Annotated in this window: 49 protein-coding genes and 1 pseudogene (1 of these 50 cut by a window edge); 48 read left to right on the top strand and 2 right to left on the bottom strand. The window is 43.1% G+C overall.

Going from position 1 to position 57,671, the window contains the following annotated elements:
• Nucleotides 1–1,014, bottom strand: a pseudogene (locus tag NSQ99_RS01590) (IS1182 family transposase) (its annotated part extends 540 nt beyond the left edge of the window); the annotation flags it as partial.
• Nucleotides 1,015–1,341: 327 nt separating this feature from the next.
• Here NSQ99_RS01590 and NSQ99_RS01585 point away from each other — a divergent pair.
• The 26 genes from NSQ99_RS01585 to NSQ99_RS01460 all read left to right on the top strand — a co-directional run bounded on the left by NSQ99_RS01585 (nucleotide 1,342) and on the right by NSQ99_RS01460 (nucleotide 27,499).
• Nucleotides 1,342–4,035 (top strand): stalk domain-containing protein, encoded by a 2,694-nt coding sequence (locus NSQ99_RS01585; RefSeq protein WP_340834592.1) that lies wholly within the window; start codon nucleotides 1,342–1,344, stop codon nucleotides 4,033–4,035.
• A 70-nt stretch (nucleotides 4,036–4,105) separates the two neighbouring features.
• The gene (locus NSQ99_RS01580) at nucleotides 4,106–5,245 is read left to right on the top strand and encodes a sensor histidine kinase (protein WP_340834591.1); all 1,140 of its coding nucleotides are present in this window, start codon (nucleotides 4,106–4,108) and stop codon (nucleotides 5,243–5,245) included.
• Nucleotides 5,246–5,269: 24 nt separating this feature from the next.
• Nucleotides 5,270–5,992, top strand: a complete 723-nt coding sequence (locus NSQ99_RS01575) for a response regulator (protein WP_251670192.1) — start codon at nucleotides 5,270–5,272, stop codon at nucleotides 5,990–5,992.
• A 299-nt stretch (nucleotides 5,993–6,291) separates the two neighbouring features.
• Nucleotides 6,292–6,663, top strand: a complete 372-nt coding sequence (locus NSQ99_RS01570; RefSeq protein ID WP_340834590.1) for a hypothetical protein — start codon at nucleotides 6,292–6,294, stop codon at nucleotides 6,661–6,663.
• A gap of 83 nt (nucleotides 6,664–6,746) precedes the next feature.
• Nucleotides 6,747–8,771, top strand: coding sequence for a DEAD/DEAH box helicase (locus tag NSQ99_RS01565; protein ID WP_340834587.1), 2,025 nt, complete (start codon nucleotides 6,747–6,749; stop codon nucleotides 8,769–8,771).
• The gene (locus NSQ99_RS01560; RefSeq protein WP_340834585.1) at nucleotides 8,768–9,616 is read left to right on the top strand and encodes a ComF family protein; all 849 of its coding nucleotides are present in this window, start codon (nucleotides 8,768–8,770) and stop codon (nucleotides 9,614–9,616) included. The genes NSQ99_RS01565 and NSQ99_RS01560 overlap by 4 nt, the downstream gene beginning before the upstream one ends.
• A gap of 167 nt (nucleotides 9,617–9,783) precedes the next feature.
• Entirely contained in the window at nucleotides 9,784–10,203 is a 420-nt protein-coding gene (locus tag NSQ99_RS01555) for a TIGR03826 family flagellar region protein (RefSeq protein ID WP_251671442.1), read from the top strand.
• A gap of 774 nt (nucleotides 10,204–10,977) precedes the next feature.
• The gene (flgM, locus tag NSQ99_RS01550; protein ID WP_251671440.1) at nucleotides 10,978–11,244 is read left to right on the top strand and encodes a flagellar biosynthesis anti-sigma factor FlgM; all 267 of its coding nucleotides are present in this window, start codon (nucleotides 10,978–10,980) and stop codon (nucleotides 11,242–11,244) included.
• 22 nt (nucleotides 11,245–11,266) lie between these two features.
• Nucleotides 11,267–11,776, top strand: coding sequence for a flagellar protein FlgN (locus tag NSQ99_RS01545; protein ID WP_340834582.1), 510 nt, complete (start codon nucleotides 11,267–11,269; stop codon nucleotides 11,774–11,776).
• A 37-nt stretch (nucleotides 11,777–11,813) separates the two neighbouring features.
• Nucleotides 11,814–13,412, top strand: coding sequence for a flagellar hook-associated protein FlgK (gene flgK, locus NSQ99_RS01540; protein WP_340834580.1), 1,599 nt, complete (start codon nucleotides 11,814–11,816; stop codon nucleotides 13,410–13,412).
• 10 nt (nucleotides 13,413–13,422) lie between these two features.
• Nucleotides 13,423–14,313 (top strand): flagellar hook-associated protein FlgL, encoded by an 891-nt coding sequence (gene flgL / locus NSQ99_RS01535; RefSeq protein ID WP_340834578.1) that lies wholly within the window; start codon nucleotides 13,423–13,425, stop codon nucleotides 14,311–14,313.
• Between the two features lie 27 nt (nucleotides 14,314–14,340).
• Nucleotides 14,341–14,790 (top strand): flagellar assembly protein FliW, encoded by a 450-nt coding sequence (fliW, locus tag NSQ99_RS01530; RefSeq protein ID WP_340834576.1) that lies wholly within the window; start codon nucleotides 14,341–14,343, stop codon nucleotides 14,788–14,790.
• The gene (csrA, locus tag NSQ99_RS01525) at nucleotides 14,790–15,050 is read left to right on the top strand and encodes a carbon storage regulator CsrA (RefSeq protein ID WP_340834573.1); all 261 of its coding nucleotides are present in this window, start codon (nucleotides 14,790–14,792) and stop codon (nucleotides 15,048–15,050) included. Before fliW ends, csrA begins: the two co-directional genes overlap by 1 nt.
• Before the next feature lie 2 nt (nucleotides 15,051–15,052).
• Complete coding sequence (locus tag NSQ99_RS01520) at nucleotides 15,053–15,415, top strand: flagellar protein FlaG (protein WP_340834571.1); 363 nt, start codon at nucleotides 15,053–15,055, stop codon at nucleotides 15,413–15,415.
• Nucleotides 15,416–15,447: 32 nt separating this feature from the next.
• Nucleotides 15,448–16,902, top strand: coding sequence for a flagellar filament capping protein FliD (gene fliD / locus NSQ99_RS01515; RefSeq protein ID WP_340834569.1), 1,455 nt, complete (start codon nucleotides 15,448–15,450; stop codon nucleotides 16,900–16,902).
• Between the two features lie 21 nt (nucleotides 16,903–16,923).
• The gene (gene fliS, locus NSQ99_RS01510) at nucleotides 16,924–17,316 is read left to right on the top strand and encodes a flagellar export chaperone FliS (protein ID WP_340834566.1); all 393 of its coding nucleotides are present in this window, start codon (nucleotides 16,924–16,926) and stop codon (nucleotides 17,314–17,316) included.
• Nucleotides 17,309–17,704 (top strand): flagellar protein FliT, encoded by a 396-nt coding sequence (locus NSQ99_RS01505; protein ID WP_340834563.1) that lies wholly within the window; start codon nucleotides 17,309–17,311, stop codon nucleotides 17,702–17,704. Before fliS ends, NSQ99_RS01505 begins: the two co-directional genes overlap by 8 nt.
• 104 nt (nucleotides 17,705–17,808) lie before the next feature.
• On the top strand, nucleotides 17,809–18,618 hold the full coding sequence (locus NSQ99_RS01500; protein WP_340834561.1) for a flagellin N-terminal helical domain-containing protein: 810 nt from the start codon (nucleotides 17,809–17,811) through the stop codon (nucleotides 18,616–18,618).
• A gap of 107 nt (nucleotides 18,619–18,725) precedes the next feature.
• Complete coding sequence (locus tag NSQ99_RS01495) at nucleotides 18,726–20,570, top strand: motility associated factor glycosyltransferase family protein (RefSeq protein WP_340834559.1); 1,845 nt, start codon at nucleotides 18,726–18,728, stop codon at nucleotides 20,568–20,570.
• Nucleotides 20,571–20,601: 31 nt separating this feature from the next.
• Nucleotides 20,602–21,600, top strand: a complete 999-nt coding sequence (locus tag NSQ99_RS01490) for an NAD-dependent 4,6-dehydratase LegB (protein WP_340834556.1) — start codon at nucleotides 20,602–20,604, stop codon at nucleotides 21,598–21,600.
• The gene (locus NSQ99_RS01485; RefSeq protein ID WP_340834554.1) at nucleotides 21,597–22,754 is read left to right on the top strand and encodes a LegC family aminotransferase; all 1,158 of its coding nucleotides are present in this window, start codon (nucleotides 21,597–21,599) and stop codon (nucleotides 22,752–22,754) included. Before NSQ99_RS01490 ends, NSQ99_RS01485 begins: the two co-directional genes overlap by 4 nt.
• The gene (neuC, locus tag NSQ99_RS01480) at nucleotides 22,751–23,914 is read left to right on the top strand and encodes a UDP-N-acetylglucosamine 2-epimerase (protein ID WP_340834551.1); all 1,164 of its coding nucleotides are present in this window, start codon (nucleotides 22,751–22,753) and stop codon (nucleotides 23,912–23,914) included. Before NSQ99_RS01485 ends, neuC begins: the two co-directional genes overlap by 4 nt.
• Nucleotides 23,915–24,084: 170 nt before the next feature.
• Nucleotides 24,085–25,152: an N-acetylneuraminate synthase gene (gene neuB, locus NSQ99_RS01475; protein ID WP_340834550.1), complete on the top strand. Its 1,068-nt coding sequence runs from the start codon at nucleotides 24,085–24,087 to the stop codon at nucleotides 25,150–25,152.
• A complete protein-coding gene (locus NSQ99_RS01470; protein WP_340834548.1) occupies nucleotides 25,145–25,768 on the top strand; it encodes an acetyltransferase in 624 nt (207 codons plus the stop codon). Before neuB ends, NSQ99_RS01470 begins: the two co-directional genes overlap by 8 nt.
• A gap of 4 nt (nucleotides 25,769–25,772) precedes the next feature.
• Nucleotides 25,773–26,819, top strand: coding sequence for a nucleotidyltransferase family protein (locus NSQ99_RS01465; protein ID WP_340834546.1), 1,047 nt, complete (start codon nucleotides 25,773–25,775; stop codon nucleotides 26,817–26,819).
• A complete protein-coding gene (locus tag NSQ99_RS01460) occupies nucleotides 26,816–27,499 on the top strand; it encodes an acylneuraminate cytidylyltransferase family protein (protein WP_340834544.1) in 684 nt (227 codons plus the stop codon). Before NSQ99_RS01465 ends, NSQ99_RS01460 begins: the two co-directional genes overlap by 4 nt.
• 133 nt (nucleotides 27,500–27,632) lie before the next feature.
• Here NSQ99_RS01460 and NSQ99_RS01455 read toward each other — a convergent pair whose 3' ends face one another.
• On the bottom strand, nucleotides 27,633–29,024 hold the full coding sequence (locus tag NSQ99_RS01455) for a glycosyltransferase (protein WP_340834542.1): 1,392 nt from the start codon (nucleotides 29,022–29,024) through the stop codon (nucleotides 27,633–27,635).
• Between the two features lie 266 nt (nucleotides 29,025–29,290).
• Here NSQ99_RS01455 and NSQ99_RS01450 point away from each other — a divergent pair, with 266 nt between their 5' ends.
• The 22 genes from NSQ99_RS01450 to NSQ99_RS01345 all read left to right on the top strand — a co-directional run bounded on the left by NSQ99_RS01450 (nucleotide 29,291) and on the right by NSQ99_RS01345 (nucleotide 57,477).
• Nucleotides 29,291–29,488 carry a cold shock domain-containing protein gene (locus NSQ99_RS01450; protein ID WP_251671400.1) on the top strand — a complete coding sequence of 66 codons (198 nt, stop codon included), beginning with the start codon at nucleotides 29,291–29,293 and terminating at the stop codon, nucleotides 29,486–29,488.
• Between the two features lie 224 nt (nucleotides 29,489–29,712).
• Nucleotides 29,713–30,258 carry a ribosome hibernation-promoting factor, HPF/YfiA family gene (gene hpf / locus NSQ99_RS01445; RefSeq protein ID WP_251671398.1) on the top strand — a complete coding sequence of 182 codons (546 nt, stop codon included), beginning with the start codon at nucleotides 29,713–29,715 and terminating at the stop codon, nucleotides 30,256–30,258.
• 287 nt (nucleotides 30,259–30,545) lie between these two features.
• On the top strand, nucleotides 30,546–33,053 hold the full coding sequence (gene secA, locus NSQ99_RS01440; RefSeq protein WP_340834538.1) for a preprotein translocase subunit SecA: 2,508 nt from the start codon (nucleotides 30,546–30,548) through the stop codon (nucleotides 33,051–33,053).
• 572 nt (nucleotides 33,054–33,625) lie between these two features.
• Nucleotides 33,626–34,736 (top strand): peptide chain release factor 2 gene (gene prfB / locus NSQ99_RS01435; RefSeq protein ID WP_340838711.1). Its coding sequence is split into 2 segments (ribosomal slippage): nucleotides 33,626–33,697 and nucleotides 33,699–34,736, totalling 1,110 coding nucleotides; the frame shifts between segments, so codons are not numbered across the junction.
• Nucleotides 34,737–35,323: 587 nt separating this feature from the next.
• Complete coding sequence (locus tag NSQ99_RS01430; protein WP_340834536.1) at nucleotides 35,324–36,187, top strand: YitT family protein; 864 nt, start codon at nucleotides 35,324–35,326, stop codon at nucleotides 36,185–36,187.
• A 242-nt stretch (nucleotides 36,188–36,429) separates the two neighbouring features.
• Nucleotides 36,430–37,479, top strand: coding sequence for an N-acetyl-gamma-glutamyl-phosphate reductase (gene argC, locus NSQ99_RS01425; RefSeq protein ID WP_340834534.1), 1,050 nt, complete (start codon nucleotides 36,430–36,432; stop codon nucleotides 37,477–37,479).
• A gap of 21 nt (nucleotides 37,480–37,500) precedes the next feature.
• Nucleotides 37,501–38,730 carry a bifunctional ornithine acetyltransferase/N-acetylglutamate synthase gene (gene argJ, locus NSQ99_RS01420; RefSeq protein ID WP_251671384.1) on the top strand — a complete coding sequence of 410 codons (1,230 nt, stop codon included), beginning with the start codon at nucleotides 37,501–37,503 and terminating at the stop codon, nucleotides 38,728–38,730.
• A 15-nt stretch (nucleotides 38,731–38,745) separates the two neighbouring features.
• Entirely contained in the window at nucleotides 38,746–39,534 is a 789-nt protein-coding gene (gene argB, locus NSQ99_RS01415; RefSeq protein WP_251671382.1) for an acetylglutamate kinase, read from the top strand.
• Nucleotides 39,535–39,547: 13 nt separating this feature from the next.
• On the top strand, nucleotides 39,548–40,735 hold the full coding sequence (locus NSQ99_RS01410) for an acetylornithine transaminase (RefSeq protein WP_251671379.1): 1,188 nt from the start codon (nucleotides 39,548–39,550) through the stop codon (nucleotides 40,733–40,735).
• A gap of 81 nt (nucleotides 40,736–40,816) precedes the next feature.
• Nucleotides 40,817–41,773: an ornithine carbamoyltransferase gene (gene argF / locus NSQ99_RS01405; RefSeq protein WP_340834528.1), complete on the top strand. Its 957-nt coding sequence runs from the start codon at nucleotides 40,817–40,819 to the stop codon at nucleotides 41,771–41,773.
• A 20-nt stretch (nucleotides 41,774–41,793) separates the two neighbouring features.
• Nucleotides 41,794–43,026, top strand: a complete 1,233-nt coding sequence (locus NSQ99_RS01400) for an argininosuccinate synthase (RefSeq protein WP_251671375.1) — start codon at nucleotides 41,794–41,796, stop codon at nucleotides 43,024–43,026.
• Nucleotides 43,027–43,239: 213 nt separating this feature from the next.
• Nucleotides 43,240–44,655: an argininosuccinate lyase gene (argH, locus tag NSQ99_RS01395; RefSeq protein ID WP_251671373.1), complete on the top strand. Its 1,416-nt coding sequence runs from the start codon at nucleotides 43,240–43,242 to the stop codon at nucleotides 44,653–44,655.
• Nucleotides 44,656–44,874: 219 nt separating this feature from the next.
• Nucleotides 44,875–45,228, top strand: coding sequence for a hypothetical protein (locus NSQ99_RS01390; protein ID WP_340834525.1), 354 nt, complete (start codon nucleotides 44,875–44,877; stop codon nucleotides 45,226–45,228).
• Between the two features lie 2 nt (nucleotides 45,229–45,230).
• The gene (locus NSQ99_RS01385; protein WP_340834524.1) at nucleotides 45,231–45,548 is read left to right on the top strand and encodes a type II toxin-antitoxin system RelE family toxin; all 318 of its coding nucleotides are present in this window, start codon (nucleotides 45,231–45,233) and stop codon (nucleotides 45,546–45,548) included.
• A gap of 584 nt (nucleotides 45,549–46,132) precedes the next feature.
• On the top strand, nucleotides 46,133–46,819 hold the full coding sequence (gene ftsE / locus NSQ99_RS01380; RefSeq protein WP_251671367.1) for a cell division ATP-binding protein FtsE: 687 nt from the start codon (nucleotides 46,133–46,135) through the stop codon (nucleotides 46,817–46,819).
• Nucleotides 46,809–47,726 (top strand): permease-like cell division protein FtsX, encoded by a 918-nt coding sequence (gene ftsX, locus NSQ99_RS01375; protein WP_340834521.1) that lies wholly within the window; start codon nucleotides 46,809–46,811, stop codon nucleotides 47,724–47,726. Before ftsE ends, ftsX begins: the two co-directional genes overlap by 11 nt.
• Before the next feature lie 17 nt (nucleotides 47,727–47,743).
• Nucleotides 47,744–48,958, top strand: coding sequence for a murein hydrolase activator EnvC family protein (locus NSQ99_RS01370; protein ID WP_340838710.1), 1,215 nt, complete (start codon nucleotides 47,744–47,746; stop codon nucleotides 48,956–48,958).
• A 194-nt stretch (nucleotides 48,959–49,152) separates the two neighbouring features.
• Nucleotides 49,153–50,616, top strand: coding sequence for a S41 family peptidase (locus tag NSQ99_RS01365; RefSeq protein ID WP_340834519.1), 1,464 nt, complete (start codon nucleotides 49,153–49,155; stop codon nucleotides 50,614–50,616).
• Nucleotides 50,617–50,708: 92 nt separating this feature from the next.
• Nucleotides 50,709–52,022 carry a PDZ domain-containing protein gene (locus NSQ99_RS01360; protein WP_340834517.1) on the top strand — a complete coding sequence of 438 codons (1,314 nt, stop codon included), beginning with the start codon at nucleotides 50,709–50,711 and terminating at the stop codon, nucleotides 52,020–52,022.
• A gap of 171 nt (nucleotides 52,023–52,193) precedes the next feature.
• Nucleotides 52,194–54,167 carry an excinuclease ABC subunit UvrB gene (gene uvrB, locus NSQ99_RS01355; protein ID WP_251671360.1) on the top strand — a complete coding sequence of 658 codons (1,974 nt, stop codon included), beginning with the start codon at nucleotides 52,194–52,196 and terminating at the stop codon, nucleotides 54,165–54,167.
• Nucleotides 54,168–54,182: 15 nt separating this feature from the next.
• Nucleotides 54,183–57,056: an excinuclease ABC subunit UvrA gene (uvrA, locus tag NSQ99_RS01350; protein ID WP_340834514.1), complete on the top strand. Its 2,874-nt coding sequence runs from the start codon at nucleotides 54,183–54,185 to the stop codon at nucleotides 57,054–57,056.
• A 208-nt stretch (nucleotides 57,057–57,264) separates the two neighbouring features.
• Entirely contained in the window at nucleotides 57,265–57,477 is a 213-nt protein-coding gene (locus NSQ99_RS01345) for a hypothetical protein (RefSeq protein WP_251671356.1), read from the top strand.
• The last annotated feature ends 194 nt before the right edge of the window (nucleotides 57,478–57,671 follow it).

Below are 57,671 nucleotides of genomic sequence, written 5' to 3'. Positions count from 1 at the left end.
TGCATCCGCAACAATATGTTGAGGTAATTCAAAGTATTCTTCTTCAATGGTATGTAGGAATGGAATCAACGTTTTTGTATCGGTTGGGTTAGGGAAAATGCCATAGGCCAACGTGTATTGCCCTTCGGTTGCAATTTGGACGTTGTAACCAGGCTTGAGTTGTCCGTTTTTCATGTAGTCGTCTTTCATACGCATGAAGGTGGCATCATGATCTGTTTTAGAATAGCTGTTGCGTGCACCTAAAATGTCTAGATCCTTTTCATATTTTTGTTTACGTCCAATCCATTCTCGAACCTGCTTGAACATTTGCTTAGGCGTTTTGCGTTGACGGCGTAGCTGCTTACGCTCAGCGACGTCCTCTGTATGAGCGATGGTTTGTGTGTAGTCCTCTACAACTTCCTCTAGTTTTTCTGCGATTTCATGCAGTTGTTCATTGGAAAGCTGCTCATCCTGTTCACGAGCCATTTCAGGAATGATCTTGTTGTTCAGCAGTTCATTGTAGAGCTGATTGGATTGTTCAATGAGTCTGCGGTGATGCTTTTCGATGGCTTTTTTCCAAACGAATGTAAACTTATTCGCATTGGCTTCGATCTTTGTACCGTCAATAAAAATAGCATCCTGATCAATGAGCCTTTCTTCAACGAGATGACAACGAAACTGAATAAAGCATTGATGGATAAGAGTTTTCATTTCGGAATGGATACGAAAACGATTAATGGTGCGGTAGCTAGGCTCATATCCTTGGGCTAACCACATCATACGAATGCTGTCCTTCGATAAGGCTTCGATTTTTCGACCTGAAAAAGCAGACTGAGTATAGCCGCATAAAATAAGTTTGAGCATCATACGTGGATGATAAGCTGGACAACCTGAATGACGAAGAAATGAAGCAAAGGCTTCATCTGGAATACTTTCTACAAGATGATGGATATGAAACGCAATGTCGTTTTCTTGTAATTTAACTTCTAAATCTAGAGGCAAAACTAATTGATTCATGTTATAATCTTTAAACATAAGGAACACCTTTCCTGTTGGATTTGTTTTGTGGTGATTCAATTTTAACAGATGGTGTTCTTTTTGTATTTAAAAATATTAAAGCCGTTGAAATTTTACTCGTCGTAAAATTTCAACGGCTTTCTTTTTTTGTTAGGGCTGGGTTTTGTCCCAGCCTCATTATATTTATTGGCAATTCTTGCTTAGATTAGATGGTTTTAAAGCTGTCGTATCATTCGAACATTAATAGATTCTAATCTATGAAATAAATTACCAGTCGCGGGCAACTTTCTATCTTCTCTTGTAGTCTAATATAATAGAGTAAAGAGATAGGAGAGAGACTAATAGATGCAACGCTACACGATAAAGAAGCTATTTACGAATAAAAAGACAATGATTCTACTTATTTCTGGTGCATTGATTGTTGCACCAATCCAGTCATTGCTGCCAGCTTCAGTGACTGGCCTTAGCGATCGTGCTTACGCTGCTACTGCTCAGCAGCCAAAGCTAACGGTGAATGGGGAAAGCATTATTTCTTCTGGAGTTATACGCAAAGATTACACATTTACAACGACGCGAGGGAGCAAGCAAATCTCTACTGGCGTTCATGTGCTGGAAGTAGACTTGTCTAATCCATATATCTCCCTGCAGGCGATTAACGGGAAGAACGGTGAAGTCGGTACAAGAACGAATATGATGACGATGGCTACGAACTCTGGCGCAATTGCAGCGATTAATGGTGATGTGTTTAATATGTTCAGAGAAGGTGCGCCGCTTGGCTCGCATATTGTATCTGGAGACATGCTTGTTAGCCCATCGTTGTTAAAAGGGATGTATGCGTTTGGCATAACTGCGGATAAAAAACCTTCGATTGATTCTTATGTATTTGAAGGCGTTGTAACGGCATCGAGCGGATCAAGCTTCCCACTTTCAGGCATTAATCAATCCACCTACAGTTCAGACGTTACGAGTGAAGCTTATAGCCATTATAATCGTTTATTTATTTATACAAGCGCATGGGGCGGGAAGGAAAGACCCGCAAGCTCAGGTACGACACCAACAGAAGTGCTTGTCGTAGATAATGTGGTGACGGAAATTGTCCATAACGGCACCATTACTTCTTCCATTCCTGAGAATGGGTACGTACTGCGCGGACATAAGGATGCAGCAAACTTCTTGCTTGGCCTGACCGAAGGAGATACGATCAACGCAGAGTATAGCTTGATCTCACAGACAACGAAGAAAAAGATTGATCCTAGCAGCTTTGACATGATGGTAAGCGGACATACCTTGCTCGTTGAAAACGGCAAAGCTTCAAGCTTTTCACGTGATATTACAGGAGTGAGCGGAAGCTCCTACACCTCTCGTACAGCGATTGGTTATTCCGCAGATGGCAAGAAGGTGTATATGGTGACAGCCGAACGATCCGGCTCCAATACTGGTCTAAGCTTAAGAGAGCTGCAGACAGTTATGGTGAAGCTAGGTGCTCATAAGGCTGTTAATCTAGATGGAGGCGGCTCTACGACGATGGTAGAGCGCAAGCTGGGCTACACTTCGCTATCGCTTGCTCATGCGACACAAGAGAGCTCCATGCGTGCGGTGGCTAATGGCATTGGTGTGTTCACATCTGCGCCACAGGGCTCATTGAAAGGACTCATTGTAACAGGCTCGCAAAAAATGCTTATTGGCCAAACAGCGACCTTTAATCTAAGAGGTTACGACACGCATTATAATCCGATCGAGATAGCTGGAACACCTTCATGGTCTAGTGAAGGCGGTGCAGGAGTATTTGCAGGAGATGTATTTACAGCGAAATCAGCTGGTACAGCGACCGTAACAGCGAAGTCTGGATCTGCTTCCGCATCGATGAAGGTTGAGGTTGTCGGCAGTGATCAATTGAAGTCACTCGTGTCCATGTCAGGAGTAGGCGCCCTATCAGCTGGAGCGACTGTTCCAGTCTCACTTAAGGCGACTTTAAACAATGGAGATCAATATACGCTTAGTGGAAATCATTTAACATGGGAATTTGTAGGCTTTGATGGTACATTTAAAGACGGTACGATTAAAGTGAATGCTGTAACCAATGGGGCTAAAAATGGCTATGCGATTGCTCGTTACGGAGATGTCGCTGCCATGATTCCATTTACGAATGAGATGTCCACCTCTACGGTAGAAAGCTTTAACAATGTCGGCTACAGCATTACGAGTGAAGTTACACCGGCAGACACAACGAAAGGAAGCGCGAAGCTTGTAGCGGGTGCTTCATCCGATAGTAAGGACAAAGCACTGCAGATCAGCTATGATTTCACTGCAGGCACAGGCACGAAGGCATCCTACGCGAAGCTAGGAACAGCAGGACGCACATTGATGGCCGGCTTAAACGGATTATCTTTGGATATCCTCGGCGATGGCAGCAACAATTGGCTGCGTGCTGAGTTAATAGATGAAGACAACAAGATCCATTATGTAGATTTGGCGAAGTCCGTGAATTGGACAGGATGGAAAAATATAAAAGTTGATGTAGACAGCAGTCAGATGAAGGGTGCACTGAAGCTGAGACGCATCTATGTCGTTACGGTTGATTCAACGAAAGCTGGTGTTGCTCCGACAGGAAGCATTACGATCGATAATATCGTTCAATACGGACAGAATCCAAACTCAACCGCATCGAGCTCGAATGTCATAAAGTTGACACTGGATAGCAAGCAAGCTTTCGTTAACGGCAAGGCGGTACAGCTGGAGGTTGCTCCAACATTGAAGGATAAATATACGTATCTACCTGTACGTTTCATTACGGAGCAGCTCGGTGCTCAGGTCAGATATAAAAACTCTGCAAAGCGCGTTACTGTTCTAAGCGGAAGCAATATGTTCGAAATGAAGCTGAATGATAAGAAGTACATTCTTAACGGCAAACGCTATGAGGCAGAGGTTGAACCATACGTGTCTCAAGGTAGAACGATGATCCCTGTTCGCTTATTCTCAGAAAAGCTAGGCTACAAGGTGACATATAACCATGCAGAGCGCAGCATAACGATACAGTAACAAAATATCGTTCTCATACTAGTTATGGTATAATTGTGAAAGCAATTTATGTAAAGGAGTCCTGGTTTAGGTGGATCCTCTCTCCCTCGATATTAATCGCATATTTACAAATGCGATACGTGTAATGGAAGACAGTAAATATCAAATATATGAGGTGTGTGAATCAGCTCGCAGCGAGCGGTCAGCCTTAGAAAAAGAACTCGAGCAAGTGCTGCAGCAAACCATTCAAGTGATTGAGCAAGTAGATAAGCTTGAGATGGAATACCGATATGCTAGGATTCGCCTTACGGAAGTAAGTCGCGATTTTACACGCTATGGGGAGCTGGATATTAAGCGAGCTTATGAGAAAGCGACCTTAATCCAGCTTCAGCTTGCGACTTCAAGAGAACAAGAAAAGCACTTAAAGCTGCGTAGAGATGATCTTCAATTACGTATACGAAATGTGGAGAAGAACATAGAGCGTGCTGAAAGTATTGCCTCGCAAATGAATGTTGTACTAGAGTATTTATCCGGTGATTTGGATAATGTAACGCGCATCTTGGAATCTGCCAAAAATCGCCAGCTGTTAGGACTTAAAATTATTTTGGCACAGGAAGAGGAGCGTAAACGTATAGCAAGAGAGATTCATGATGGACCTGCGCAGACATTAGCTAATCTTGTGCTACGCACAGAGATTGCCGAGCGGATGGCTGCAAAGCAAGATTATGATCTTATTCAAATGGAATTAGGAGATCTTAAAGGGCAGGTACGATCTGGGTTAGAGGAAATCAGAAAAGTGATATTCAACCTAAGACCGATGGCACTGGATGATCTGGGTCTAATTCCAACACTGCGTAAGCTGGCGCAGGATTTTGAAGATAAGACAAAGATTCATACGCTGTTCGAGGTTACTGGGAAAGAAATTCGATTAAGCTCCTCTATGGAAGCAGCCATTTATCGATTACTACAGGAAGCGTTGTCCAACGTTCATAAGCATGCGGAGGCATCTAGAGTCTCCATAGTATTAAGCTACATGAACGATAAGCTGCAAATTTCTGTGAACGATAATGGAAAGGGCTTTAAGCGTAAGCCCGACAATGACGATCAAGCACATTACGGGATTATCGGAATGTACGAGCGCGTTGATCTGCTCGAGGGAACGATTGATATTCAATCGGAGCCTTATAAAGGAACTGGAATTAAAATTCAAATACCATTGAAAAGTAGCTAGGAAAGGGGAAAAGTGTTGATGAGTATGCAAGAAGGAAACGGAGTAAGTGCAGAACCAATTAAAATCTTACTCGCTGATGATCATCAGCTGTTTCGTGAAGGGTTGAAGCGTATTTTGAATATGGAGAGTGATCTTGAAGTCATTGGCGAGTGCGGTGATGGCATTCAAGTGCTAGAGTTCTGTAATCATACGCTACCTGATATTGTGCTGATGGATATTAACATGCCAATCGAGACAGGCGTAGTAACGACTGAACGATTGCGCGATTTATTTCCTGCAGTAAAGGTTATTATTCTATCGATACATGATGATGAGAGCTATGTGTTTGAGTCGCTGCGCAAGGGGGCTACAGGCTATCTGCTAAAGGATATGGGTGCAGAATCGCTCATTAATGCGATCCGTGCAGTATCGCAAGGATATTCTTATATTCATCCTAAGGTAACAGGCAAGCTAATTAACCAGCTGCGTCGCATGACGTATCTAGATGAGATTGGTGTGGCTACGAATCAAACAATTGATATTGGTGCCACATACATTCCGCTAGAAGAAAGTCCATTAACTCGCCGTGAGGCCGAGGTATTGCGTCTAATGGCAGAAGGAAAAAGCAACAAAATGATTGGCGAGCATTTGTTTATTAGTGAGAAAACCGTTAAGAACCATGTCAGCAGCATACTGCAGAAGATGGAAGTGGATGATCGGACGCAAGCGGTTATTAATTCCATCAAGTTTGGCTGGGTTACACTTTAGAGGAAGTTCAAAAAGCTCAGCTTTGATCACGAAGTAGCACTGAAAGTTGGACTTTTTGAACACATATTGAATAAACGAAACTGAATAATATCGTAGATTTTACTGCGCACATAAAAGATGGTTATGTTAACTGTATTGACTGAATAAAATACGACATAGCCATTTTTGGTGTTTAAATGCAGGTTTATAAGTGCAGGTTCAAAAAGTTCGGCTTTTTGAACATCCTTTTCAGAAAGGGCTTTCTTAGGTGACCGCATAGTTTGGTAGTGCATACAATATGCAAAGAGGAGGTTACGACGATGATAAGTCTTCTACTTTTTGTTATTGGATGCTATGTGCTTGCAGCGGCTGCTGTTCATTTGTATTATCGGATGTGTCGGCATCATCAGGTAGAAAAGCATTATGTCTTGTTAGCGGAAGAGCCAAAGGATGAGATGGAGTGGATTATACGCTCGATGCAATCATTTTCTAGATGGATGGGAATTCAAGTTCATGTTACGATCGTTCCTTCCTATCCAAGCTATGAGCTCAGCTATATGGCTGAACGCTGGAGTAGTGTATGTTTCCCAATCCATATTGAGCAGCAAGCTGAAGCTGAAGCTGAAGCACCGCCACATGCAATTGTTGTAGATCTTGCGAAGGAGCAGGACTTGTGCAAGCTACCATTTTGATTTATACTCATAGCATTATAAAGTCGTGAAGCACACGAATCGTCTATAACGGTTCGTGTGCTTTTTTACGTTGGAGGGATAGTGTGTATTGTAAACTTGCGATTGTAGGTCTAGAGCAGCGTGCTCGAGCCGTTTTGCTGCCCTACGAGAAGCGCAGCGCCTTGCAGATCGAGCAGTGGCAAGCGTGCTTGCTTGAAGGTGAGCGACTTGTAGTGTATGACGCACCAATCGCGCTCTATTTGGCGGATTGGCTTGCCAGGTATGTACAGAAAACCGTAAGGAAGGAAGTGGGATCACGCACCGGGACGAGAGATCAATTGCAGCGATATCAACATGTTATCACTCAGCAGCTCGTAGCAGCTGGCAAACGCTTACCAGGCCATTGGGTTGCATACGAGAGTATTGCCGGTATGCTAGGCTCTTCTAATGTTATGAAGGCGGGTAAGGAGTTTGAAGGCATAGACAGTGTAGACAGTTTCCATAGTCATCAATACAAGGATAGCATTGGTAGCCTTCATCACAGTCCTCCTCCCATTAATGAATGCCACCAAAATAATCAACGTATTCAAGCGCTACAGCAGCATATTACATCATTGCTGCAAGGAAGAAAGCTTTTGTATGACGAGTGGCTTAGTCTAGGAGCTCAGCAGGTAAGTGAGAATAAGGAGCAGCTGTTAGCTGCGTTTCGCTATGCGGTGCTGCAAGGCAGCATCAAGCTACGCAGCGCTGTTCAGCTAGTGAAACTAAGCGGAAAGCGTCCCTTGCTCCGCTGCTTGCGCTGCTATGAAACAGAGCTTACTGAAAGTGAACATCATTGCCCATTTTGTGGTGAGCATTGTTACTATTGCAAAACGTGCCTACAGATGGGACGAGCAAGAACATGTAGTGTTGTCGTTATGGGACACTATCGTTCGCCTACTACTGATGCTCCTAACATTCACCCCCCTTCACGTGTACTAGATCTGGAGGCTTTCGGATTAAGTGATGCACAGCAGATGGCAACGACGAAAGCGTTAACGTTTGTCCACCAACGCTTAACCACTAGGAGATTACCCCAATCTATTCGCGCAGCTTCTACCACATTGTCACGACAATTTTTACTGTGGGCAGTGACGGGTGCGGGTAAAACTGAGATGATCTTTCCACTCGTCGCTTATATGACGAAGCTAGGCGGCCGAGTGCTGCTAGCGACACCGCGCAGAGACGTTGTGCTGGAGCTTGCTCCCCGGCTGCGCAAGGCTTTCCCTGAGCTATCCATTGCAACGCTGTATGGCGGCAGTGAAGAGCGCTGGCAGCATGGACAGCTTATCATTGCAACGACACATCAGCTTATGCGCTTCCACCAAGCCTTTGACCTCGTCATTATCGACGAGCTTGATGCCTTTCCCTATCATGGCGATGAACGTCTGTATCGCGTAGCAGAGCAATGCAGCACGAAGCATGGGGTGAGACTGCTGCTGTCAGCGACTCCACCCGCCTATTTGCAGCGGGAGCTTAATAAAGGACGTCTTGCCTACGTAAAGCTTCCAGTTCGCTATCATCGACATCCCTTGCCCGTTCCCATTCGCTTGAAAACCCCACTAATTGCCGAACAACTCAAAAAACGAACGCTTCCTTCAGCTTTAATCCAGGCGCTGCACAGCTCGCTTAAGGACGATGCACAAGTATTTATCTTCTTGCAGCGTATAGCTCATACGGAGGCCTATGCTGCACTGCTTAGAGCAAGCTTCCCACATGTGTCGATTCAAGCGACGTCGTCACAGGACGCCCAGCGAGCGGAGAAGGTAATTGCTTTTCGTAATCGCGACATTCGAATTTTGGTCACGACGACTATACTTGAACGTGGAGTGACGGTACCGCGCAGCCATGTCTACATATGTGATGCGGAAGCGGAGCTGTTCGATGAAGCCTCCCTCGTGCAGATGGCAGGCAGAGCAGGTCGCTCAGGTGATGCGCCGAACGGCGCGGTGTATTTTTTATCACAGCAGTGGAATGAGGCGCAGCGCAAGGCTGTAAAGCAGATCAAAAGCATGAATGAGCTGGCGAGTGACTTAGGATACTTACTGCCGCAATATCGATCAAAGCGTCAAGGAGTGTGGAGAAAATGAAGGCTTCGAATCTATTACGATGGCTTCAGCCAAGCGAGTCATTCTGCATGATCTGTACCAGTCGAAGAGTGCAAGCATTGAGTTCTACTTTGCTAGACCGAGTAACGCTTAAGAAGCTATCACAATATTTATGTGCACCATGCTTTCACGAGATTGCTTGGATTGATCAAGTGCTGTGCATGCATTGCGGCAGACATCATCGCTGTCCAGATTGCCAGCTGCGACAATCATCTTCATTATGGTTGAATCGCAGCGCTGTCGCCTATCAATCGATGATGAAGGAATGGCTTCATCGCTATAAGTTCCAAGGTGATGAGCGGTTAGCGGATTTGCTAGGTACCATGCTCATGCCAGCCATTGAGCGAGTGAGTGCACAGCTCATTATTAAGTATCGATTAGAGCAGGCATGGAGAGCGAGCAGAAAGCCGCCTCTACGGTGGCTGAAGGCGAGCAGAACGGTATTCTGGGACGCAGTAACTGCTGTGCCTATAAGTGAGGAGCGGTATCGCGAACGAGGCTTTAATCAGGCGTACCAGCTGGCTCAGATTGTGAGTAGGGCAGTCGGTGTACCGTATGTAGAGTTGCTCGTTCGGACCTCGCATGAGCAGAGGCAAAGTCATCAAGGCCGTGGTGCGCGCTTTCAAGGGATCGACAGTCGCTACCAAAGCTCTGCGAAAGGCTGGAATATGCTGATGCGACATGTAGGGAAGCGGGACAAGCTTCATATATTGCTCATTGATGACGTATATACAACAGGCAGCACCGTTCATGCATGCGCACAGGCCATGATGCAAAGCAGCCCATGTGAACTTCATGTTGCTAGTATTACCTGGGCAAGGTCATGAAATTGACATAGAAATGGAATCTTAAACTAATGAAAAGTAGCTATTCTTTCGATAAACTATATAAGGGATGTTCAAGAAGCCTTTTGTATGAAAACTTCTCGGTAACAAGCGCTGACTTTTTGAACATGTACTATAAGTATAATGTAGGTTAAGGGGAGGTCACTGGTATGAATATTGACAATTGTCCTCGGTGCGGGAAGATTTTCGCGAAGGGCTTTAGAGATGTGTGCCCAGCTTGCGTTCGCGAGATTGACAAGGAATACGAGACATGCGCGAATTATTTAAGAGAAAATAGAGGAGCTTCCATTACAGAGCTTTCTGAGGAAACGGGAGTAAGCATTAGACAAATTACGAAGTTTATTCGTGAAGGCCGTATATCTTTAATGGATGCACCAAACTTATCCTACCCGTGTGAATCATGCGGTGTATTAATCCAAAGCAATAACTTATGCGACAGCTGTAGAAATCGCCTAGTTAATGCCTCTAAAAATCTGTTCTCGAATGAATCACTCGCTCAAGAGAAAAAGCTAAGCGAGGAGGAGGTTAAAGAGGTATACAAAGGTATTAATCAATACAAAGATCGTTAGAAGTGGAGATCAAAAAGATCAACTTTGATTACGAAGTAACGTAAAATAGCGTATTCGGCATCGAATATAGCACGCTACCGAAAACTCCGGTGCTCACGTACCAAGTACGTACGCTGCGCTCCTCGTTTTCTAGTATCGCACCATCTTCTCGGTACTGAAAGCCGATCTTTTTGATTTTAAATTTAATAGGAAAATTAAAAAATCCACCTTTGATCACGAAGTAGCAATGAACGCTGTTCGTCATCGAATCTTGAATTCAGCCGTGCCTTCTGGTGCTCACGTACCTTATGCGTACGCTGCGCTCCTCAGTCCCTAGCTTCTTTCAACCTTCTCGGTGCTGAAAGCTGGATTTTTTAATTCTGATTATAAGTTTTAATTCAAAAGCTCAACTTTGATTACGAAGTAACACATTGAAGCGTATTCGGCATCGAATATGGTGCGCTACCGCAAACTCCGGTGCTCACGTACCAAGTATGTACGCTGCGTTCCTCGTTTTCTAGTATCGTCCCATCTTCTAAGTACTGAAAGCTGATCTTTTTGAACTCTCATTATAAGGGATGTTCAAAAAGTCCAGTCTTGATGACGATGTAACGCGTTGTAGCATAGTCGACATCTAAGATTGGATACGAATTATGAGAATTTTATTAAAAAGGCACTTTCTCGATACTGAAAGCTGTTCTTTTTGAACAATACTATAAATAAAAAAACAGATGAAGCCGATAATACTATTAACAGTTATCGGCTTTTTAGTTTGTTTACAATGGGGTGAGATGAATGAAAATCAATGACATAAATCGTGTGAACGGAATTAATAAAGGTTATCAGCAGCAGGTGGACTTCCGTAAGGAAAACAAGCTGGCATCTAAGAAGGATGAAGTACAGATCTCTTCAGAAGCACAAGAGATGCTAGAAAGCAGCCGCGCAGAGAGCTCTGAACGTGCGGAGCGTGTGAAAGAACTGAAGCATGCGGTTCAAACAGGGACGTATCATGTAGAAGCGGGTAAGCTAGCAGAGAAGCTGCTGCCATTCTTTAAAAAATAACGCATAAGCATGGAGGTAAAGGATGGAAGCGACAACCTTTCAGCAGCTTGTTCAACAATTAAAGCAATTGCTGCTTATCTATCGTGCGTTATTCACATTTGCAGATGAGAAGAAAAACGCAATTATTAAGAACGATATTGAGTCGATCAATATGATCACTATGAAGGAGACGAAGGCATTGAAGCCTGTCCCAGAGCTGGAGGCAAGCTCTCGTTCCTTGATGACGAAGCTACAGCGTGAGCTAGGCTTTAGGCCAAAGCTAAAAATGACACTCTCAGAGCTAGTGCAGCTTGTCATCGATCCTAAGCAGAAGCAAGAGCTTGCTGAGCTGCAGAATGATCTGGCTCATATGTCCGAGCAATTGAAGAAAGCCAATGAACATAACCAACAGTTAATACAGCTCTCGCTAGAATATGTACATTTTTCTTTGGACGCGATATGCGGACCGCCGGAGGATGAAGTAACGTATAAACGACCTAGCCCCGGCACTGATGTGCAGCGAAGAACGGGCCTTTACGATACAAGAGGATAACGTAGCAAGTAATTAGTGAGTAATTAGGGGGAAGATCATGGTATCCACATTTCATGGATTAGAAACGAGCAAGCGCTCACTGCTAACGCAGTCCACAGCACTTAGCACAGTTGGACATAATATATCGAATGCATCAACAGCAGGCTATACACGTCAGCGTGTAAATATGACAAACGCAGATCCCGTGTATGTGCCGGGCTTTAACCGTGTCCATACACCTGGACAAATTGGTACAGGGGTACAATATGACAGTATTACACGCGTACGTGACAGCTATCTAGACCTGCAATATCGCCGCGAGAATCAAGATTTAGGCTATTATACGATCTATAATTCTACGATGGAAGCTATTCAAACGATGATTAATGAACCGTCTGACAACGGTGTTAGCGCGGTGATGGACAAGTTCTGGAACTCGCTTGAAGTGATGAATCGTGATGCCAACCTGCTTAGTGCACGTGTTGATTTTATCGGAAACGCTAAAAATATGGCAGATACGTTCAACAAGATCGGGACTTCACTTAATACACTAGAAGCTGATATCTCGAGCAACACTACGATTAAGCTCAATCAAGCTAACAATTTATTAGATGGTATTACAAAGCTTAACGATACCATTCGTAAGATCGAGATGCTTGGCGATAATGCTAACGATTATCGAGATCAACGCGATGTACTGCTTGATGAGCTATCTAAAATTGTAGATGTTCAATATGCAGAGGATGCAGAAGGTATGGTCAATGTATACAGTGGTGGTATACAGGTCGTAAACGCTTTACAACCAACGTATTTAACACAGAACGATGTTGCCACAATTACTGGTGGTGAGATTGGCGGCTACAAGAAGTCACTAGAGGATATTGAACTCGTGCGCAATCAACTGAATGCGATGATCGATACGCTTGTGCGCGGTGAGATTGAAGTTACGATGCCAAACGGCTATAAAACCTCTACTGATATGATAGCGGAGAACGATGTCAATGTGACCGATGCTGCGGGTAACGTGACTGCTATCCCAGCAGGAGATACGATCCCAGCTGGCTCTAAGATTACATCGCCCGTAACGTTCAAAGTGAACGGCTTTAACGGGTTACATCAGCTCGGTTATTCCATCAATACACCAGCAGAGACAGGAATTGCATTCTTTACTTCCAAGGATAATTCCGTACCATTTACGATAGATAACATCCAAGTTAATGCTGAGATATTAGCAGACACGAATAAAGTTGCTGCTTCAGGTCAATATGATTTAGGTGGAGCGAATGGTACCGATATGCACACGATCAAAGGAAATAGTGACGTAGCGCTTGCTTTAACAAGCCTGCGTGATGCGAAATTTACATATCCTGTTGCATTAACGTCGCTATCTGAAGGTACTACAGATGATTATTTCCGTGCATTCGTCAGCGACCTTGGAACACGCTCTGATATCGCCATTACCAATTATGAGAGAAGCGGAAATCTTGTGGACAATGTAGAGATCCGTAGACAAGCGACAAGTGGAGTAAGCATCGATGAGGAGCTTACAGATATGCTTCGCTTCCAGCATGCTTACAACGCTGCTGCACGTAACATGACAGTAGTAGATGAGATGCTAGACCGCATTATTAATAATATGGGCATCGTCGGCCGATAGGAGGTAGCACATGAGAATTACAAGTATGATGCAGAATACGCAGCTACTGCGCAATCTGCGTAACAACAATGCAGATATTTTAGATTGGCAAAACAAGCTGTCTACTGGGCAGAAAATCAATAAGCCAAGTGACGATCCTGTCGGTATCGGCTATCAGATGCGCTATACAACAGATCTAGCCCGTAATGAGCAGTACTTAGCTAATGCTAAAACCGGCTATGGCTGGTTGAGCCAGACAGATTCCGTGCTTCAACAGGCGAATAGTGTCCTGCAACGTTTAAACACAATTACAAACCAGGCTGCGAACGGAACAATTACACCAGAGGTTAGGGAACAGATTCGTTTAGAGGTACTTCAGCTTCGCGAGCAGATGGTTACAATCGGGAATAGTACATATGACGGCCGTCATATCTTCAATGGCCAGAAAACGGATATTAGACCATATACTTCAGGTTCCGCTGCTAGTGATGATACAGATATGGGTGTGTACCACCTGAATGTTAGCCCATCTGTAACAGTCGCTGTCAGTATTCCGGGTGAGACGGTATTTGGTCAAGCGGGAGCTACAGACAATATATTCAAGCTATTTGACGATATTGCCCAACATCTTGCGAACGATGACCAAGCTGCATTGTCTGGAAGCTTAAATAATGTCAACACAGCGATTGATCGTATCTCGCTAAATCTTGCAGAAGTTGGTGCGAGAATGAATCGTTTTGAATTAATTGAAAGTAGAATTGGAGATGAGAAGGTTAGTCTAACGACATTAAAATCAGCAGTTGCCGATGTCGATATGGCAGATGCCATAGTTCAGCTGCAGCTGCAACAGAATGTACTGCAAGCTTCCTTGTCTGTTGGTGCACGAGTGATGCAGACGTCATTGTTGGATTATATTCGTTAATTAAATATAGGTTAGGAGAGCTGGTTTATGAGTGAAAACAACATCGCTTCAGAGCTAATTATCAACAGTCAATTATACGGCGAGATCCATCCAGAGCCGCATCAGATCTATACTTTCGAACAAGGGATTGTTGGTTTTTCACATCTTAAACAATTTGCTCTGTTGCCCTACGATGATACGGAATTATATATATTACAGTCGTTTAGTGAAGAAATAAGCTTACTGCTGCTGCCTGCTGTTATGAGCGCGAATACCGAGGGATTCAGGATTGATGATGCTACGGTTTGCCAATTAGGCGTACAGAAAGCAGATGAAATTGTTTCATTTTATATAGTTAGATTTATAGATCAACAACCTTATATTAATCTAAAAGCTCCAATTCTTATCGTACCTGATCAACAAGTGGGATGTCAGTATGTTATTTCGGATGAATCAGTAACTTTACGTGAGCCATTACTACTGGCAGGTGATGAGTAATGCTAGTGCTGAAACGGAAGGTTGGCGAAGTTATAAGAATTGGCAATGATATTGAAGTGCATGTGCTAGCTGTTGAAGGAGACGTTATTAAGCTCGGATTCGAGGCCCCAAAGCAAGTGCAGATTCTTAGATCAGAGGTTTACGAAGCGATCAGGGCTGAAAATATGCAATCATCAATCACAACAAGCATGGATGCGAAAGAGATGATGAAGCAATTGAAATTAGGAAGCAACGCACTTAAGTATAAAAAGGAGGATTAATCGTGCTTGATTCAATCAATCGAATGGAAGGATCCACCGTTGATTGGAGTCAACTACCAAGCATCAAGAGAACCGCATCACAAGATACAAATGTAGCTGCCTCTTACAAGGGAGAACAAGAGCAAGGAGCAATACAAGAGAGTAAGGAAGAGCTTTACAAAGAGCTTGAGAAGGCTAACAGTCAATTCGATGCGCTTAATCATTCACTTCGTATGAAATTTAATGAAGAGGCGGAGCAATTCTACGTAGAAGTTGTAGATATTCAGACTAGAGAGGTTATTGATAGTATTCCGGCTGAACATGTGCTTGATCTAGCCGCGAAGCTGAAGGACATGGTTGGTTTCTTTATTGATGAGAAGCGTTAGTAATAAAATACTTAAATAATGGAGGCGAGATAGTGGGAATTAGTTTAACAGGTTTAGCGTCTGGCTTGGATACAGCGCAAATGGTTTCTGATCTAATGAGTATTGAACGTATCCCTTATAAGAATCTTGAGACGAAAAAAACAAATCTTCGATCAGAACAAACGATTTTTCGAAATATTAATACAGCGTTCCGTTCATTAGAAACTGCTTTAAATAATTTGAAGCTCGGTGCAGACTGGAAACAAATGTTGGGTACTTCTTCAAATACTTCGGCAATCGGAGTATCTGCAAAAAGTAACGCTGTTCCAGGAAAATATCAGCTTAATGTTGTTCAGCTTGCACATAAAAACACAGTTCAGCTGGATGGAGCTTATCTTAGCGGGAAGTTAACTGGACAAAGTGAATTCACGATAGGTGAAGCAACGATACAGACCAATGGATTGACTGGAGCAACAAAAGAAGAATTAGAAGAACTAGCAGGGTTAATTAATGAACAAAGTCAGGAAGCTGGAGCAACTGCTACGATTGTTAAAACATCTGCTACAGGCAGTGAGTACAAACTAGTACTAACTGCATTAAATACAGGTGATTCTATGGAAACCGATGATCCTGCCAATCCAAAATCTAACTTGATAACATTCAATGTTGACGGCGAAGATTTGGCTCAAGATACAGCTGCAGGCAATGTCATTAACAATAAAACTAATAGCAATACGTTAAATGCAATTGTTCAAATTAATGGAGTAGAAGTACAACGAAGCACAAATAGTATCGACGATCTTATCGAAGGTGCTACTTTATCTATTACAGGGACAGGGGCTTCGACAGTAACCGTTGATCGTGATACTGATGCCATTGTAAAAAAAGTACAAGAATTTGTAAAGGCTTATAATAACCTTATTGGACTGGTTAAAGATAATCTTGCAAAACCTATAGATGATGATAAAATGAATCCGCTTCAAGGAGATGCATTGCTTAAGCGGATCGATAGTGAGTTGTATAATATATTCAATTCTGGTGTAAAGAATGCTGGAGATACCAAGTCTTCATTTATGGAACAGTTTGGTCTTAGCATTGATAAAGGTGTTACAGCTGGTAGTCTTATGACTGGGAAAATTACGTTTAACGAAGCTACCTTCAAAAATGCACTTGCTGAGGATCCTGATAAAGTAATTGGTGTTTTTACGAATGGATTGCCTAAAGATACTGACACACATACAGCTGGCGTTATTACTCAATTATCAGGAATAATTAACAATTATGCCTCTTCAGCAACTGGACTAATTACGAATAAAATAACTGGCTATGACTCGGAAATCAAATTCGTTGATGATCGTTTGGAGCAAATGTCTTTGAGATTAGAAATGCACGAATTGCGATTAAAACAACAGTTTTCCACAATGGAATCAATGCTCTCTACGTTGCAAAGTGAACAAAAATGGCTTACACAACAATTTGAATCATTGTTAAAGTCTAATTCGAAATAACTTTGAAAAGGACGAAAAAATATGATTACTAACATTAATGGTTATCAGGCTTATCAAAAAAACAAATATGAGACTGCATCCCCGCATCGATTAATTACTATGCTTTATGAAGGCGCAATACGATATACGAATCAAGCAATAAAGTTGATGCATTCAGATGATATCTCTGGTAGCAACGCAGCAATTCAACGGGCGCAAGATATCGTATATGAGCTCATTAGCTGCCTTAACTTTGATCAAGGCAAAGAGATAGCAGAGAATTTGAATGCCCTATATACTTATACGATTGAGCTATATGTGAAGGGTAATATTGAAAAGAATATAAACCATCTCGAAGAAGCTAACGGGATTATAAGTGAATTGAAGTCTGCCTGGGAACAAATGGGGAAAGAAACGAAGCTGAGCCATGGATAATATAAATGTGACAGATTTCCTGGCATTATACGACAAGTGGATAAAGATTGTAGAGTCACAGCTGGTACTATTAAGTACGGATCGACTCGAAGAAAGCTTTGATCAGTTGAGAGTGCTAGAAGCCGAGAAACGCAATACAAGATTAATGATCATGGAGTATAATGCTTCTTCCTATGATCAACTCGATTTATCCGCCAGAGAACATCTTACAAAGTCTATTCAAAAAATAATGTCACTTAACGAACAAGTGGAACCACATATAAAAGCCTGGTATGGTGAAGCTGCACGAGATATGAAGCAAGTAACGACTCAGCAACGTGTATTAACTTCCTATGGTGGCGCTCAAAGCAGTGATGTTATTTCACTATACGTAGATTCGAAAAAATAATATTAATAATTTTGTTTGCTATAAACATTTAATCACTAGATTCCGATGAATATAATGTAGCCACATGGACGTGGCTAAAAACAATATCATGGAGGATGATAACTATGTTTATCAACACTAACGTTGGTGCGATGAACGCACACCGTAACCTTTCTGCAAACAACAATGCAATGAACAAAACTATGGAGAAGCTTTCTTCCGGTTACCGTATCAACCGTGCTGCTGACGATGCTGCAGGTCTTGCGATTTCTGAGAAAATGCGTTTCCAAATCAATGGTCTTCAACAAGCACAACGTAACGCTCAAGATGGCATCTCTTTGATCCAAACTGCTGAGGGTGCGCTTACTGAGGTTCATGCAATGCTACAACGTATGAACACACTTGCTAACCAAGCAGCGAACGGTACGTATGCATCTCAAGATCGTAGTGCGCTTCAGCTTGAAGTTAGCCAGTTAGTTAGCGAAATTGATGCAATTGCTGAAAGAACAACATTTAATGGTATTAGCCTTTTGAACAACACAGACTCCATTGTTTTCCAAGTTGGAGTTAATGGTTCAGACGTTATTTCAGTAGCTCGTGGAGAGATGGATGCCGCTGGAATCGGTGTTGACAGCTTAGACATCACAGATCAAGCAGGAGCAAGTGCTGCAATTGGTGATATTGAAGCTGCTATTAAATCAGTTTCTGAACAACGTGCTAAGTTTGGTGCAGTACAAAATCGTCTCGAGCATACTATTAATAATCTTGGCGTTAATGCTGAGAACTTGTCTGCTGCACATTCACGTGTTCGTGATGCTGACATGGCTCAAGAAATGACTAACTTCACGAAAAACCAAATTTTAGTACAAGCTGGTACATCTATGCTTGCTCAAGCAAACTCTGTACCTCAAAACGTTCTAAAGCTTCTTGGATAATATTACAACAAAAAAAGCTGCCATTAGGCAGCTTTTTTTATTAATTGCTATATTAATATTGACGATATATATAGTAGATATCAGAATACAGGAAAAGAGAGTTGACAATGAACGATATGTTAGAGAAAAATTTATTATATCTTTATCATAACAATAAAATGATGTTTGAGAGGATACAGAGTTATTTAGATAGTAATAATGCTAAACATTGTAAGCTTGTTTTTGAAGAGGGAGACAGAATTAATTTAACGTATGCTTTACAAGATGAGGTAAAAAATTTATATACTACTGACGGCAGTGAAATTGATATTTGGTTACAGGAGCATGGAAAGTTAAAACAGGGACATTATGATGTAGTAATGTACGGGTTAGGACTTACTCATCATTTAGCAAGACTGATAGAACAGAACCAGCTATTAAACTTCTACATATTTGAACCAGAAATCGATATTTTTATAGAAGCTTTGAAAATTATTGATTTAGAACAACTTTTGCAACATCCTCAAGTAAAGCTATTGGAAGTAGGTAACGATCCAGGTGTAATTAGAAGTTTCCATTTAAAGCTAAACACGTACTCTGAGTACACCAAAGTAGAAGTATATATCCCTTTCTATACTACTATTAATTTGGAAATTATGCGTGACTTTTATAAGTCAAGCTACTCTATAAGAGAAGGACAATTATTTGCTAATGGCTTTGAAAGAAGTTTTGGCACACAACCATATCGCAATAGTATTCGGAACTTGGAAATGATGAGCAAGTCTACTCCAATTAAGTCTTTACAAAGTAATTTTAAAGGATGTACAGCGTTAATTGTTGGAGCAGGTCCTTCACTTGAGCTAGATGTACAATTGATTAAAGAAAACTACGATAAATTTTTAATTATCGCTGCTGGTTCTAGTATTCAGTCACTATTGTATTATGGAATTAAGCCTCATTTAATTGTGTCTATGGATCCAAGTGAGGCAAATGGAAGAGTTTTTAGAAATATAGACACAAGCAGTATCCCTTTTGTTTTCATGCCACAAATCTATTACGGTATTTTAAAAGAAAAGTTTGCTCGTGTCTTTTATGGGTTATTTAGTAATGACCCTATTACCAATTATTTGTTTTCAGACGTAAAAATCGATTACAATTTTATACCTACAAATTCTGTTACGGGCACAGCAATTCAAATTGCGAAATACCTAGGGGCTGAATCAATAGTCTTGACAGGTCAGGACTTATCTTTTCCTAACGAAAACTACTATGCACAAGGTGCTACACATCATGACACAAAAGAATTGCAAGATAAAGTACTGAGTAGTGACATGGAAGTCGAAAACGTAAATGGTACATTTAATCAAACAAATTTTTCAATGAAATCTACGTTAGAAGATATTGAAAATCTAATTTCTAATATTATGAGTGTTAAATTCGTAAATACATCTGCGTTAGGAGCTAAAATAAAGGGTGCAGATTTTTCTCCACTTTCTGAATTAATTAGTACGCTACATTCGCCTACGCATGATTTTAGTTCCATTATTGCTACAGAAGAGACAGTGGCAGAAGTTGATTTCAACAGCTTGGTCGAGAGAATAGAAGGTTTCATTGAAACAAGTAATCAACTAATAGCAAGTAATGAAAATTCACTACGAATTATTCAGAAAATTGATGAGTTATCGAGAAGAAATCCAAGCAAAGCTGTGCGTATGCTCGCGAAGTTAGAGCAGGAGTTTTCAACTGTAACAGAACATAGATTATTCTTAACAATTATTCCACGTTGGAATAGAGGTTTAACCAAGAAATATGATCAACAAGTTATTAAAATTGCATCAGAACCAACAATCGTGGGCAAAGCTAGACTTGTAAAGGAGATTGTTGAGCCCTATATTCGAACGATAAACGAGTCATTCGATGATCTCAAAGAGGAATTTCAGGAGTTGTTAGATAGATTAGTTCAAAGTAAATAAATAGATTATTTGACTGGAGGCTGGAAAGCAATTGAAAAAAATATTAGTGACTGGTGCAGATGGTTTTATCGGTTCACATTTAACTGAAGAGTTGCTTCGGCAAGGCTATGATGTCCGAGCCTTTGTATACTATAATTCATTCAATTCAAGGGGATGGCTCGATCAAGCATCAGTTGATGTGAAACGTGAGATAGATGTTTTTTCTGGTGATATACGTGATCCCTATGGTGTGAAAGAAGCTATGAAAGGATGCACACATGTCCTGCACTTGGCATCTCTCATTGCTATCCCATATTCCTATCATTCACCAGACACTTACGTAGATACAAATATAAAAGGAACCTTAAATGTCGTTCAAGCGGCTCGTGAACTTGAAATCGAAAAAGTCGTCCATACCTCAACAAGTGAGGTGTATGGAACAGCACAATATGTGCCAATAGACGAAAATCATCCACTTCAAGGTCAGTCACCTTATTCGGCATCAAAAATAGGTGCAGATCAAATCGCTATGTCGTTTTATCGCTCGTTCAATACCCCTATTTCAATTATTCGTCCATTTAATACTTATGGACCACGTCAATCTGCTCGAGCAGTCATTCCAACCATTATCAGTCAGTTGGCTGCTGGACACACTAATATAAAATTAGGTGCGATCAGTCCGACAAGAGATTTTAATTATGTACAAGACACAGTAAACGGGTTTATTGACATAATGAACTCGGACAAGGCATTAGGTGAAGTCATTAATATTGGATCAAATTATGAGGTTTCCATAGGCGATACTGCGCAACTGATTGCTGATTTGATGGGAGTATCCCTTACAATCGAAACCGAGGAGCAACGTCTACGCCCTGAAAAGAGTGAAGTTAATCGCCTCTGGGCAGATAATCAAAAAGCAAAACAATTGATTGGCTGGTCACCAAAATATGCGGGCATCGAAGGATTAAAAAAGGGGTTGAAGGAAACAATCGATTGGTTTACAGAACCCTCTAATCTAGCCCAGTACAAGGCAGATGTTTATAATATATGAATAAACAATGGAGCAAATTAGTTAGTGATATTAAAGAATTATATGAAAAGTCGAATGTACCGTTACATGAACCAACCTTACAAGGTAACGAATTGAATTACGTTTCGGATTGTATTACTAGTGGATGGGTATCTTCTGTAGGTCAATACGTCAATCAGTTTGAAGAGAAGCTTGCTGAATATACTGGTGTGCAATATGCTGTGCTTGTCGTAAACGGGACAGCAGCTTTACAGATGGCTTTAAAAGCAGCTGGTGTACAAGCTAATGATGAAGTATTTATGCCATCATTAACTTTTATTGCTACGGCAAATGCGGTTAGTTATTTAGGAGCGATTCCGCACTTTGTAGATGTAACTGAAAAAACATTAGGCTTAGATCCAAAAAAATTGGAGGCCTATATATTAGCGCACACACGCTTTGAAGGTGGGCTGTTAATTAATAAAAATAATAACAGGGTTATTCGGGCAGTTGTACCTATGCATACTTTTGGACATCCAGTGGAGCTTGAAGAATTACAAAGAATCTGTCATGAGTACAATTTGGTGTTGGTCGAAGATGCTGCAGAATCCCTGGGCTCTTTATATAAAGGAAAACATACAGGTAGTTTTGGTAAGGCAAGTGCGCTAAGCTTTAACGGGAATAAGATTATTACCACAGGTGGCGGTGGCGCAATATTAACTAATGATGAATCGGTTGCAAGGTATGTTAAGCATATTACGACAACTGCTAAGCTTCCTCACCGTTGGGAATATGAACATGATGAAATTGGTTATAATTTTCGTATGCCTAATATTAACGCTGCGATAGGCTGTGCTCAATTAGAGAGGCTTCCATATTTTATTAAGCAAAAGAGAATGTTAACTAATGTGTATGATCAGCTTCTTCAAAGGGTAGATGGGGTTAGCTTATTTAAGGAACCAGAGCATTGCGAGAGTAATTATTGGCTCCAAACGTTATTGTTGGATGAGTCAGTTGATCGAGACGAGATTTTATTATTTTTAAATGAACAAGGAATTATGAGTCGACCAATCTGGAAGCCGATGCATCTTTTGAACGTATACAAGGAATGTCCACGTATGGATATGAGAGTGACGGAAAGTTTAAATCGAAGAGTAATAAACATTCCAAGTACACCGATAGAGGGAATGATATGACCAGAAAAATATGTATTGTAACGGGCACTAGAGCAGAATACGGGTTGTTGAAATGGTTAATGAAGCAAATAAATGAGGATGAGTTATTAGAACTCCAAATCATTGCAACGGGAATGCATTTGTCAACAGAGTTTGGATTGACGTACCAGCAAATCGAACAGGATGGTTTCTATATTAATGAGAAGGTAGAAATGCTCCTATCTAGCGATACTCCACAGGCTATCGTAAAGTCAGTTGGTTTAGGAACAATTTTATTTTCAGAAGCATTATCAAGATTACAACCTGATATCGTGGTATTACTTGGAGATAGATTTGAAATTTTTTCAGCTGCACAAGCAGCAATGTTAATGAGAATTCCAATTGCTCATATACACGGTGGAGAGTTGACAGAAGGAGCTGTTGACGATCCGATTCGTCATTCAATTACAAAAATGTCGCAAATACACTTTGCTGCTACAGAACATTATCGCCAGCGTATAATACAAATGGGGGAACAACCAGAAACAGTATATAACGTAGGTGCGCTAGGAATAGAAGGGATTGTAAATACAAAATTATTAAATAAATCTGAGCTGGCAAATAGCATTGGATTTTCGAATTTAAATCAGTACTTTCTAGTAACTTTACATCCAACAACTCTAGAAAAGTCATTATCAGAACAACAAATTCAATCGTTATTAGCAGCACTTGATGAATATCAAGAGTATCAAATCATTTTTACTAAAGCAAATGCTGATACCGAAGGTAGAGTCATCAATCAGTATATAGATGAATACGTAGTAGCTAACAGCGAGCGATGTGTGGTATATCAATCATTAGGTCAATTGAGATACTTGAGCGCTATGAAACATTGTGTTGCTGTTGTCGGTAATTCTTCAAGTGGGATCTTAGAGGCCCCATTTTTGAATATACCAACTGTAGATATTGGAGTTAGGCAAAAAGGAAGATTAAAAGCAGCATCTATTGTAGAATGCGAATTTGAGCCGCAATCTATAAAAAATGCAATAGATTATGCATTAACAAATGAAATGAAAATAAAGATTAAAACAATGGATCTAGTATATGGTAATGGAAATGCGTCTTCTCAAATAAAAAAGATATTAAAACAAATTAAATTAGATAATATAATAATAAAACGCTTCTATGACATTGTTGATTGAAATCATTTCAATTCTCAATAATAATTCTTTAATGTCTTTACGTAACCCAATAAAATTACAATCATCTGAAAAAATATGTAAGGAAATTTTTTTGATATACTGATTTATATACATGGTGCGGCTAGCGGTTAGAAGCAGCAGAAGCATTCATGTTTAAAGGAGAGGATTCTATGACGTATATTATTGCTGAAGCTGGTGTAAATCACAACGGATCATTAGAGTTAGCTCAGGAATTAGCTCTGGTTGCTAAACAAGCCGGAGCTGATGCTGTAAAATTTCAAACATTTAAAGCAGAGAAATTAGTAACAAAGAAAGCTGTACAAGCTAATTATCAAATTCATAACCTAGGAGAAGCAACCTCGCAATTTACAATGTTAAAGAATCTTGAACTATCTTTTGAGGAATTTACCAAATTAAAGGATTATTGTGCTGCAATAGGAATTGAGTTTTTATCGACACCTTTTGATTATGAAAGTGTCGATTTTTTAGTACGAGAGACTAAAATGCCTAGTATAAAAATATCTTCAAGTGAAATTACAAACCTTCCTTTTATATATTACATTGCCATCTACAAAAAACCAATTATTATATCAACTGGTATGGCTACGATAGAAGAGATTGATGATGCACTTGCTTATATAGCATATGGGCTTGCTGGTAAGAAGGAAATGGGAGAAGAACATGTTGACAATTTTTACCAATCAAATGAGGCCAAATTATTACTGAATAAATATGTAACTATTCTTCATTGCACTACTGAATATCCTGCACCATTTGATACCATTAATTTAAAGGCCATGGAGCAACTTAGAAGCCTATTTAATGTTAAAATTGGTTTATCGGATCATTCTGAAGGAATAGCTGTACCAATAGCAGCGGTGGCACTTGGTGCAGAAGTGATCGAAAAACATTTTACTCTCGATAAAAAAATGCACGGGCCTGATCATGTAGCCTCTTTAGCTCCTGATGAGCTAAAGAATATGATAAATCATATACGTGAGATAGAACAGGCACTAGGTCATGGTACTAAACGTCCATCTGACATTGAATTATTGAACAGAGCAGCTGTAAGAAAGAGTATTGTTGCATCTTCAAATATAGCTCAAGGTGAAGTGTTTACAAAGGATAATTTAACAATAAAAAGGCCAGGAACTGGAATGAATCCTTCACTATATTGGGGACTAATAGGTAAGAAAGCTACCAAACCATATTATGAGGATGAATTGATTGATGAGTAAGCCAGTAATTATTCTTGGAAACGGTGGTCATGCTGCTGTACTTACCGAAGTATTACTAATGCTAGATCGCGATATATTAGGCTTCACTGCACCGGAATATCAAGGTAACCATTATTCTATTCCATATTTAGGAACTGATGAATGTATTGATCAATACTCTCCGAATGAAGTAGAGCTAGTGTTAGGAATAGGAACCGTACATATCAATCAGATTAGAGAAAAAATTTATAAGCAGTTTAAAGAAAAGAGTTATTCCTTTGCAAGCGTAATACACCCTTCTAGTATTCTATCTTCAACCGTACAACTTGGAGAAGGTGTCCAAATTTTGGCAGGTTCAATTATTCAATCTAAAGCTCAAATTTCTGAGAATTGTATTATCAATACTGGCTCAATAATAGAGCATAGTTGTGAAGTTCATGCACATGTACATATAGCTCCTGGCTGTAAATTATCTGGAGGGGTTACCCTTGGAGAAGGTTGTCATATTGGTACAGGCGCAACAATAATTCAGAATATTACAGTTGGTCAGTATTCGTTAGTGGGTGCAGGAGCTGTTGTTATTAAGAATATTGGCTCATATAAGAAAGTGATAGGTGTTCCAGCAAAGGAAGTGTAGTCTCATGAGAAATTGGAAAAAGACTCTGATTAAAGAGCATCATTCTTTATTAGAAACAATGAAACTTATAGATGAAACTGCTTTACAGTTTGCTATTGTTGTAGATTCCGACAATCGGTTGCTAGGTACTGTAACAGATGGAGATATCCGTAGGGCATTACTTAAAGGTAAGTCACTTACTGTAAATATTAAGGAAGTAATGAATCCAAAACCTACAACCGGAACTGTTTCACAAACCAAAAGACAACATATCAAGATATTAAAAAGTAATAAATTGAAGCAACTACCAATTATTGGTGAAAACAACAAGATTATCGATGTTGTATTAATAGACGATGATAAACAGTCTTTAAAAGAGAATACAGTACTACTGATGGTTGGTGGTTTAGGCACAAGACTAAGGCCTTTAACTAACGATATACCTAAACCTATGCTGCAAGTCGGAGGAAAGCCTTTATTGGAAACGATAATTGAGGGGTTTAAGCAATTTGGGTATTCAAATTTCATCTTGTCTGTGAACTATAAAAAAGAAATTATACAAGATTATTTTCAAGATGGCGAAGCTTTTGGAGTGACGATTAGTTACATCGAGGAAACAAAGCGTATGGGAACAGCGGGTGCATTGTCACTTCTGCCAAGGGTACCTACTGAACCGATGATCGTAATGAATGGTGATTTACTTACACAAATTAATTATGATCAATTAATGCAGTTTCATCTATCACAAAATGCATTAGCTACAATGTGTGTACGTGAATTTGAATATCAAATTCCTTACGGTGTTATTGAGACAGACGATACTAGGCTTACTTCGATTAAAGAAAAACCAATACAGAAAAATTTTGTGAATGCTGGCATATATGTCTTGAGCCCTGAAGTATTCGATTTTATACCAGAAAATCAATTCTTTGATATGCCAGATCTTTTTGAGAGATTAATAGAGGGGAAAAAAAATGCAGCAGTATTTCCTATACGAGAATACTGGTTAGACATTGGTCGCATTGAAGATTTTGAACGTGCAAACGAAGAATACGAGGAGCGTTATAAATGATTTCCAATGTTTTAGCTGTTATTACCGCAAGAGGTGGCTCTAAAGGTGTACCTCGAAAAAATGTTCGAAATTTAGGGGGAAAACCTCTTATTGCATGGACTATTGAAGAGGCGCAAAAGTCTAAGTATATTACAAAACTAATTTTATCCTCCGAGGATAAAGATATTATTGATGTTGCAAAACAATATGGATGTGAGGTTCCTTTTATTAGGCCATTAGAATTGGCTCAAGATGACACGTTAGGTATAGACGTTGTTATACATGCGATGATACAATGTCCTGGTTATGATTACGTAATATTACTCCAACCGACCTCACCATTACGTACCGTGAAAGATATAGATGGTTGTATTGAGTATATGTTTAAGCATGAAGCTGATTATTGTGTAAGTGTAAAAGAAGCAAAAGAATCACCATATTGGATGTACAATATTAACGGCAAAAATCAGATAAGACCATTAATCAAACAAGAGCATTTCGCACTCAGAAGACAAGAATTGCCTCCGGTGTATTTATTAAATGGAGCTGTTTATGTGGCTAAATGTGATAAGCTATTGCAATCGAAAAGTTTTTTGACCGAGGAGACATTAGCATACGTTATGCCAGAAGATCATTCTCATGATATAGATAGTGAGATGGACTTTGCTATGTGTGAGTATATTATTAATACGAGAAAGTAATTAACGTACGTGAAGTTACCGTTAGGAAAGTAATAATCTAGCTTTATTAAATAACTTTGGAATAGATAATTAAGAAACCAAGCCAGATCCGCCACTTATCAATGGCAGTTCTGGCTTGATTAACGAGAACATTTCACCCCCGCACACGCTCCACATACATCCTCGCCACTTGACTCAGCACAGCATCCGTCGTAGAGATCATAACCTGCTTCCAATAGAAATGCGCGATATTATCATGTCCTAGCCGAGCATGAAGCTCCCCAAGCACGGACGCCAAATAAATAGAATGAGGCTGCTCAACATACAACCGCTCGGCAACAGCTACAGCCTTTTCCCACTGCTGATCATTCATCTGCTCCAGAAGCTCTTCCAACAAGCCATCCTGCGAATCTACTACAGCATCAGCTTGCAGCACAGCCGTACCCGACGCACCCCTACCACTCTTTCCCTTAGCCTTTAGCATCACATCAAACACACGCTCGAAATGATCCAGCACATGATCCACGTCGTAGACCTGCACGGAGCGATGGCATTGCTCCTGGCTTGGCAGCTCCAGCTTATCGTCAATAATTCCTTGCATCACCTCACTAAGCTGCTGGCTGTTGCCTCGCTCGAACATCCAGCCGTTAATACCAGACATAACAACTTCCTTCGCCCCATCCGTATCGCTAGCGATAACAGGAATGCCGCGCTGCAGCGCTTCGGTCAGCACCATACCAAAGCCTTCGCTGTTCGATGGTAGAACGAGCACGGACGCTTCCTTAAGGTGTGACCAGACGTTATCCTGCCAGCCCTTCCAATGAACTCTATCTGAGATGCCGTTCATTACGCACCACGCAGTAAAGGATGCACGCTCGTAGCCATCCCCATACAGCTCTAGACTCCAATCTCCCTGCAGCTGCTTGCAGGCATCGAGCAGTGTCGGGATGCTCTTAACCGCAGTATCAATTTGCCCAACGTAGATGATCTTAAGTGATTTGGATCGTTGAATGAGCTGTGCGTCGCTCGCTGGAAGAGGTATGATTGGGTTGCCAACGAAAAATATCGGTGAGTACGCACTCATTGCGCGTATTTTCTGTCCAACTGGATAAGAAATCGCCAAATGAGCATCTGCATCAACAAAATGTGAAGCGGGAGCTTGATACGCTTCAGGTGGGCCATGGATCCAAGAAATAATCGGTGGATGAGCTTCCTTTGGCATGTCGATAAATGCCGAACGAACGATGTAGCTGAAGATAGGCCGGAACGTACTCAGTATAATGTCAGGATAGCCTAGCTGCTCAATAGCGTTCCGATAACGGATGGCGAACACATCACGGTGATCATTCTCTTTTCTATCTCCATTGTATGAGGAACAGATATGCACCTCATCGAGCTGGTCCATCCACGACTCAATAATTGGTGGATCATGGAACATAAATCGAACGCGATGTCCTCTTGCTTTTAAGCCCCGACTAACATGTAGCAGCACCGTCTCGAGACCACCTCGTCCGTAAATTTGATAAAGTACAATATCAATAATCATAAATGCTTCTCCTTCATTAATAATCAAGAAGAATGTCGAAAAAACACACTTCAACTACGTGATCAAAAGGGGTGTTTTCGAGCATTCTCCTACAATGAAATATATGAATTTAAAAGCGCATTATGTGACAAAAACTCAATAAATCCGCACTTTTGTATTCGCTTACAATAAATCGTTGACAATTTGAACCAACCATTGTATAGTCAAGTTGTGGGCCACATATTGACAGCCACACAGCATTTATATGACGAAGGGAATGTTTGCACATGCAAGGAAAAGTAAAATGGTTTAATGCAGAAAAAGGATACGGTTTCATCGAAACAGAACAAGGTGGCGATGTATTCGTACACTTCTCCGCTATCCAAACTGACGGCTTCAAAACTCTAGAAGAAGGCCAAGCTGTTGAGTTCGATATCGTTGAAGGCGCTCGCGGTCCACAAGCTGCAAACGTAGTTAAACTGTAATTATACGGCTAATCTAGCCTCTTATTATAGTGATACAAGAACTTATAGGACTATATGGTTGGTTTCTACCAATCGTGTAGTCCTTTTTCTGTTGTTTATCCGTTATTTCACCTACTGTGATTTTCTTCTCTTAAATTATCAGAAAATTCTAAATAAACTAAAATCTATTTTGTATGTTCACCCTGCATATGCTATAATAAGAATATGTAAAGGAGGAGTGCCACATGATCTATAATATCCGAGGTCAACATGTTGAAGTTACAGCCGCACTTAAGGACTACGCTGAGAAGAAGCTCAGCAGATTGGAGAAATACTTCGATCCATCGATCACCTCCGAGGTTAATGCAACTCTCTCAGTTACTAAAGGACAACATATCGTTGAGGTTACTATTCCGATTTCTGGCATGTTTTTACGTGCCGAAGAGAGAAGCGCCGATATGTACGCTTCTATCGACTTAGTTGTCGATAAGCTAGAGCGTCAAATTCGTAAGCATAAAACCAAACTAAACCGTAAAATCCGTCAATCTGGTGGCAGTAAAGAAATTCTTCAGCCTCAGTCTTCCGCCGTATCGGTGTTAGACGAAGAGGAGGAGTTCGAGCTTGTTCGTACAAAGCGCTTTACGTTTAAGCCTATGGATGTTGAGGAAGCGATCCTGCAAATGAATATGCTAGGCCATTCCTTCTTCGTATTCTCTAACGCAGATTCCAAATCCGTCAACGTTGTTTATAAACGTAGCGACGGCAAATACGGATTAATTGAACAACAATAATAAACATAATATGATCATGAGCAAGGTCGGGTGCAGCAAGCCCGATTCTTGCTCATTTGTAGTTTAAAGGGTTAGTTTTTCTTATAAATCACTACATATTTATATATATTCGTGCCCCGACATTTTGAAAACAACAGCAATGAAAGTTATCCTTATATATATCGAATGGATATAAAACCCTGCCAATACTTGGTTCAGCTGGTATTACCACAGTGCAATACATTGCGATTACTGCAACAAACTGTTAAAATCTTAACCATAAGACGTATAATCGGAAGGGGAAAGCCATGCTCGGATTAGTAAAGAAGATATTTGGTGACTATAACGAGAAAGAAATCAAGCGACTATCCAAAGTCGTTGAGCACATAAATAACATTGAGCCGCAATATCAAGCACTGTCGGATGAGCAGCTGCGTGCGAAAACGGATGAATTTAAAGCAAGACTTGCTAAGGGAGAAACATTGGACGACATACTACCTGAAGCATTTGCAACGGCACGTGAAGCATCTAAGCGCGTACTGAACATGCGTCACTTTGATGTACAGCTGCTTGGTGGTATGGTTCTGCATGACGGAAAAATTGCAGAGATGAAAACAGGTGAAGGTAAAACACTTGTTGCTACACTTCCTGTATACTTGAACGCACTTGCAGGTAAAGGGGTACACGTGATTACCGTCAACGGCTACCTGGCTGAGCGTGATAGTCAATTGATGGGTCAGCTGTATGAATTTTTAGGTCTAACGGTTGGCTGTAACCTGCATGGTCTGACACATGAGCAGAAGCAAGAGGCCTATGCTTGCGATATTACGTACGGTACGAACAATGAATTTGGCTTCGATTACTTGCGTGACAATATGGTGCTGTACAAAGAGCAAATGGTTCAGCGTCCACTTTCTTTCGCGATTATTGACGAGGTCGACTCCATTCTAATCGATGAAGCGAGAACACCGCTTATTATCTCTGGACAAGCTGCTAAGTCTACAGAGCTGTATCATGCTGCGCAGCGTCTTGTATCGCGTATGAAGGAAGAAGTAGACTTTACAATTGATGTGAAGCTGAAAAATGTGATGCTGACAGAAGAAGGGGTTTCTAAATCGGAGCGCGCCTTCGGTATTGAGAACCTATTTGATCATGCCAATGTAACGATCAACCATCACATTCAGCAAGCGTTAAAAGCTAACTATATTATGAAGCGCGACGTTGATTATGTCGTGGAGAATGAAGAAGTTGTCATCGTTGATGAATTTACAGGTCGTCTAATGGCTGGTCGTCGCTACAGTGATGGTCTTCATCAGGCGATTGAGGCAAAGGAAGAGCTTAAGGTTCAGAATGAAAGTATGACTCTGGCAACGATTACGTTCCAGAACTACTTCCGTATGTATCGCAAATTAGCTGGTATGACCGGTACTGCGAAAACAGAGGAAGAGGAGTTCCGTAAAATCTACGGACTTGATGTTATTCAAATTCCAACTAATCGTCCGAATATTCGTCAGGATATGGCGGATGTCGTATATAAAACGGTCGCAGGTAAATTCAAAGCGGTTGTTGAGCAGATCGTGGAGCGTCATAAAAACAATCAACCAGTTCTTGTAGGTACGATTTCCATTGAGAACTCTGAAGTGCTCTCTGAGATGCTGAAGCGTCGCGGTGTGAAGCACAAGGTGCTTAATGCGAAATTCCATGCCGAGGAAGCGGAGATTATCTCTCGTGCGGGCGAGCCTGGTTCTGTTACGATTGCTACGAATATGGCCGGTCGTGGTACAGATATTATCCTTGGTGAAGGTGTCGCGGATATTGGTGGTCTGCATATTATTGGTACAGAGCGCCATGAGAGCCGTCGTATCGATAACCAGCTTCGTGGTCGTGCGGGTCGTCAAGGTGACCCGGGTTCATCTCAATTCTATTTGTCACTAGAAGATGAGCTGATGCGCCGTTTCGGAGCAGAAAACATTATGTCGATGATGGATCGTCTTGGTCTTGATGAGGACCAACCGATTGAAAGTCGTATGATCACAAGAGCTGTAGAATCTGCACAAAAACGTGTAGAGGGTAACAACTTTGATACACGTAAAGTCGTACTTCAATATGACGATGTTATGAATCAACAGCGCGAGGTTATATATAAACAGCGCCGTGACATACTAGAGTCAGATAATATTCGTGATGAAGTTATGAATATGATCAAGCCAGTCATTGAACGTACAGTAGAAGCGCATTGTGTGGGTGACATTCCGGAAGAGTGGGATCTACAGGCTATTATTGATTATGTACATGCTAATTTGCTTGATGAAGGCAGCTTGACTCGTGAGCAGCTGTGGGGCAAAGAAAAAGAAGAAATGATCGACGTCATCTATGATCTAGTTGTTAACATATACGATCAGCGCGAGGAACAGCTAGGCGAAACAACGATGCGTGAGTTTGAGAAGGTCGTGGTACTACGCGCGGTAGACTCTAAGTGGATGGATCATATCGATGCTATGGATCATTTGCGTCAAGGTATCCACCTTCGTGCATATGGCGGTACAGATCCGCTTCGCGAATATCAGTTTGAAGGCTTCGAAATGTTCCAGGTGATGACTGAATCGATTCAGGAAGAAGTAGCCAAGTACATTATGAAGGCTAGAGTAGAAAGCAACCTTGAGCGTCAAGAGGTTGTGAAGGGTCAAACCTCTTCTACAAGCGGTGGCGGTGAAGACGGCGCGAAGCGTCCAGTTCGTCGCGAAGAGCGCGTAGGACGCAATGACATGTGTCCGTGTGGGAGCGGCAAGAAATACAAACAGTGTCACGGCAAATAGAGGGGTAGTTCAAAAAGCACGACTTTGATGACGGTGATATGTGCGCAGTAGCATAATCGACGTCGAATCTTGAACGCTAGCGAAAACTTCGGTGCTCACGTACCAAAAACGTACGTTGCGCTCCTCGTTTTCTACTAGCGTCCAAGCTTCTTGGTCCTGAAAGCCGAGTTTTTGAACCTTTATTGGAAGAGGTAGCTCAAATATCCGACTTTGATGGCGATGCGCCTTCAGGGAAGCATGCTCGACTTCGAAGATGGGGTTCAACCGAAAGCTCCGTTGCTCACGTACCAAAAACGTACGATGTGCTCTTCTGTTTCTAGTATCGTCCCATCTTTTTGGTCCTGAAAGCCGAATATTTGAGCTTATATTGGAAGCGGTAGTTCAAAAATCACGACTGACGATGCGCCTTCAGGGAAGTATACCGAGCATTGTACCTTTATTGAAGTGGACATTCAAAAAACAATTGCTACAGCGAAGCTTAAACCCTCCATAAGCGACCTCCTGACGAAGGAAGGTTCGAGCGATGGAGGGTTTAAGCGCAGCGCTGAAAAATTATAGGAGTTCGATATATGATGATAGATGTAACAGTAAAGCAAGAGCTTCGCGAGATGGTTACAAGACTAGAGACACTTAGGGGGTCTCTTTGACTTAGAGCTTAAGCAAGAGATGATTGCTAACTTCGAAGAGAAAATGTCGATGCCTGATTTCTGGGATGACAATGATCGTGCACAGTCGATCATATCAGAGCTTAATGCCGTGAAATCAGTTGTTGAGGAATACACGAAGCTGCAAAATGAGCAGCAGGATCTAGAAATGATGCTTGAACTGGTCGAGGAAGAGCAGGATGAGGAGATGGCTGGTGAGCTTACGGAAGGTGTAGCTGCTTTATCAAGTAAGCTTTCAGATTTTGAACTGCAGCTGCTGCTGAATCAGCCTTACGACAAGTTAAATGCAATTCTGGAGCTTCATCCAGGCGCTGGTGGTACGGAATCTCAGGATTGGGGGATGATGCTGTACCGCATGTATACGCGCTGGGCTGAGCATCGTGGCTTCAAGGTAGAGCTGCTCGATTACTTGCCTGGTGATGAAGCTGGTATTAAAAGCGTCAGCATACTGATCAAAGGCTACAATGCTTATGGCTATCTAAAAGCGGAGAAAGGTGTACACCGTTTAGTGCGCATCTCTCCATTCGACTCGGCTGGTCGTCGTCATACGTCCTTCGTATCCTGTGATGTCGTTCCAGAAATTGATGATACGATCGAGATTGAGATTCGTACAGAGGACTTGAAGGTAGATACGTACCGTGCAAGCGGCGCCGGCGGGCAGCACGTCAACAAGACAGAGTCTGCTGTACGTATTACGCATATTCCATCCGGGATCATTGTTGCTTGCCAGCAAGAGCGCTCTCAGATTGCCAACCGCGATCGAGCGATGAAAATGCTTCGCTCCAAGCTTTATGAACGTAAGATTGAAGAACAAATGAAACATCTTGCAGAAATTCGCGGTGAGCAATCCGAGATTGCTTGGGGAAGTCAGATTCGGTCCTACGTGTTCCATCCGTACAGCATGGTTAAGGATCATCGTACCTCTGTAGAGACAGGAAATATTGGAGCAGTGATGGATGGAGACTTGGATCCATTTATCGATGGGTATCTTCGCAGTCAAATTAAACAGCAAAGCTAATCGTTATGGGGAGAGTTTCACATTAATGTGCAGCTCTCCCTTTTTAGTTCGTGAACAAAGCAGGTTCCAGCTTTCAGCACCAAGAAGATTGGATGAAGCTAGGAACTGAGGAGCGCAGCGTACGTAGTTGGTACGTGAGCACCGGAGATCTCGGCTGAGTTCAATACTCGATGCCGATTAGACGTTCAGTAATACATCGTGAACAAAGCAGGTTCCCAGCTTTCAGCACCAAGAAGATTGGATAAAGCTAGGAACTGAGGAGCGCAGCTACACATTTTCTCAGAAAATGACTTCGGAAGCATTCGCTTGTTGTTGGTACGTGAGCACCTACAATGTTTTCGGAGAAAACATACGTCGGAAGCGTAGAGTTCAATATTCGACGTCGAATAATCTCCCAGTACCACATCGTGAACAAAGCAGGTTCCAGCTTTCAGCACCAAGAAGATTGGATAAAGCTAGAGATCGAGGAGCGCAGCGTACGGTAATTGGTACGTGAGCACCGGAAGGACTAGCTGAGTTCAATATTCGAAGTCGAGTCCGCTACATCGCATTACATCGTGATCAAAGCTGGAAGGAAGGAAATACATATGAAACGTAATCGAAAGACATTGTCACCCACCATGCACATCATATTGAATATTGCACAGGTGATGCTTGGATCATTCATACTCGCAACTAGCTTTAACCTGTTCCTGCTGCCGAACGGCATTGCATCTGGCGGAGTAGCGGGTATATCTGTGCTAGTCGAGCGTGTCGCGGGAGTGCAGCCTGCTGTGACGCAGTGGGTGCTTAATATTCCACTTTTCCTTGCGGCAATTGTTGTGCTAGGTAAAAAGTTTGGCGCGAAGTCGATCCTCGGCTCGGTTGTATTCCCACTTTTCGTATTGCTCACCTCTTATATTCCTGCACCGACTCACAATCCTTTACTCGCTGCGATCTACGGCGGGATTGGAGTTGGTCTTGGTCTTGCGATAGTGTTTCGAGGCGGGGGCTCAACAGGGGGCTTAGATCTTGCTGCTCAAATGCTGCATAAGCTTACAGGCATTCCATATCATTTGGCGGTTATATGCTTTGATGGTGCAGTCATTATCGGTACGGCGATTATTATATCGCCAGAGGTTGCGCTTTACGCATTAATTTCTTTATTTGTTACAAGCAAGACGATTGATTTCGCGCAAAATGGTCTTCAGCTCTCTAAAGTCGCATTTATTATTAGTGATCGAACGGCGGAGCTGCAGCCGCTTATCTTGAACGATCTAGATCGCGGCTTAACCAATCTTAAGGGCGAAGGCGGCTATACGGGGCAGGATCGCAATGTCATGATGGTGGTTGTATCGCAGCATGAGGTTGTTAGACTTAAGAAAACAGTGGCGAGACATGATCCTAATGCATTTATTATTATCAGCAATACGGCTGAAGTGTTCGGCAAAGGCTTCAAAACATATCAATAAGAGGCTTGAAAAATGGATGAAAATGCGCGTTGTATTTTTATAAGTCGCAATGTATAATAATACAATGTTATGCATATTCATTTTCATGGCCAACTATTGTAAAATAGTGTAGTGATACTATCAATCTATAAATGTTCTAAAAGAGCTAGTGATAGCTTTAATATAATAAAGTTTATGTTCAAAAAGCTTGCCCGGCTTTTTGAACAACCTCATAATGGGTGCTGAAGGGGAGCGGTAAAGACATGGTTAACAAGCTGAGAATTGCAATTGTTGGTTCTACTGGATATGGCGGTGTGGAGTTAATGAGACTGCTGCAGTCTCATCCGAATGCAGAGATCACTTCGGTCATTTCATCCTCGAGCGCAGGCTCGCTTATTACGGAGGGCTATCCTCATTTGCAGGGGATTCGTGAGGAAGTGCTTGACGATGTGGATCCTGAGCTAATTAAGCAGAAGGCTGATCTTGTATTTCTAGCGACACCAGCAGGTGTAGCTTCAAAGCTTGCACCGCAATATATTGCAGCAGGCTTAAAGGTGATTGATCTATCTGGAGATTTCCGTATTAAGGATCGTGACGTTTATGAACAGTGGTATAAAAAGCCTGCAGCAGAGCAAGCGCATTTGGATCAAGCGGTGTTTGGTCTAGCGGAGGTTTACGGAGATACGGTCGTGGATGCGCCGTTCATTTCTAATCCTGGTTGCTTCCCTACGGCAACGCTGCTAGGTATCGTACCTGCATTGCAGGGCGGGCTTATTGATCACAATACATTAGTTATCGATGCGAAGTCAGGCGTGTCTGGAGCGGGTCGAGGTGCTTCGCTTGGTACACATTATTCTGAGCTTAACGAGAATTTTAAAGCATATAAGATTAATCATCATCAGCATATTCCTGAGATCGAGATGGTGCTGTCGCAGGTGGCAGATGAGCAGGTAACAGTAAGCTTTACAACACATCTTGTCCCAATGACGCGCGGAATTATGGCGACGATCTATGCCAAGCTTAACCAAAACGTAACCGAGTCAGACCTTATTAAGCACTATGAGCAATATTACGAAGGTCGTCCATTTGTTCGAATTCGTCCTGAAGGTCAATGGCCTGCGACGAAAGAGGTGTGGGGCTCGAATTATTGCGATATTGGTTTTTCTGTCGACAAGCGCACGAATCGCGTGACCATTATTTCTGTCATCGATAATTTGGTGAAGGGTGCAGCAGGTCAGGCCATTCAAAATATGAATCTAATGATGGGTTGGGACGAAACGCTAGGCTTGCAATTTGTTCCTGTATACCCTTAACGATAAGGAGATCGAGTGTATATGGCAGAAGGGCAGTTTACGATTGTAGAGGAAGGCTCTGTAACCTTCCCGTCAGGATTTTCAGCAGGCGGCTTGCATTGCGGATTGAAAAAAACAGATCGCCACGATCTTGGAGCCATTGTCTGTGAAGTGCCAGCAGCGGCAGCAGCGGTCTATACGACAAATGTATTTCAAGCAGCGCCAATCAAAGTAACACGCGAGAGCATCAACAGCAGCGGCATGCTCCGTGCAGTCATCGTTAATAGCGGTAATGCGAATGCATGCACAGGTAAGCAAGGTGAAGCAGACGCTTATGAAATGCGAAACGTATTTGCAGATATCATTGGTGTTGCACATGAGGATGTAGCGGTTGCTTCTACTGGGGTTATCGGCGAGCTGCTTAAAATGGACCGCGTGCGCTCAGGGATCTCTCAGCTGCCTGCGAAGCTTGAAGCGAGTGAGCAAGGGGCGGAGGATTTTAGCCAAGCGATTCTGACAACAGATCTCGTGAAGAAAACCATTGCAGTAGAGCTCGTTATTGACGGCAAAACGGTACGCATTGGTGGAGCTGCAAAGGGCTCTGGTATGATCCATCCGAACATGGCAACGATGCTTGGTTTTGTAACGACCGATGCGAGCATCGAGCCAGAAGCGCTACAGCTGCTGCTTCGTCAAGTAACCGATCTCAGCTTTAATATGATTACGGTGGATGGCGATACGAGCACGAACGATATGCTCGTGGCGATGGCGAGCGGTTTAGCGGGCAATAATACGCTGAATGAAGCCCATCCTGATTGGGAAGCATTCCGCGTGGCGATGACGCATGTTTGTGTACACTTGGCAAAAGCGATTGCACGTGATGGTGAAGGGGCTACGAAGCTCGTAGAGGTTCGCGTTGAAGGTGCAACAAGCGATGAAGCGGCGCAAGCAATCGCTAAAACGATTATAGGCTCATCACTTGTGAAATCAGCGGTATTTGGCGCAGATGCGAACTGGGGTCGGATTATTGCAGCAGTAGGACGCGCTGGTCAGCCAGTTAATCCTGATACGGTCGATATTGCACTAGGTGATATCGTTACACTGCGTCAATCTTCTCCGGTGGCCTTTGATGAGGAAGCGGCTTTGGAATACTTACAAGGAGATACAGTAGTGATCTCTGTTCAGCTTAATATGGATAACGGAAAAGCAAAGGCGTGGGGCTGTGATTTGACGTACGACTACGTTCGAATTAATGCAGCATATCGCACGTAGTTAGGAGGAAGAAACATGTCTAAACAGCGCTTTGTTATGAAATGCGGCGGCAGTACGCTGGCGGCTTTGCCTAGCAGCTTTTTTGCAGAGCTGCGACAGCTGCAGCAGGATGGGGTAGCCCCTGTTATCGTGCACGGCGGTGGACCAGCGATCTCGGAAACGCTGGATAAGCTCGGGATCGAGACGGAATTTGTTCAAGGCTTGCGTAAAACGAACGATGAGGTGCTCGATGTTGTTGAGATGGTGCTAGCTGGCCGAATCAACAAGGAAATCGTACGCAAGATGCAATCAAGCGGGGCACAGGCGATTGGCCTATCTGGCGTAGACGGAATGCTCATTCAAGCGCAGCCTGTTGCCAATAGTGCGGAGATCGGCTTCGTTGGAGATGTGACGCATGTTAATGCTACAATTGTAGAAGGAATTATGAGCATGGGCTATATCCCAGTCATTGCTCCAATTGGCATCGATGAGAACGGACAGCGCTACAACATTAATGCGGATACGGCTGCGGGTGCGGTTGCATCAGAGCTAGGTGTATCGCGTATGATCGTTGTAACGGACGTCCCGGGCATAATGAAAACAATAGATGGTGAAAAGGTTACACTTCCAAGTGTCACAGTTGCAGACGTTGAGGCGATGATTGCTAGTGGTGAAATCTACGGTGGCATGATTCCAAAGGTACGTGCAGCGATTCAATGCCTTCAAGGCGATGTGCAAGAGGTTGTTATCGTTAGTGGTGCACAGGAAGGTGTGCTGACGCAGGCTGTTAAGGCAGGCGGAGTTGGTACGATCATTAAGCAATAGAGAGGTGTTCGTTATGAGTCAGGAGACAATTGAAGCGACAGGTCAGTCGTTGTTTCCAACCTATGCTAGATACCCGCAGGCTATTGTTAAGGGTGAAGGCAGCTGGCTATGGGACAGTGAAGGCAACAAATATTTGGATTTCATGAGCGGGATTGCGGTAACGAACTTAGGTCATGCACCTAAGGCTGTAAAGGAAGCGCTGGTTGCTCAGCTGGATCAGCTATGGCATATCTCTAATCTATTCCAAATCCCTAATCAAGCGGAAGCAGCAAAGCTAATTACAGACAATAGCTGTGCAGATGCTGTGTTTTTCTGTAATTCGGGAGCGGAAGCGAATGAGGCAGCGATTAAGCTGGCACGCCGCTATCAGCAGAAGGTTAAAGGCAGCGGACGCTATGAGATTATTACATTCCATCAGTCCTTCCACGGACGCACATTAGCAACGTTAACTGCGACCGGACAGGATAAGGTGAAGGAAGGCTTCGGGCCGCTGCCTGTTGGCTTCAAGCATATTCAGCTCAATGATCTTGCTGCATTGAAGGCGGCCATTACATCTGAGACAGCGGCGATTATGCTCGAGATGGTGCAGGCTGAGGGTGGGATTCATCCTGTAGATCGTGACTATATTCAAGCGGTTGCTCAGCTATGCAAGGCTGAAGGAATTCTGCTTATTGTGGATGAGATTCAGACAGGTATCGGAAGAACGGGTAAGCTGTTTGCCTATGAGCATTTCGGTATTGAGCCGGATATTTTCACAATGGCTAAAGGTCTTGGAAGTGGCTTTCCAGTTGGTGCGATGGCAGCGAAGGAAGAACTTCGTGACGCATTCACGGCAGGCAGCCATGGCTCCACCTTCGGAGGAACGCCAATTGCAACTGCAGCTGTTAAGGCAACGCTAGAGACGATCGTTGGAGACAACGTTCCTCAGCATGCTGCGAAGCAAGGCGCATATTTGACAGAGCAGCTGCGCGCGAAGCTGCAAGGAAATTCGTTTGTAACAGACATCCGCGGCTTAGGACTTATTGTTGGTATTGAATGCAAAGAACCGGTTGCTGATCTTATCGTTGAGGCCCAGCAGCAAGGACTGCTTGTCATTACAGCTGGCCCGAACGTAATCCGCTTGCTGCCGAACCTGCTCGTAACGAATGAAGAGATTGATCAAGCGGTTTCGATACTATCAGCGATTTTATCAAAGCGCTAAAAGATATAGATTGCTCGTTATACGCTGATGCGTGCGATGCGCATCAGCTTTAGTCTTGTTTAGTAAATGGAGGGTTTACATATGGTAAGAAGCAAAGAGGAAATTGCACAAAGCATGAAGGGCAGAGACTTCTTGATGCTTGTTGATTATACACCAGATGAGATTCAGTACCTGATCGAGCTAGCCATTGAGCTGAAGGAAAAGCAGAAGGCAGGTCAACCTCATCAACCGCTTAAAGGAAAAACGGTTGGTCTTATTTTCGAGAAATCATCCACTCGTACTCGCGTATCTTTCGAGGTTGGGATCTATCAGCTTGGCGGGCAGGGCTTATTCCTAAGCGGCAATGATCTACAGCTTGGTCGCGGTGAAACGATTCTAGATACCGCACAAGTGCTTTCTCGCTACCTGGATGGCATAATGATCCGTACGTTCGAGCATCGTAATGTGGTTGAGCTTGCTCGTGGAGCTACGATTCCTGTTATTAACGGCTTAACAGATCTATCTCACCCATGCCAAGCGTTGGCTGATTTTCAGACGATTTATGAGAAGCACGGCTCCTTTGACGGCGTGAAGCTTGCGTACATTGGCGATGGTAACAATATGGTACACTCGTTGATGATGGGTGCGGCTAAGCTTGGCGTTGACATGTCGATTGCTACACCTGAAGGCTATGAGCCAGATGAGGACATTATTGCTCAGACGCTTGCAGTCGCTGAGGAAACAGGTGCGAAAATCGTTGTGTGCCGTGATCCGAAGGAAGCGATTGAAGGCGCGAACTTCATCTATACCGACGTATGGGCAAGCATGGGTCAAGAAGCAGAGCAGAAAGAGCGCGAAATCGCCTTTGCTAACTATCAAATCGATGATGAGCTAGTAAAGCTCGCAAGCCCAGACTTTATGTTTATGCATTGCTTACCTGCACACCGCGGCGAAGAGGTAACGGAAAGTGTAATTGACGGTGAGCATTCTATTATTTTTGATCAGGCAGAAAATCGTCTCCATGCGCAAAAAGCGATTATGGCTGCGATTATGTCTTAATATAGGAGGAGTGGTTCAACATGGCAAAGGATAAAATTGTATTAGCCTATTCAGGTGGTTTGGATACGTCTATTATTTTGAAATGGTTAAAGGAAACGTACGACGCAGAAATTATTGCTTTCACAGCAGACATCGGTCAAAAGGAAGAGCTAGACGGACTTGAGGAAAAAGCAATACAGACAGGTGCTTCTAAAGTCTACATCGATGATTTGCAGGAAGAGTTCGCTAAGGACTTTATCTTCCCAATGTTCCAAGCGGGTACGATGTATGAAGGTCAATACCTTCTTGGTACGTCCATTGCACGTCCACTTATTGCGAAGCGCATGGTAGAGATTGCTCGCGCAGAAGGTGCGAAGTACATCGCTCACGGCGCAACAGGTAAAGGAAATGACCAGGTTCGCTTTGAGCTTGGCGTAGCTGCACTTGCTCCAGAGATTGAAATCATTGCCCCATGGCGCTCTGAGCAATTCCGTAACGACTTCCCAGGTCGCGCAGAGATGATCGCATTTGCAGAAAAGCATGGTATTCCTGTAACGGCATCCGCTGCGAAGCCATATTCTACAGACCGTAACCTTCTACACATCAGCTTTGAGAGCGGTATGCTAGAGGATCCTTGGTTTGATCCAAGTGCTGAGGAGAACGAAGAGATGTACGTGCTGAGCGTATCACCTGAGCGTGCTCCTGATGAAGCAGAATACGTTGAGCTTGAGTTTGAGCAAGGTAACTGCGTAGCGATTAACGGCGAGGCAATGACTCCGCTGCAAGTGATGGATAAGCTAAATGAGCTTGGCGGCAAGCATGGTATCGGCCGTGTAGATATGGTTGAGAACCGTTTCGTTGGTATGAAGAGCCGCGGTGTATATGAAACACCAGGTGGGACGATTCTATTTACTGCTCATCGCAAGATGGAATCATTAACGATGGATCGCGAAGTGATGCACTTGCGTGATTCCTTAATCTCTAAATACAGTGAGCTTGTATATAACGGCTTCTGGTTTGCGCCTGAACGCTTGGCGCTTCAAGCTCTTGTTACAGAGTCTCAGAAAAACGTATCAGGTGTTGTTCGCCTGAAGCTATATAAAGGCAATGTTATCGGTGCTGGGGTGAAGAGTCCAGTCAGTCTATACAATCCTGATATTGCAACGATGGAAGCAGATCCTTCTCAAGCCTACGATCAAGGCGATGCAACAGGCTTTATTCGCCTAAATGCACTTCGCTTGAAGGTTTCTGCAGGTGTGAATCAGAATAAATAAATTAAACGACGCGATATAAGCTGAACTGGTAATTGGGCAGACTGTGAAATATTCTTACGATCGCTGTTGTCCCCCAAATTTCTATGATTAAAATTCAAAGTAGAAATTTGTGGACAAAGGCGACCGCTTCGCTTCTTCAGAATCATTTCACATTCTGCTTCAAGAAGCTAGTTGTTCAGCTTATATCACTTGTTATAGGAAGGGAGTTAACACGTGAGCAAGCTTTGGGGTGGACGTTTTACGAAGAAAACGGACCAATTAGTTGAAGAATATACAGCATCCATTACTTTCGACAAAGCGCTTGCTGAGGAGGATATCCAAGGCAGTTTGGCGCATGTGACGATGCTTGGCAAGCAAGGCATCCTGCCACAGGAGGATGTAGAAACGATAAAAGCGGGCTTACTACGCGTGCTTGATCGGATTAAAGCAGGAGAACAACAATTTTCTGTCAGCGATGAAGATATTCATATGAATATCGAGAAGGCGCTTATCGAGGATGTTGGACCAGTAGGCGGTAAGCTGCATACGGGCCGCAGCCGTAACGATCAGGTCGCTACTGATATGCATCTATGGCTTCGTAAGCGCGTCGTTGAATTTGTTGAGCTATTGCGCAAGCTGCAGGAAGCATTGATTGGACAAGCGAAAGCAAATATCGATACGATTGTGCCAGGCTATACACATCTACAGCGTGCGCAGCCGATTCTGTTCGCTCATCATATGATGGCCTACGTGTCCATGTTTGGTCGCGACATCGAGCGTTTGCAGGATAGCTATAAGCGCATCAATGTGCTTCCGCTTGGTGCAGGTGCGCTTGCAGGAACGACGTTCCCGATCGACCGCCATTTTGTTGCAGAGCAGCTGAAGTTTGATCGAGTGTATGAGAACAGCCTCGATGCTGTAAGTGATCGTGACTTTATTCTAGAGTTTTTAGCGGATGCTTCGATCATTATGATGCACCTATCTCGCCTAAGCGAGGAGCTGATTATGTGGTCTAGCACCGAATTCAGCTTCGTTGAACTGGATGATGCATTCTGTACGGGCAGCAGCATTATGCCGCAGAAGAAAAATCCTGACGTACCGGAGCTAGTCCGTGGTAAAACAGGTCGCGTCTACGGAGACCTAATGGGGCTATTGACCGTGTTGAAATCTTTGCCGCTTGCGTATAACAAAGATATGCAAGAGGATAAAGAAGGCATGTTCGATACCGTAACAACGCTGCAAGGTGCATTGCAGCTGTTTGCGCCAATGATCGCGACGATGAAGGTGAACCAAGGTCGCATGCGTCAAGCAGTTAACCAAGACTTCTCTAACGCTACAGACATTGCGGATTTCCTTGTTAACAAAGGACTACCGTTCCGTCAAGCGCATGAAGTCATCGGTAAAACCGTGCTGTACTGTATCGAAAACAATAAATACTTGCTTGATCTCTCGCTTGATGAGTTCAAGCAATTCTCAGAGCTGTTCGATGATCGTATCTACGAGGTTCTGCAGCCAGAGCAAGTGGTTAACGCGCGTAACGTATACGGCGGTACTGCGAAGCCACAGGTAGAAGCAGCTATAGCACGTGCGGAGCAAGCGATGCAGACTACTGCTGCGTGGGTAGCGGAATATCTAGAGCGTTCGCAATAAGTACGACATTTATATGTGAAATCGTACCTCCAACTGCCTAAGGCAGCCAAATGAGAGGTTAACGAATAGAAGAAAAACGAGCATCAGCCTCAAAGCTGATGCTCGTTTTTCTGTGTATAGTCTCCTTAACATAATGAGTATGATCGTACTACCAATTTTACGGTTTAAATTGTATACTTTATGAAAAGGTTGCGTATGATGAAGGGAGGAGAATGAAAGGTGGGGATTGTAATAGACAAACCACGCTTTAATGTTGATCAAGTTAATTCTGCCACTTATGCTTCCAAACGTTTTGGAGAAATAAGAAAAAAAGCTAAACAGCTTCCACAATTCATTTCAGAAAACAATTGTGTGGATACGGTTGTGCTGGATTATAAAGTATATGAAGAAATGTATATGGAACTTCAAGCTTTAAGAGAATTGACTTGGGAACTAGAGATTGCTCGACGTCTTGAAACAGCCGATAGAACGACCCTTCGATATAGCGTGAAAGATGTTCTAAGTGATACTGAATACGAAGAATTCCGTAGCATCGATCCAAACAATATTTCAGATGCGGAATTATTTGAATAGTTATGGTTAAAAAGTTTGAAGTAGTGTTTATAGAAGAAGCAAGAATTGAGTATAAAAATCTTGATGGTTCCATTAAAAAACTTGTTAATGTTGCACTCGCTAAAATGGAAGAACGTGCTGATGTACTTGGTGAAGAGTTAACAAGTAAGCATGGATTAAAGTTAATTGGTTGTAGAAAAATAAAGTTTCGTAAAGCTGGTATTCGAATTGTATATCGGATTGTTGGAGATAAAGCAGAAATTGCTGAGATTATTGTCGTCGGTAAAAGAGAGGATAATGAAGTTTATATAGAGACATTTAAGCGACTAAAAGAATTATGAAAAGATTCCTAGGCTATAGGGATCTTTTTTTGTTCCCAGCTAACCTTCTTTCTAAGGATGGGAGCTGGGTATTTATTTGTTTGGATAAAGGTTCTCCCCCGAGTTAGTGGAGAACAACGATGTTGTGGAAAAGCGAAGCGTTCGCCTTTGTTTGCGGATTTCTACCACAAGAATCAATAATAGAAATCCGCGAACAACAGCGATTGGAACAATATTGTAGTTCGTAACGGCGCAAGCGGCAAGCAGTTGATGCAACACCACTAGAAGAATAACTCGCAGTAACGCTCACAAGAAGTCATACGGCGGTGCATTGCAGGTAGTTGGTGCATGAAGGATACGAGATGCAAGCCTCAAGAAATAGTGCAGCTGAAGACAAGGTCAGGTAACGGTACAACACCTAAGAAGCAGTCCACTCACCACATTACGCAGCCTTTGCCGCTTGTATGCTGTCGATTTCGACATCGCAATGTCTTAAATGAGAAAAATTAGAAAAGTGAAAATTGGCTAATCATCGGAGAACCTTGAAGGAATTAGACATAACCTGTCGAACATATAGTATTGAACTTTTTACAGGATGTGATAGCGTGATAGAAATGCACGATATATGGAAAACGTACGCCGACGGTACGAGTGCACTTAACGGAGTGTCGGTCAAGATAGATCGAAATGAGTTCGTTTACTTAGTTGGACCTTCAGGGGCAGGGAAATCTACCTTCATGAAGCTGATTTACCGCGAGGAAATCCCGACAAAAGGTGAGATCTTCGTGAATGGCTTTAATATCGGGAAGCTGAAGCAGCGCAAAATCCCGTACGTACGCCGTAACATTGGCGTTATCTTTCAAGACTTTAGACTTTTACCGAAACTAACAATCTATGAAAATGTAGCCTTTGCTATGGAAGCTATTGAAGCGCCTCGGAAGGTGATTAAGAAGCGTACGATGGAAGTGCTGGAACTTGTCGGATTAAAGCATAAACATAAGAGCTTCCCGTCCCAATTATCCGGTGGAGAACAGCAAAGGGTGTCTATTGCCCGGGCAATTGTGAATAATCCGGCGGTTATTGTCGCGGATGAGCCGACAGGAAATCTTGATCCAGATACATCTTTAGACATTATGAATCTACTTGAAGAAATTAATTTCCGCGGGACGACCATTGTCATGGCAACGCACAATAAAGAAATTGTCAACTCGATGCGCAAGCGCGTCATTGCTATTGAACATGGCAATATTGTGCGCGATGAGCAAAGAGGGGAGTACGGATATGAAATTTAGCACGTTAACACGACACATTAGAGAAGGCTTCAAGAGTATACTGCGTAACGGCTGGATGTCCTTTGCTTCTATTACTTCGATTTTTATCTCTCTCTTAATTTTGGGAGTATTTATACTATTAGCTTTAAATATGAATGCAATGGCTTCACAGATCGAAAGCCAAGTTCAAATCCGAGTGTTTCTCGAAACAGACGTCGCAGAAGATGTAGTTGCAGACCTTCAAAAGCAGGTAGGCAATATTCCTGAAGTAAGCAAGCTAATTTATGTGTCCAAGGAAGAAGGACTAGCCCAGCTACGTGATCGAATGGGTGAAGATAATAGTGATTGGCTTGAAGGCTATAACAACGAGAACAACCCACTTCCGATTACTTTTACGGTGGAAGTATTTGAACCTAAGCTTGTAAAAAGTGTAGCAGATCAGATACATAGCATCGCCGGAACCTATGAGACCTCTCCAGTTGCGGATGTAAAGTATGGTCAAGGTATTGTTGAAACGTTGTTTAAGGTAACGGATGCCATTCGTAATGCTGGTTATATTGTTGTTGCTGCGTTATCAATAACAGCGGTACTGCTTATCTCCAATACGATTCGTATGACGATTGTTGCGCGTCAGCGCGAGATCAGCATTATGAAAATGGTTGGAGCAACAAATTCATTTATTAGATGGCCATTCTTTGTCGAGGGCGCCCTAATTGGGGTCATTACCTCTGTCTTAACAACAGCCATTGTACTCATTGGATATGATCAAATTATTAATGCTTTTCAATATGAACTGTCTTTCTTAACGATGCAGCTGCTGCCTGTTAAGGAAGTAATGGCGCTAACGTCGCTAACGATGATTATCCTCGGCTCCTTTATTGGAATCTGGGGTAGTGTGATGTCTGTTCGAAAATATTTGAAGGTGTAGGTGAAACAATCGTGTCCATGAAAAAGGTAGCTGCATATACGCTGACTGCTGCACTGCTTGTGTCCTTAAGTGCACTTTCACCAAGTAGTTATGCCACAACTGCATCGCAGATTACGAAGCAAATCGAAGAAAAGAATCGGGAAAAGGCTGCATCAGAGCAACGTGCAAAAGAAGCAGCTGCAGAAGCAGCGCGTGTAGCGAAAGAGCAGCAGCAAGTGACGGACGAAAAGGCGCAGCTTGAAGCAGAACGTGACAAGCTCATGGCAGAAATTCGTGAGCTATCTAAGGAAAAAGAAAAAACAGAAGCAAAAGTAGATGAAGCAGAAAAACAGCTAAAGCTAACGGAGCAGGAGCTGGAAGAAGCCATTGCACAGGTTGAGAAGCAGGACGAGCTGATGCAGAAGCGTACACGCTTAATGTACAGCAATGGTGTCGTTTCTTATCTTGAGGTACTGTTAAGCGCTACGAGCTTTAGTGATTTTCTAGATCGATTCGATTCCTTGCAAATTATTCTTCAATCTGATCGTGAAATGCTAGATTCCTTTAAAGATGCGCAGCAGGAAGTAGAAGATAAGAAGCTGCAAGTGGAGACACAGCTTGCCGAGCTTGAAGCGATGTATGAGGACCTTAAGCGTGAAGAGCAAGTATTGATTAACAAGGAAGCAGAGAAGGAAGAGCTGATTACAAAGCTTGGCAAGAAGTATGAAGAGCTGCACGAATTGCACGAGGAGCTTAGTGAAATTACGGAAGAAGAGGAACGTAATCTAGTTAAGATAGCCTCTGATCTATCTAAGCTTTATGCGGAGAAGAAGCGTCTAGCTAATCCATATTCTGGTGGAAAGCTAGGTATGCCGATCGATTCTAAGTATCGAGTTACTTCTAATTTTGGCATGAGAATACATCCGATAACAGGCAAGAAAAAGGCACATAACGGAACGGACTTTGGTGCTCCATCAGGCACACCGATTTATGCGGCAGAAGCTGGGATTGTTATCGTTGCTAAATACACGAGCGGTTACGGCAATACTGTAATTATTGATCATGGTAATGGCTTATGGACGTTATACGCTCATATTAAAAACAATGGTATTCTTGTTAAAGAAGGCGAGGAAGTGAAGCGCGGAGATAAGATTGCTTTAGTAGGCAGCACGGGGAATTCTACGGGACCGCATTTGCACTTTGAGGTTCGTAAAAACGAGGTTCCGGTCAATCCGTCTAACTACTTGAAATAGGTTGTTGCACAGTAGGCTGTCTATCCAATAGACCGCCTATTGTTGTCTTATCGAACGCGTAACCTATTGATTGAATTTGACTTGTTGACTTCTTGATTTGTTGTTATTGTTGATATAGATAAATATTTGAAATGTCATTGTCATATACTAAGTTGGTCTAGCCAGAGTATACAGGAATAGGTGGTGTAAAGTAGATGCAAGTAAAAGGACGTACGGTAGCCATGCTCGTTACGCTTTCTGTTTTCGCTACGATCCTAGTTACGATGTTTGTAACGGACAAGCTGGAAGAGGTGGTTCCCGTTGCAGCGTCAACGTCTGTCGCATCAGCGGCGACTGATCAAGGCACGCAAATGACCGAAGCAGAGCTTAAGCAGTTGAATACGGTGCTTGATCTGCTGCAAACAAATTATGTAACGGAGATTGATCGAGAAAAGTTGATTGATGGAGCGATCTCAGGCATGATGAATGCGCTGGATGATCCATATTCCGTGTATATGGAAGCAGAGGTTGCAAATAGGTTTTCACAATCGATCGAGGGATCATTCTCTGGCATAGGAGCAGAGGTTTCTCTAGAAAACGGTCAGGTTGTTGTCGTGTCGCCAATCAAGGGCTCTCCTGCAGAGCGAGGTGGTCTGCTCGCGAAAGATATTATTTTATCAGTGAACGGAGAAAGCTTAGCTGGCCTAACACTACAAGAAGCTGTAGAGCTTATACGTGGAGAAAAAGGAACGAAAGCAAAGCTGGAAGTGATGCGAAGCGGACATTCAGATGCGATTACAGTCGTGTTAATTCGAGATGATATTGATATCGAGACGGTATATAGCGACATCGATGAGCAAGGCATTGGTCTAATCGAAATCACTCAGTTTTCGCAAAACACATCAGAGCGATTTGCCGAAGAGCTCGCAGCGCTTGAAGACAAAGGTTTGAAGGGCTTAGTGATTGATGTTCGCAACAATCCGGGTGGCGTGCTGCAGGATGTCGTGGAAATCGCTCAGCTGATGATGAAGGAAGGCACTGTCGTTGTTCAGGTAGAAGGTCGTTCCGGCAAGCGGGATAAAACCTATGCAACTGGTGGCGAGCAGAAGAAGTATCCAATTGCTGTGCTAACCAATGGTGGAAGTGCCAGCGCATCTGAGATATTAGCAGGTGCTTTACAGGAAGGCGCGGGAGCGACTGTAGTAGGTGAGCAAACCTACGGTAAGGGAACGGTTCAGGTTAGCTACAATCAGCTGTTTGATGATGGTGGACTAATTAAGATGACCATTGCTAAGTGGCTAACACCTAAGGGTAATTGGATCAATGAGACAGGGGTTACACCTAATATCGTTGTTGAGCCACCACTCGTTTACAGTATCGCTCGTCTGAATCTGAATGATGATGAGGAGCTGAAGGAAGATCAACTAAGCGAAAAGATCCGCAGTGCGCAAATTATGCTGGATACGCTTGGATATAGCGTTGATCGCGAGGATGGCTACTTTAGCAAGAAAACGAGTGAGGCCGTTCGTAAATTCCAAAAGGATCATTCCCTCAGCAGTACGGGCGTAATCAATAAGCAAACATCTGCCAAGCTGGAAGAAAAGATCATTGCGTTCATTCGAGACAAAGCGAATGATCCTCAGCTGCAAAAGGCTATAGAAATAGCTGGCAGGAAATAATCAATAGGTGTCGAATGATTTAAAGGTTGGTTTCTTTCTATAAGAGACCGCCTTTTTTGTTTTCGTCATCATATGATGAGAGGGTGTATGCTTTGAATCATGTAGAGCTATGGCTCATTTTAATAGGGAAAGCATTGCTGTCGTTGCTAATGCATCCGGTGTTTTATTTGTCGCTTATTTTTCTATTGCTTGTTTTTAGCTTTCGTACCAGATTGGAAAGAGCGATGTTCTCGGTTAGACTTCGAGCTTGGGTAAAGCCGTTCGTTTACGCGCTAATAGGTGGGGCAATAGCCTCCATTGCTGTATCTATCATTACAGTATTGCTCGGATTTACCTTCTCTGCATCGACCGTGTGGTGGCTATGGGGCGTTTCGCTCGTACTCATGCTGATTCGGTTGCGCTTTGCGGGTATTGTGTATAGCGCCTCCGTCGTTACGCTACTGCATTTGGCAGCTAAAGCGGTCGGACCGCTTACGCTTAATGATGTAGTCGGGGAGATCTATCAGTCACTGCTTGAGCTACAGCCCGTAAGCATATTGGTTGTCGCTTCGTTAATGTCGCTAGCACAATCGCTTTTAGTTAGATGGCAAGGCAAGCATTTTGTAAGCCCGATATATATGTCAGGCAAGCGCGGTAAGGTGATCGGCGGCTATGTGCTTCAGGGCTATTGGGCAGCACCAATCTTTTTGTTCATGCCTGTAGCGTCAGATACGGCTGGTGCGGTATCATTTGCTAGCCAAGCCATTCAGCCATTCTTTTTAACAGCTGGCACGGGAGCTTGGTTGTTGCTCGCCTGTCCGTTGCTGCTCGGTGTAACCGGCATGACACATTCCGTCAGTCCGGCTATGCTCATTAAGCGTATTTCTAATCAGTGGCTCGTTTACTCAGTACTGATTCTAACGATCTCTATTGCTTCTTGGTGGGTAACTCCGCTGCTTTGGGTAGCTTCAATCGGTATGCTGCTTTCCTTTGAACTTGTACATTGGATTAATCATTGGCATGAAAGCAAGTATTCTCCGCGCTATGGACCATTAGATAAAGGTCTGCGCGTACTGGCAATTGTCGAGCATTCACCTGCTGTTCATATGGGAATAGAAGCGGGTGATACAGTACTTAAGGCGAACGGAAAGGCCGTAAATACATTAGATGAGCTATATGAAGCGATGTCGATTAATCCGGCATTCTGCAAGCTCGAGCTGCTAAACGTTAATGGAGATGTAAAGTTTGCACAGCGAGCAAGATTTTCTGACGAGCATCACCAGCTAGGCATTATTATGGCACCTGATGGTCATGCCAAGTATTTAGAGAATTATCGTGAACCGTCGTTATTCACCCTATTCGGACATAACAAGCTTAGAAGACAAGCGACGATGTCAGCAAGTACAGACATAGCTAATTCATTGTAAGACTGCGCCAATAAGCCGCAAGAGCTCCATTATCGTGTAGCTCTTGCGGCTTTGCTATATTTAAGGCTATAATAGGTAAATGAGAACATACATTCTGTTTGTCTCATTGTTGAAAAGGTCTGTTTTTGACCATAATGAAGATATATTAGGTAAGTTGGACGGGAGGAAACTATGTCTCTTTTTGAAATTGTTTCGGATTATGCACCTAGAGGAGATCAGCCGAGGGCGATCAAGGAGCTTGTACAAGGACTTGAGAAAAATAAGCGGCACCAGACGCTGCTAGGAGCAACAGGAACAGGCAAAACGTATACGATAGCGAATGTGATTCAGCAGGTACAGCGGCCGACGCTAGTTATCGCACACAATAAAACGCTCGCAGCTCAGCTGTGCAGTGAGTTTAAATCGTTCTTCCCCAATAATGCGGTAGAATACTTCGTCAGCTATTATGACTACTATCAGCCTGAAGCCTATATCCCGTCAACCGATACCTTTATCGAGAAAGATTCCAGCATTAATGATGAGATAGATAAGCTGCGCCACTCTGCGACAAGCTCGCTGTTTGAGCGACGTGATGTCATTATTGTGGCCAGCGTATCTTGTATATATGGTTTAGGTTCGCCAGAAGAATACGGCAGCATGGTCGTTTCGTTGCGCGTTGGCATGGAAAAATCCCGTAATGAGATTCTGCATGAGCTAGTCGGGATTCAATATCAACGTAACGATATTAGCTTTACACGCGGTACGTTCCGCGTAAGAGGCGATGTTGTTGAAATATTCCCGGTTGCCAGCAACGAGCATGCCGTACGCATCGAGCTGTTCGGTGACGAGATTGAACGTATTGTTGAGATTGATGTGTTGACAGGTGAGGTGCTTGGCACGCGCGATCATATTGCGATCTTCCCCGCATCCCACTTCGTTACGCAAGAAGAAACGATGAAGCGCGCAATGGTCGACATTGAGCGAGAGCTTGAGGAAAGATTAGCGTATTTCCGAAGTGAAGGAAAGCTGCTGGAGGCGCAGCGTCTGGAGCAACGGACACGCTATGACTTGGAAATGATGGCGGAGATGGGCTTTTGCTCAGGCATCGAGAACTATTCAGGGCCGCTAACATTCAGAGAACGTGGAGCAACACCTTATACATTGTTCGATTATTTTCCAGATGATATGCTCGTCGTTATTGATGAGTCACACGTATCGCTGCCGCAAATCCGAGCGATGTACAACGGCGACCGTGCACGTAAAGAGGTGCTCGTCAATCATGGCTTCCGCCTGCCTAGTGCGATGGATAACCGTCCGCTTCGCTTTGAGGAGTTCGAAGCGAAAACGAAGCAGCTGATTTACGTTTCTGCAACACCAGGTCCTTATGAGCTTGAGCATTGCCCAGAGATGGTCGAGCAGATTATTCGTCCAACGGGCTTGCTTGATCCGATCATAGAGGTACGTCCATCGAAGGGACAAATCGATGACCTTCTCCATGAGATTCAACTGCGGATTTCTAAGGATGAGCGTGTGCTTGTTACGACACTAACGAAAAAAATGGCAGAGGACCTGACGGACTATTTGAAGGATGTCGGCTTAAAGGTTCGTTATCTGCATTCTGAAATAAAAACGCTGGAGCGGTTAGCGATTATTCGTGATCTGCGCTTAGGTGTCTTTGATGTTCTAATCGGGATTAACCTGCTGAGGGAGGGACTTGACCTTCCAGAAGTCAGCTTAGTTGCGATATTAGATGCCGATAAGGAAGGCTTTCTTCGTTCTGAGCGTTCCCTTATCCAGACGATCGGACGTGCAGCGCGTAATAGCGAGGGCATGGTTATTATGTATGGTGACAAGATTACCGATTCGATGGATAAAGCGTTAAAAGAGACGGCGCGCCGTCGTGAAATGCAAATTGCTTTTAATGAAAAGCATGGTATTACCCCTCAAACGATTCGCAAGCAAGTGCATAACGTGATTGAAGCAACGAAGGTCGCTGAGGATAAAGCCGACTATGTCGTTGATGGTGATAAGAAGCTGAGCAAGAAGGAGCGTACTGCTTTAATCGCACGCCTAGAAGCAGAGATGAAGGATGCAGCGAAAAACCTGCAGTTTGAGCGTGCAGCACAGCTTCGTGATGCTTTGCTGGAATTGAAGGCGGACCAATAGTAGGAGGTAGCAAGAGTGGCAAATGACAAAATTGTCGTAAAAGGCGCACGTGCGCACAATCTAAAAAATATTGATGTAACGATCCCGAGAGATAAGTTCGTTGTTTTAACGGGTTTGAGTGGATCAGGAAAATCGTCACTAGCCTTCGATACGATCTATGCGGAAGGCCAGCGCCGCTATGTAGAGTCTCTAAGTGCTTATGCTCGTCAGTTTCTTGGCCAGATGGATAAGCCGGATGTCGATTCGATTGAAGGCTTGTCACCGGCGATTTCGATCGACCAGAAAACAACAAGCCGTAACCCCCGTTCTACGGTGGGTACAGTTACCGAAATCTATGACTATCTGCGTCTACTGTTCGCTCGAGTTGGTAAGCCGCACTGCCCGACGCACGGTATTGAGATTACATCACAAACGGTAGAGCAGATGGTTGATCGCATTATGGAGTATGAAGAGCGAACGAGAATGCAGATTCTAGCGCCTATCGTGTCTGGTCGTAAGGGAGAGCATATAAAGCTACTTGCAGACATGCAGAAGCAAGGCTATGTGCGTGTACGTGTAGATGGTGAAATTCGCGAGCTGAGCGAGGAAATAACACTCGATAAAAATAAAAAGCACAATATCGAGGTTGTTATCGACCGTATCATTGTAAAGCCGGATATTGAGTCTAGATTAGCGGATTCGATTGAGACAGCGCTGGAACTGGGGGAAGGCAGAGTTCTCATTGATGTAATGGGTCAAGAGAAAAACGAGGAGCTGCTGTTCAGCTCTAACCTCGCTTGTCCGGAGTGCGGCTTCAGTATTGATGAGCTTGCGCCTCGTATGTTTTCATTCAATAGTCCGTATGGTGCTTGTCCGGAGTGTGATGGGCTAGGCGTGAAGATGGTCGTAGATCCGGATCTGCTAATACCTGATTACAGCAAGTCAATTGAGGAAGGCGCCTTTCTAGCATGGGCCGGAAGCACTTCTAACTATTATCCTCAGTTTCTTAGATCCGTTGCTGAGCATTACAATATCCCGCAAAATGTTCCTGTTAGTGAGCTGACTAGCGAGCAGATGAAAAAGCTGCTCTACGGCACAGATGGACAGAAGGTGCGCTTTGTCTACGAAAATGATTTCGGTGCACGCAAGGAGGCGTTTGTCGCTTTCGAGGGCATTGTTAACAATCTTGAGCGTCGCTATCGTGAAACACCATCAGAGATGATGCGTGAGCATATTGAAGGCTATATGAGCGCTAGGCCATGCCATAGCTGTAAAGGTCAGCGTCTGCGCAAGGAAACTCTTGCAGTTACGATTAATAAGCAAAACATTTCCCATGTAACCGACCTGTCGATTGGAGAGGCTAGAAATTATTTCGAGAGTTTAGAGCTGACTGATAAGGAAATGCAGATCGCAGGCTTAATTCTTAAGGAAATATCAGGTCGACTTGGGTTTCTAGATAATGTAGGGCTTGAGTATTTAACGCTAAGCCGTGCAGCAGGGACGTTATCTGGCGGGGAAGCACAACGGATTCGACTTGCAACGCAAATCGGCTCCAGCTTAATGGGCGTGCTTTACATTCTAGATGAGCCAAGCATTGGGTTGCATCAGCGTGACAATGACCGATTAATTGAGGCGCTGCTGCATATGCGTGATCTAGGTAATACGTTAATCGTAGTAGAGCATGACGAGGACACGATGCTTGCTGCCGATTATATTGTTGATATCGGACCAGGGGCAGGGATTCATGGTGGACAGATTATTGCGCAGGGTACACCGCAGGAGCTGATGGAGAATGACGCTTCGTTAACGGGGCAGTATTTAAGCGGTAAAAAGTTTATCGAGGTTCCGCTGCAGCGTCGTGCGGTCAATGATCGCTGGATCGAGGTTGTTGGAGCGAAGGAGAACAACCTACGCAATCTAAGTGTAAAGATACCATTAGGCGTGTTTGTCGCTGTTACAGGCGTGTCCGGCTCTGGTAAGTCGACCTTCGTCAATGAGATTCTGTATAAGACGTTGGCACGCGATCTAAACCGTGCGAAAACACGACCTGGTGCACATAAGGAAATCCGTGGCTTAGAGCATATCGATAAAGTCATCGACATCGATCAATCTCCGATTGGTCGTACACCACGCTCTAATCCAGCGACATATACAGGTGTATTTGATGATATACGTGATCTATACTCCTCTACGAATGAAGCGAAGGTTCGCGGTTATAAGAAGGGTCGATTCAGCTTCAACATTAAAGGCGGGCGCTGCGAAGCTTGCCGAGGCGACGGCATCATCAAGATTGAGATGCACTTTTTGCCTGATGTGTATGTACCTTGTGAGATCTGTAAAGGGAAGCGATACAATCGTGAGACGCTTGAGGTAAAGTATAAAGGAAAAAACATTGCAGAAGTGCTAGATATGACCATCGAGGACGGATGTCAGTTCTTTGAAAACATCCCTAGAATACATCGTAAGCTGCAAACACTGCTCGATGTAGGCTTAGGTTATATGAAGCTAGGTCAGCCAGCGACGACGCTTTCTGGTGGGGAAGCGCAGCGCGTGAAGCTTGCTTCTGAGCTACACCGTCGCAGCACTGGCAAAACATTGTATATTCTAGATGAGCCGACAACAGGACTGCATGCGCATGACATTGCACGACTGCTGGAGGTGCTACATCGACTAGTGGATTCTGGCGAATCCGTACTAGTTATTGAGCATAATCTTGATGTTATTAAGACAGCCGATTACTTGATCGACTTAGGGCCTGAGGGCGGTAAGCACGGTGGAACGCTTGTTGCTGCAGGCTCTCCTGAGCAGGTTGTGAAGGTGAGCGGCTCCTATACAGGCAAGTATTTAGCACCTATTCTAGCGCGTGATACAGAGCGGACCCAAAAGCTTCACGCGGTTGAAGTGAAATGATTGCATCGGTTCAAAATGTAATAGAGAAGGCGATGACTGGAAATGCTAAGAAATAGCAGCTCATCGCCTGGCTCGTTGCTGATAGGGTGGAAATGTGAACAAAGTGTGACGAAATAACCAACATTTACTATTAATGCTTGCAACTTGTCAGTATTCCATATAGGATATATAAATAATAGGATACGTGTGATTAAAGGGAGGTCTCTTCATGTTTCTAGCACAAGTAGCAGAAGAAACAAGCAAGATCGATCCATTCGATTGGTTCATGCTTGCTTTCACAGTTATCATTGCAATTGGATTGTTTCGCTTGCTTAAAGCAAAGCCAAAAAAGAATGTCTTCGCAATCGGCTTTGCCTCTGTATCACTAGCGGTTTTTCTATTTATTGATTATGTAATGATCACAAAAGTATGGCTTGCCTAGCAGTACATAAAGTCGTATAAAAAAGATCCACCGATATTAATCGGTGGATCTTTTTTTTATTAATTATAATAAAGGTTCAAAAAGTCACCTTTCAGCACCGAGAAGGTTGGATAAAGCCGGAGACTGAGGAGCGCATCGTACGTATTGTGTACGTGAGCACCGGAAGACCCAGCTGAATCCAAGATTCGATGCCG

The organism is Paenibacillus sp. FSL W7-1287, assembly GCF_038004245.1.
Taxonomy (GTDB): Bacteria; Bacillota; Bacilli; order Paenibacillales; family Paenibacillaceae; genus Pristimantibacillus; species Pristimantibacillus camelliae.
The sequence above is the reverse complement of the archived record's forward strand: the minus strand, read 5'-3'. Positions and strand labels throughout refer to the sequence as shown.

Bases quoted from the DNA above. Each gene is read 5' to 3' on its own strand.
- NSQ99_RS01585 (WP_340834592.1), top strand. From the start codon at position 1,342: ATGCAACGCTACACGATAAAGAAGCTATTTACGAATAAAAAGACAATG.
- NSQ99_RS01575 (WP_251670192.1), top strand. From the start codon at position 5,270: ATGCAAGAAGGAAACGGAGTAAGTGCAGAACCAATTAAAATCTTACTC.
- NSQ99_RS01570 (WP_340834590.1), top strand. From the start codon at position 6,292: ATGATAAGTCTTCTACTTTTTGTTATTGGATGCTATGTGCTTGCAGCG.
- NSQ99_RS01560 (WP_340834585.1), top strand. From the start codon at position 8,768: ATGAAGGCTTCGAATCTATTACGATGGCTTCAGCCAAGCGAGTCATTC.
- NSQ99_RS01555 (WP_251671442.1), top strand. From the start codon at position 9,784: ATGAATATTGACAATTGTCCTCGGTGCGGGAAGATTTTCGCGAAGGGC.
- flgM (WP_251671440.1), top strand. From the start codon at position 10,978: ATGAAAATCAATGACATAAATCGTGTGAACGGAATTAATAAAGGTTAT.
- NSQ99_RS01545 (WP_340834582.1), top strand. From the start codon at position 11,267: ATGGAAGCGACAACCTTTCAGCAGCTTGTTCAACAATTAAAGCAATTG.
- flgK (WP_340834580.1), top strand. From the start codon at position 11,814: ATGGTATCCACATTTCATGGATTAGAAACGAGCAAGCGCTCACTGCTA.
- flgL (WP_340834578.1), top strand. From the start codon at position 13,423: ATGAGAATTACAAGTATGATGCAGAATACGCAGCTACTGCGCAATCTG.
- fliW (WP_340834576.1), top strand. From the start codon at position 14,341: ATGAGTGAAAACAACATCGCTTCAGAGCTAATTATCAACAGTCAATTA.
- csrA (WP_340834573.1), top strand. From the start codon at position 14,790: ATGCTAGTGCTGAAACGGAAGGTTGGCGAAGTTATAAGAATTGGCAAT.
- fliS (WP_340834566.1), top strand. From the start codon at position 16,924: ATGATTACTAACATTAATGGTTATCAGGCTTATCAAAAAAACAAATAT.
- NSQ99_RS01505 (WP_340834563.1), top strand. From the start codon at position 17,309: ATGGATAATATAAATGTGACAGATTTCCTGGCATTATACGACAAGTGG.
- NSQ99_RS01500 (WP_340834561.1), top strand. From the start codon at position 17,809: ATGTTTATCAACACTAACGTTGGTGCGATGAACGCACACCGTAACCTT.
- NSQ99_RS01495 (WP_340834559.1), top strand. From the start codon at position 18,726: ATGAACGATATGTTAGAGAAAAATTTATTATATCTTTATCATAACAAT.
- NSQ99_RS01485 (WP_340834554.1), top strand. From the start codon at position 21,597: ATGAATAAACAATGGAGCAAATTAGTTAGTGATATTAAAGAATTATAT.
- neuC (WP_340834551.1), top strand. From the start codon at position 22,751: ATGACCAGAAAAATATGTATTGTAACGGGCACTAGAGCAGAATACGGG.
- neuB (WP_340834550.1), top strand. From the start codon at position 24,085: ATGACGTATATTATTGCTGAAGCTGGTGTAAATCACAACGGATCATTA.
- NSQ99_RS01470 (WP_340834548.1), top strand. From the start codon at position 25,145: ATGAGTAAGCCAGTAATTATTCTTGGAAACGGTGGTCATGCTGCTGTA.
- NSQ99_RS01465 (WP_340834546.1), top strand. From the start codon at position 25,773: ATGAGAAATTGGAAAAAGACTCTGATTAAAGAGCATCATTCTTTATTA.
- NSQ99_RS01460 (WP_340834544.1), top strand. From the start codon at position 26,816: ATGATTTCCAATGTTTTAGCTGTTATTACCGCAAGAGGTGGCTCTAAA.
- NSQ99_RS01455 (WP_340834542.1), bottom strand. From the start codon at position 29,024: ATGATTATTGATATTGTACTTTATCAAATTTACGGACGAGGTGGTCTC.
- NSQ99_RS01450 (WP_251671400.1), top strand. From the start codon at position 29,291: ATGCAAGGAAAAGTAAAATGGTTTAATGCAGAAAAAGGATACGGTTTC.
- hpf (WP_251671398.1), top strand. From the start codon at position 29,713: ATGATCTATAATATCCGAGGTCAACATGTTGAAGTTACAGCCGCACTT.
- secA (WP_340834538.1), top strand. From the start codon at position 30,546: ATGCTCGGATTAGTAAAGAAGATATTTGGTGACTATAACGAGAAAGAA.
- NSQ99_RS01430 (WP_340834536.1), top strand. From the start codon at position 35,324: ATGAAACGTAATCGAAAGACATTGTCACCCACCATGCACATCATATTG.
- argC (WP_340834534.1), top strand. From the start codon at position 36,430: ATGGTTAACAAGCTGAGAATTGCAATTGTTGGTTCTACTGGATATGGC.
- argJ (WP_251671384.1), top strand. From the start codon at position 37,501: ATGGCAGAAGGGCAGTTTACGATTGTAGAGGAAGGCTCTGTAACCTTC.
- argB (WP_251671382.1), top strand. From the start codon at position 38,746: ATGTCTAAACAGCGCTTTGTTATGAAATGCGGCGGCAGTACGCTGGCG.
- NSQ99_RS01410 (WP_251671379.1), top strand. From the start codon at position 39,548: ATGAGTCAGGAGACAATTGAAGCGACAGGTCAGTCGTTGTTTCCAACC.
- argF (WP_340834528.1), top strand. From the start codon at position 40,817: ATGGTAAGAAGCAAAGAGGAAATTGCACAAAGCATGAAGGGCAGAGAC.
- NSQ99_RS01400 (WP_251671375.1), top strand. From the start codon at position 41,794: ATGGCAAAGGATAAAATTGTATTAGCCTATTCAGGTGGTTTGGATACG.
- NSQ99_RS01385 (WP_340834524.1), top strand. From the start codon at position 45,231: ATGGTTAAAAAGTTTGAAGTAGTGTTTATAGAAGAAGCAAGAATTGAG.
- ftsX (WP_340834521.1), top strand. From the start codon at position 46,809: ATGAAATTTAGCACGTTAACACGACACATTAGAGAAGGCTTCAAGAGT.
- NSQ99_RS01370 (WP_340838710.1), top strand. From the start codon at position 47,744: ATGAAAAAGGTAGCTGCATATACGCTGACTGCTGCACTGCTTGTGTCC.
- NSQ99_RS01365 (WP_340834519.1), top strand. From the start codon at position 49,153: ATGCAAGTAAAAGGACGTACGGTAGCCATGCTCGTTACGCTTTCTGTT.
- uvrB (WP_251671360.1), top strand. From the start codon at position 52,194: ATGTCTCTTTTTGAAATTGTTTCGGATTATGCACCTAGAGGAGATCAG.
- NSQ99_RS01345 (WP_251671356.1), top strand. From the start codon at position 57,265: ATGTTTCTAGCACAAGTAGCAGAAGAAACAAGCAAGATCGATCCATTC.